General features: G+C 70.8%; 54 protein-coding genes (1 of these 54 only partly in view). 27 read left to right on the top strand and 27 right to left on the bottom strand.

What is annotated here, in order from left to right; genetic code table 11:
• Positions 1–1059: the beginning of an ATP-binding cassette domain-containing protein gene (locus ACGWYJ_RS13300; protein ID WP_395106222.1), read on the bottom strand. The gene continues 1728 nt to the left of window position 1, outside the view; the window shows 1059 of its 2787 coding nt (coding positions 1–1059); it begins with the start codon at positions 1057–1059; the stop codon falls past the left edge of the window.
• An 18-nt stretch (positions 1060–1077) separates the two neighbouring features.
• On the bottom strand, positions 1078–2277 hold the full coding sequence (locus ACGWYJ_RS13295) for an ABC transporter substrate-binding protein (RefSeq protein ID WP_395106221.1): 1200 nt from the start codon (positions 2275–2277) through the stop codon (positions 1078–1080).
• A gap of 299 nt (positions 2278–2576) precedes the next feature.
• Between ACGWYJ_RS13295 and ACGWYJ_RS13290 the strand changes: the two genes are divergently transcribed.
• Together ACGWYJ_RS13290 and ACGWYJ_RS13285 are read left to right on the top strand one after the other, a co-directional pair.
• Positions 2577–3356 (top strand): enoyl-CoA hydratase, encoded by a 780-nt coding sequence (locus ACGWYJ_RS13290; protein ID WP_395106220.1) that lies wholly within the window; start codon positions 2577–2579, stop codon positions 3354–3356.
• A 410-nt stretch (positions 3357–3766) separates the two neighbouring features.
• Complete coding sequence (locus ACGWYJ_RS13285; protein ID WP_395106219.1) at positions 3767–4546, top strand: enoyl-CoA hydratase/isomerase family protein; 780 nt, start codon at positions 3767–3769, stop codon at positions 4544–4546.
• A gap of 468 nt (positions 4547–5014) precedes the next feature.
• Here the strand turns inward: ACGWYJ_RS13285 and ACGWYJ_RS13280 are convergent, their stop codons facing one another.
• Positions 5015–5815 (bottom strand): FadR/GntR family transcriptional regulator, encoded by an 801-nt coding sequence (locus ACGWYJ_RS13280; RefSeq protein WP_395106218.1) that lies wholly within the window; start codon positions 5813–5815, stop codon positions 5015–5017.
• Between the two features lie 564 nt (positions 5816–6379).
• Between ACGWYJ_RS13280 and ACGWYJ_RS13275 the strand changes: the two genes are divergently transcribed.
• Genes ACGWYJ_RS13275 through ACGWYJ_RS13265 form a run of 3 tightly spaced genes read left to right on the top strand, consistent with a single transcriptional unit; the run spans position 6380 to position 8913 of the window.
• The gene (locus tag ACGWYJ_RS13275) at positions 6380–7570 is read left to right on the top strand and encodes an acetyl-CoA hydrolase/transferase C-terminal domain-containing protein (protein WP_395106217.1); all 1191 of its coding nucleotides are present in this window, start codon (positions 6380–6382) and stop codon (positions 7568–7570) included.
• 34 nt (positions 7571–7604) lie between these two features.
• Entirely contained in the window at positions 7605–7835 is a 231-nt protein-coding gene (locus ACGWYJ_RS13270; RefSeq protein ID WP_395106216.1) for a hypothetical protein, read from the top strand.
• The gene (locus ACGWYJ_RS13265; protein ID WP_395106215.1) at positions 7828–8913 is read left to right on the top strand and encodes a Gfo/Idh/MocA family protein; all 1086 of its coding nucleotides are present in this window, start codon (positions 7828–7830) and stop codon (positions 8911–8913) included. The genes ACGWYJ_RS13270 and ACGWYJ_RS13265 overlap by 8 nt, the downstream gene beginning before the upstream one ends.
• Positions 8914–8938: 25 nt before the next feature.
• Here the strand turns inward: ACGWYJ_RS13265 and ACGWYJ_RS13260 are convergent, their stop codons facing one another.
• From ACGWYJ_RS13260 to ACGWYJ_RS13245, 4 genes are all read right to left on the bottom strand, one after another.
• Positions 8939–9694: a FadR/GntR family transcriptional regulator gene (locus ACGWYJ_RS13260; protein ID WP_395106214.1), complete on the bottom strand. Its 756-nt coding sequence runs from the start codon at positions 9692–9694 to the stop codon at positions 8939–8941.
• A 65-nt stretch (positions 9695–9759) separates the two neighbouring features.
• A complete protein-coding gene (locus tag ACGWYJ_RS13255) occupies positions 9760–10986 on the bottom strand; it encodes a thiolase family protein (RefSeq protein ID WP_395106213.1) in 1227 nt (408 codons plus the stop codon).
• Positions 10953–11417, bottom strand: coding sequence for a Zn-ribbon domain-containing OB-fold protein (locus ACGWYJ_RS13250; RefSeq protein ID WP_395106212.1), 465 nt, complete (start codon positions 11415–11417; stop codon positions 10953–10955). The genes ACGWYJ_RS13255 and ACGWYJ_RS13250 overlap by 34 nt, the downstream gene beginning before the upstream one ends.
• The gene (locus ACGWYJ_RS13245) at positions 11414–12412 is read right to left on the bottom strand and encodes a VOC family protein (protein ID WP_395106211.1); all 999 of its coding nucleotides are present in this window, start codon (positions 12410–12412) and stop codon (positions 11414–11416) included. The genes ACGWYJ_RS13250 and ACGWYJ_RS13245 overlap by 4 nt, the downstream gene beginning before the upstream one ends.
• Positions 12413–12779: 367 nt before the next feature.
• Here ACGWYJ_RS13245 and ACGWYJ_RS13240 point away from each other — a divergent pair, with 367 nt between their 5' ends.
• The 11 genes from ACGWYJ_RS13240 to ACGWYJ_RS13190 all read left to right on the top strand — a co-directional run bounded on the left by ACGWYJ_RS13240 (position 12780) and on the right by ACGWYJ_RS13190 (position 21687).
• A complete protein-coding gene (locus ACGWYJ_RS13240) occupies positions 12780–14210 on the top strand; it encodes a family 1 glycosylhydrolase (protein ID WP_395106210.1) in 1431 nt (476 codons plus the stop codon).
• 297 nt (positions 14211–14507) lie between these two features.
• Complete coding sequence (locus tag ACGWYJ_RS13235) at positions 14508–15014, top strand: Chromate resistance protein ChrB (RefSeq protein WP_395106209.1); 507 nt, start codon at positions 14508–14510, stop codon at positions 15012–15014.
• Positions 15011–15442, top strand: coding sequence for a chromate resistance protein ChrB domain-containing protein (locus ACGWYJ_RS13230; protein WP_395106208.1), 432 nt, complete (start codon positions 15011–15013; stop codon positions 15440–15442). Before ACGWYJ_RS13235 ends, ACGWYJ_RS13230 begins: the two co-directional genes overlap by 4 nt.
• A gap of 71 nt (positions 15443–15513) precedes the next feature.
• On the top strand, positions 15514–16854 hold the full coding sequence (gene chrA, locus ACGWYJ_RS13225; protein ID WP_395106207.1) for a chromate efflux transporter: 1341 nt from the start codon (positions 15514–15516) through the stop codon (positions 16852–16854).
• 106 nt (positions 16855–16960) lie between these two features.
• Entirely contained in the window at positions 16961–17269 is a 309-nt protein-coding gene (locus tag ACGWYJ_RS13220; RefSeq protein WP_395106206.1) for an ATP-binding cassette domain-containing protein, read from the top strand.
• 34 nt (positions 17270–17303) lie between these two features.
• A complete protein-coding gene (locus ACGWYJ_RS13215; protein WP_395106205.1) occupies positions 17304–17498 on the top strand; it encodes a hypothetical protein in 195 nt (64 codons plus the stop codon).
• Between the two features lie 13 nt (positions 17499–17511).
• Entirely contained in the window at positions 17512–17760 is a 249-nt protein-coding gene (locus tag ACGWYJ_RS13210; RefSeq protein ID WP_395106292.1) for an ABC transporter permease, read from the top strand.
• A 246-nt stretch (positions 17761–18006) separates the two neighbouring features.
• Complete coding sequence (locus ACGWYJ_RS13205; protein ID WP_395106204.1) at positions 18007–19227, top strand: NtaA/DmoA family FMN-dependent monooxygenase; 1221 nt, start codon at positions 18007–18009, stop codon at positions 19225–19227.
• Positions 19182–19376, top strand: coding sequence for a hypothetical protein (locus tag ACGWYJ_RS13200; protein ID WP_395106203.1), 195 nt, complete (start codon positions 19182–19184; stop codon positions 19374–19376). The genes ACGWYJ_RS13205 and ACGWYJ_RS13200 overlap by 46 nt, the downstream gene beginning before the upstream one ends.
• Positions 19373–20578 (top strand): LLM class flavin-dependent oxidoreductase, encoded by a 1206-nt coding sequence (locus tag ACGWYJ_RS13195; protein WP_395106202.1) that lies wholly within the window; start codon positions 19373–19375, stop codon positions 20576–20578. Before ACGWYJ_RS13200 ends, ACGWYJ_RS13195 begins: the two co-directional genes overlap by 4 nt.
• Entirely contained in the window at positions 20575–21687 is a 1113-nt protein-coding gene (locus ACGWYJ_RS13190; RefSeq protein WP_395106201.1) for an LLM class flavin-dependent oxidoreductase, read from the top strand. Before ACGWYJ_RS13195 ends, ACGWYJ_RS13190 begins: the two co-directional genes overlap by 4 nt.
• 2 nt (positions 21688–21689) lie before the next feature.
• Here the strand turns inward: ACGWYJ_RS13190 and ACGWYJ_RS13185 are convergent, their stop codons facing one another.
• Positions 21690–22679, bottom strand: coding sequence for a sulfotransferase family protein (locus tag ACGWYJ_RS13185; RefSeq protein ID WP_395106200.1), 990 nt, complete (start codon positions 22677–22679; stop codon positions 21690–21692).
• A 133-nt stretch (positions 22680–22812) separates the two neighbouring features.
• On the opposite strand from ACGWYJ_RS13185, the gene ACGWYJ_RS13180 reads away from it, so the two are divergent.
• Positions 22813–23751 (top strand): hypothetical protein, encoded by a 939-nt coding sequence (locus tag ACGWYJ_RS13180; RefSeq protein WP_395106199.1) that lies wholly within the window; start codon positions 22813–22815, stop codon positions 23749–23751.
• A gap of 461 nt (positions 23752–24212) precedes the next feature.
• Complete coding sequence (locus tag ACGWYJ_RS13175; RefSeq protein WP_395106291.1) at positions 24213–24830, top strand: TIGR03564 family F420-dependent LLM class oxidoreductase; 618 nt, start codon at positions 24213–24215, stop codon at positions 24828–24830.
• 179 nt (positions 24831–25009) lie between these two features.
• On the opposite strand, the gene ACGWYJ_RS13170 is transcribed toward ACGWYJ_RS13175, so the two are convergent.
• The gene (locus ACGWYJ_RS13170; RefSeq protein ID WP_395106198.1) at positions 25010–25942 is read right to left on the bottom strand and encodes a TauD/TfdA dioxygenase family protein; all 933 of its coding nucleotides are present in this window, start codon (positions 25940–25942) and stop codon (positions 25010–25012) included.
• A gap of 151 nt (positions 25943–26093) precedes the next feature.
• Here ACGWYJ_RS13170 and ACGWYJ_RS13165 point away from each other — a divergent pair, with 151 nt between their 5' ends.
• Genes ACGWYJ_RS13165 through ACGWYJ_RS13150 form a run of 4 tightly spaced genes read left to right on the top strand, consistent with a single transcriptional unit; the run spans position 26094 to position 31114 of the window.
• Complete coding sequence (locus ACGWYJ_RS13165) at positions 26094–27656, top strand: ABC transporter substrate-binding protein (protein ID WP_395106197.1); 1563 nt, start codon at positions 26094–26096, stop codon at positions 27654–27656.
• 10 nt (positions 27657–27666) lie between these two features.
• Positions 27667–28626 carry an ABC transporter permease gene (locus ACGWYJ_RS13160; RefSeq protein ID WP_395106196.1) on the top strand — a complete coding sequence of 320 codons (960 nt, stop codon included), beginning with the start codon at positions 27667–27669 and terminating at the stop codon, positions 28624–28626.
• Positions 28623–29504: an ABC transporter permease gene (locus ACGWYJ_RS13155; RefSeq protein ID WP_395106195.1), complete on the top strand. Its 882-nt coding sequence runs from the start codon at positions 28623–28625 to the stop codon at positions 29502–29504. The genes ACGWYJ_RS13160 and ACGWYJ_RS13155 overlap by 4 nt, the downstream gene beginning before the upstream one ends.
• Positions 29501–31114, top strand: a complete 1614-nt coding sequence (locus ACGWYJ_RS13150) for a dipeptide ABC transporter ATP-binding protein (protein WP_395106194.1) — start codon at positions 29501–29503, stop codon at positions 31112–31114. The genes ACGWYJ_RS13155 and ACGWYJ_RS13150 overlap by 4 nt, the downstream gene beginning before the upstream one ends.
• A gap of 4 nt (positions 31115–31118) precedes the next feature.
• Here the strand turns inward: ACGWYJ_RS13150 and ACGWYJ_RS13145 are convergent, their stop codons facing one another.
• Positions 31119–33428: a sulfatase-like hydrolase/transferase gene (locus ACGWYJ_RS13145; RefSeq protein WP_395106193.1), complete on the bottom strand. Its 2310-nt coding sequence runs from the start codon at positions 33426–33428 to the stop codon at positions 31119–31121.
• A gap of 174 nt (positions 33429–33602) precedes the next feature.
• Here ACGWYJ_RS13145 and ACGWYJ_RS13140 point away from each other — a divergent pair, with 174 nt between their 5' ends.
• The 3 genes from ACGWYJ_RS13140 to ACGWYJ_RS13130 are packed head-to-tail and all read left to right on the top strand — an operon-like array spanning position 33603 to position 36738.
• Positions 33603–34907 carry a hypothetical protein gene (locus ACGWYJ_RS13140; RefSeq protein WP_395106192.1) on the top strand — a complete coding sequence of 435 codons (1305 nt, stop codon included), beginning with the start codon at positions 33603–33605 and terminating at the stop codon, positions 34905–34907.
• Between the two features lie 45 nt (positions 34908–34952).
• Positions 34953–35942, top strand: a complete 990-nt coding sequence (locus tag ACGWYJ_RS13135; protein ID WP_395106191.1) for an NAD(P)-dependent oxidoreductase — start codon at positions 34953–34955, stop codon at positions 35940–35942.
• A gap of 7 nt (positions 35943–35949) precedes the next feature.
• Positions 35950–36738: an acyltransferase family protein gene (locus ACGWYJ_RS13130; protein WP_395106190.1), complete on the top strand. Its 789-nt coding sequence runs from the start codon at positions 35950–35952 to the stop codon at positions 36736–36738.
• A 41-nt stretch (positions 36739–36779) separates the two neighbouring features.
• On the opposite strand, the gene ACGWYJ_RS13125 is transcribed toward ACGWYJ_RS13130, so the two are convergent.
• From ACGWYJ_RS13125 to ACGWYJ_RS13045, 17 genes are all read right to left on the bottom strand, one after another.
• Positions 36780–37385, bottom strand: a complete 606-nt coding sequence (locus ACGWYJ_RS13125) for a TetR/AcrR family transcriptional regulator (protein ID WP_395106189.1) — start codon at positions 37383–37385, stop codon at positions 36780–36782.
• Between the two features lie 9 nt (positions 37386–37394).
• Positions 37395–38672, bottom strand: a complete 1278-nt coding sequence (locus ACGWYJ_RS13120; RefSeq protein WP_395106188.1) for a cytochrome P450 — start codon at positions 38670–38672, stop codon at positions 37395–37397.
• A complete protein-coding gene (locus ACGWYJ_RS13115) occupies positions 38669–39421 on the bottom strand; it encodes an SDR family oxidoreductase (protein WP_395106187.1) in 753 nt (250 codons plus the stop codon). Before ACGWYJ_RS13115 ends, ACGWYJ_RS13120 begins: the two co-directional genes overlap by 4 nt.
• 9 nt (positions 39422–39430) lie before the next feature.
• Positions 39431–40363, bottom strand: a complete 933-nt coding sequence (locus ACGWYJ_RS13110) for an SDR family oxidoreductase (RefSeq protein ID WP_395106186.1) — start codon at positions 40361–40363, stop codon at positions 39431–39433.
• Positions 40364–40377: 14 nt separating this feature from the next.
• A complete protein-coding gene (locus tag ACGWYJ_RS13105) occupies positions 40378–41151 on the bottom strand; it encodes an SDR family NAD(P)-dependent oxidoreductase (RefSeq protein WP_395106185.1) in 774 nt (257 codons plus the stop codon).
• 17 nt (positions 41152–41168) lie between these two features.
• Positions 41169–42575 (bottom strand): aldehyde dehydrogenase family protein, encoded by a 1407-nt coding sequence (locus tag ACGWYJ_RS13100; RefSeq protein ID WP_395106184.1) that lies wholly within the window; start codon positions 42573–42575, stop codon positions 41169–41171.
• Positions 42572–44515: a hydantoinase B/oxoprolinase family protein gene (locus tag ACGWYJ_RS13095; protein WP_395106183.1), complete on the bottom strand. Its 1944-nt coding sequence runs from the start codon at positions 44513–44515 to the stop codon at positions 42572–42574. The genes ACGWYJ_RS13100 and ACGWYJ_RS13095 overlap by 4 nt, the downstream gene beginning before the upstream one ends.
• Positions 44512–46548 carry a hydantoinase/oxoprolinase family protein gene (locus ACGWYJ_RS13090; RefSeq protein WP_395106182.1) on the bottom strand — a complete coding sequence of 679 codons (2037 nt, stop codon included), beginning with the start codon at positions 46546–46548 and terminating at the stop codon, positions 44512–44514. The genes ACGWYJ_RS13095 and ACGWYJ_RS13090 overlap by 4 nt, the downstream gene beginning before the upstream one ends.
• Before the next feature lie 54 nt (positions 46549–46602).
• On the bottom strand, positions 46603–46836 hold the full coding sequence (locus tag ACGWYJ_RS13085) for a hypothetical protein (protein WP_395106181.1): 234 nt from the start codon (positions 46834–46836) through the stop codon (positions 46603–46605).
• A gap of 8 nt (positions 46837–46844) precedes the next feature.
• The gene (locus ACGWYJ_RS13080; RefSeq protein ID WP_395106180.1) at positions 46845–48032 is read right to left on the bottom strand and encodes a serine hydrolase domain-containing protein; all 1188 of its coding nucleotides are present in this window, start codon (positions 48030–48032) and stop codon (positions 46845–46847) included.
• Positions 48033–48047: 15 nt separating this feature from the next.
• Positions 48048–48860 carry an SDR family NAD(P)-dependent oxidoreductase gene (locus ACGWYJ_RS13075; protein WP_395106179.1) on the bottom strand — a complete coding sequence of 271 codons (813 nt, stop codon included), beginning with the start codon at positions 48858–48860 and terminating at the stop codon, positions 48048–48050.
• A 109-nt stretch (positions 48861–48969) separates the two neighbouring features.
• A complete protein-coding gene (locus ACGWYJ_RS13070; protein WP_395106178.1) occupies positions 48970–50226 on the bottom strand; it encodes an acyl-CoA dehydrogenase family protein in 1257 nt (418 codons plus the stop codon).
• A gap of 28 nt (positions 50227–50254) precedes the next feature.
• Positions 50255–51151, bottom strand: coding sequence for an HpcH/HpaI aldolase/citrate lyase family protein (locus tag ACGWYJ_RS13065; protein WP_395106177.1), 897 nt, complete (start codon positions 51149–51151; stop codon positions 50255–50257).
• 27 nt (positions 51152–51178) lie between these two features.
• Positions 51179–52378 (bottom strand): CaiB/BaiF CoA transferase family protein, encoded by a 1200-nt coding sequence (locus tag ACGWYJ_RS13060; protein ID WP_395106176.1) that lies wholly within the window; start codon positions 52376–52378, stop codon positions 51179–51181.
• Positions 52379–52386: 8 nt separating this feature from the next.
• The gene (locus ACGWYJ_RS13055) at positions 52387–52863 is read right to left on the bottom strand and encodes a MaoC family dehydratase (RefSeq protein ID WP_395106175.1); all 477 of its coding nucleotides are present in this window, start codon (positions 52861–52863) and stop codon (positions 52387–52389) included.
• Positions 52860–53348: a MaoC family dehydratase gene (locus ACGWYJ_RS13050; RefSeq protein ID WP_395106174.1), complete on the bottom strand. Its 489-nt coding sequence runs from the start codon at positions 53346–53348 to the stop codon at positions 52860–52862. The genes ACGWYJ_RS13055 and ACGWYJ_RS13050 overlap by 4 nt, the downstream gene beginning before the upstream one ends.
• Complete coding sequence (locus ACGWYJ_RS13045) at positions 53345–54691, bottom strand: MmgE/PrpD family protein (RefSeq protein WP_395106173.1); 1347 nt, start codon at positions 54689–54691, stop codon at positions 53345–53347. The genes ACGWYJ_RS13050 and ACGWYJ_RS13045 overlap by 4 nt, the downstream gene beginning before the upstream one ends.
• A gap of 125 nt (positions 54692–54816) precedes the next feature.
• Here ACGWYJ_RS13045 and ACGWYJ_RS13040 point away from each other — a divergent pair, with 125 nt between their 5' ends.
• Positions 54817–55563 (top strand): IclR family transcriptional regulator, encoded by a 747-nt coding sequence (locus ACGWYJ_RS13040; RefSeq protein ID WP_395106172.1) that lies wholly within the window; start codon positions 54817–54819, stop codon positions 55561–55563.
• Positions 55564–56079: 516 nt separating this feature from the next.
• A partial coding sequence (locus ACGWYJ_RS13035) for a TetR family transcriptional regulator (protein ID WP_395106171.1) occupies positions 56080–56328 on the top strand: 249 nt, incomplete at its 3' end.

The following is a 56328-nucleotide window of genomic DNA, read 5'->3' as shown; positions in this document are numbered from 1 at the left end:
CAGCGACAGGAACAGCACGAGCTTGGTCAAGGCGTCGATGTAGAAGGGCAGCCGGGCGCCGCCGACCAGCACCGGGACCAGCAAGAGCGCGGCCGCCAGCAGTACCGCCCCGCCCACCTGCACCCGCGCGGGCGCCCGCCACCGATCCCCGGCGGACGCACGCGGCGCAGTCCGCCGGTCGGCTGGCAGCCGCCGGGGGATGACCACCAGCACCACGAACAGCGCCAGGAACGGGACACTGGGCGGCAGCCCGGACAGCAGCGCGTTGGGATCGGTCACCGCGCCGTACTTGGTGGCGATCGACGCCGCGACCCCGATCACCAGGCCGCCCAGGTAGGTCAGCGGAAGGCTGGCGAAATAGCCCAGTGCCGCCGCGCCGAAGGCCTGCACGACCAGCAGCGTCAGCAGCAGCGCGTCCAGGCTGAGGCTCGGCGCCAGCAGGACGCCCGCCAGGCAGGCGAAGGTGGACCCGATCACCCATGACCAGCGCCGTACGGTGCGCGGGTCGGTCCCGGAGGTGTCCAGCAGCTCGCCGTTGTCGACGACGCCGCGCATGGCCAACCCGATGCGGGTGAAGCGGAAGAACAGGTAGAGGACGACCGTCGCGGCCGCCGCGGTGATCGCCACGATGACCTGGTCCCAGCTCACGACCGCGCCGGCGACCCTGAACGCCTCGCCGGCGGGCAGGTAGGCGGGGAACGGCCTGCTCTGCGCGCCGTAGATCGCCGTGAAGGCGCCCTGCACCGCCAGCACCAGCCCGACCGTGGCCACGATCTTGTAGGCCACGGGCCCGCCGGCCAGCCGGCGGGCCACCTGCTCCAGCCCGAAGCCCATGACCGGGCCCAGCACCAGCACGCTGATGACAGCCGCCAATGGCCAAGGCAGCTCGAGGCTGATGTGCAGCGTGTAGAAGACGTAGGCGGCGGTCGTCGCCGCGGCGCCATGGGCGAAGTTGAAGATGCCCGCGGTCTTGTAGGTCAGGACCAGGCCGGTGGCGGCCAGCCCGTAGACCGATCCGGCGACAACACCGATGACGACGAACGGCAGCAGTTCGGTCATGTTCGCTCCCCGCCGCAGTCAGCCGCCGACGCAGATCTGCCCGGCACCCTTCGGGGTGGTCAGATCGCCGCCCTTGACCTGCGCGTACCAACCGCACGGCTTCTGCACGGCAGGCTTGTCCTTGGCGAAGGTCACCGGCGGGATCATGCCATCGGCGGAGTAGTTCGGGCCGAGGGCGTACAGGCCCTTGTAGACGTCCTCGGACGTGGGCTGGGCGGAGATGTTCGCCAGTGCCTTGCCGAACACGACGGCGCCCGTCCAGCCTGCCGTCCCGCTGCCGTTGAGCAGCGAGTCGGGCGCGTACTTCTCCATCGCCTCGCGGTACTGCTTGACCGGCGCCGAGTCCCCGACCCACAGTGCCGAGTCACTGGCGATCCACAGCCCGTCGGTGGCGGTGTTCTTCAACTGGTCCTCGCTCCAGCTCTGGCCGCTCTGCAGCAGCGTCGGCCGGTAGCCCTGCTTGGCGCAGTCGGCGGAGAACCGCAGGCCCGTCTCCTGCGCCGTGGCGACGAAGATCGTGTCCGCACCGCTCTTGCGCAGCGCGATGCACTGCGCCGCGTAACTGGGCGCCGACGCCGACAGCGCCTGCCCGCCCACGAACCTGATCCCCAGCTTCTGGGCGACACCGCGGGTGGCCGGGACGGCTTCCGCGCACCCTGGTACCTCCGCGCAGAACACGATGCCGTAGGCGCTCTTGCCCGCCACCCGCGTGGTGTTGGCGGTGATCGTCAGGTAGTTCAGCGTGGTGAGCGTGGTCGGGAAGAAGTTCGGATTGGTCAGCCAGACGGCGCCCGAGGCGTTGCCGCCGATCACCGGGATCTTCATGGCGGAGACGTAGGACGCCCAGGACCCTTCCAGGCCCGCCTCATGCTGGCCCACGATCGCGATGACCTTCTCGTTCTCCACCAGGTCCTTCACCGCGGCGATCGCCTTGGGGGCCTGCGACTGGTCGTCGCGCACCACGACCTCGACCGGATGCCCGTTGATGCCTCCGGCCGCGTTGGTCTGTTTGGCCCAGGCCCGCACCGCATCGACGGACGCCTTCGACGTCGTGCCCGCGAACCCGCTGTAGGAACCCACGTTGCCGATCTTGATGGGCGGTTTGGTCAGGGTGGGGGTGGGGCCGGCCTCCACTTCCGATCCGCCGCCGCACGCCGTGGCGACGAGCGCCAGGGCAGCGAGGGCACCCGCCCATGATGCGGTTCGATGCGCCTTCATCGAGTTGTCCCTTCGTGGGGTCTCTCAGGCTCGGGCGGGACGACCTGCGAGAACGAGATCCGGGGTGGCGGGAGCGGGCACTGTGTCCCCCGTCACAGTGGTGGTGCGGACAGTCTCCTGCGCGCCCAGGTATAAGTCAATAAATATAAAGAGATAACTATTCAACGATACGATCGCCCGCTGCGCGCAGCACCGCCACGTGCAACGCCGTCGTCCTCGGGCACCCTCGTGGAGGGGGCCATAGTGCGGTCGACCATCCGCCGGCCCTTGTTTCCCCTCCCGCCCAGAATGGAGCGAACATGACCGACCAGCCGGTTCTCCTCACCGCGGACACCGGCCATGTCCGGCTGCTCACCCTCAACCGTCCCGGCGCGCGTAACGCGCTCAACACGGAACTGAACGCCGCCCTTCGCAAGGCGCTGGACGATGCCGATGCGGACGAAGCCGTCCATGCCGTCGTCGTCACCGGCGCGGACCCGGCGTTCTGTGCGGGGCTCGACCTCAAGCAGGCCGCCGCCGAAGGAGATGCCTTCTTCCGCGAAATGGAGGAGTTCAGCTGCATCGTCAGGATCGGCGAGATGACCAAGCCGGTCATCGGCGCCGTGAACGGGGCGGCGTTCACCGGCGGTCTGGAGATCGCGCTCGGCTGCGACTTCCTCGTCGCGTCCGAGCGCGCGGCCTTCGCCGACACCCACGCTCACGTCGGGGTCCTCCCGGGCGGCGGCCTCACCCCGCGGCTGCCCCGCCTGGTCGGCGCCGCGCACGCGCGCCGCATGTCGATGACGAGCGAGGTGGTGGACGCGGGCCGGGCTGAACGCATCGGGCTGGTGACCGAGGTCGTCCCGCACGATGATCTGCTGGGCCGCGCCATGGCCCTGGCCGCGGCGGTCGCGGAGGTCCCCCCGGAGGTCATGCGGGGCCTCAAGCGGATGTACGTCGAAAGCGGCGGCCTCGCCGACGACATCGCCACGGAGATCGGCATCGCGCGCCGCTTCCGCCCGGACTACGGCGGCCTGGAGACACGCCGGGCCCGCCTTGTCGGCCGCAACCGCGCCCAGCTGCCCGGAAGGGGGCAGTGACGGCGACCATCGCCGACCGAGGTCTTCGAGCCGGAGGGCATGGCGACCGGTGTCGATGTGGTGATGCGGACGGCTTCACATCGGAGTGGCGGGGTGGTTCCGAATTCGCCACAGCGTTACGACACCGGTGCAGTACCTGGGTCGGCTCGGCGAGGAACCGTCGCGGCGGGCGGTCTTCCGCGTTCGCCCGGTCTCGGCGATCGAGCACGATGACGCGCCCCCGACAGCTCCGGCGCAGGTGACCCCGGGGTCGCCCGCGCGCAGAATGCCGGGGATGCCGAACTCCAGATCGTGGCGCATCCGGGAGTCTCCTCGGCAGGTACAGGAGCCCGACTTTGAGTTAAATAGGATAAATAGTTTAATGTTTGCACGATGCCTGAGTCCAGCCGTCCCGGACGGAAGAGGAGCGCATGTACGACGACCTGCCATCCGAACTGCTCGTCGAGGCCGACGGGCCGGTCCGCGTCCTGACGCTCAACAACCCCGAACAGCTGAACGCCTTCATCGATCCGCTGCACGAGGCGATGATCGGTGTCTGGTCGCGGCTGGCGGCCGATCCCGGTTGCCGTGCCGTCGTGCTCACCGGGGCCGGGCGGGCCTTCAGCGCGGGCGGGAACATCCCCGGGTTCATCCGCGACTACGAGGATCCCGAGCACCGGCGGGCCTCGCTGCGCGCCGCCCGCCGCCTGGTCGACGAGATGCTCTCCTTCCACATCCCCGTGATCGCTGCGGTCAACGGCCCTGCGGTCGGGCTCGGCTGCAGCGTCGCCGTGCTGTGCGATCTGGTACTGATCTCGCAGGACGCCTACATCGCCGACACCCATGTCAGCATCGGCCTGGTCGCCGGTGACGGCGGCGCGATGTCATGGCCGCTCATGACGAGCCTGCTCAAGGCCAAGGAGTATCTGTTCACCGGAGACCGCATACCGGCGGCCGAGGCGGTCGCCCTGGGCCTGGCCAACCGGACGGTGGAGCCCGCACGGCTCCAGGAGGAGGCCCGCGCGCTGGCCCATCGCATCGCCGGTCAGCCGCCACAGGCCGTCCAGGAGACCAAACGGGCCGTCAACCTGCACCTGCAGCAAGCGGCGAACCTGGTTCTGCCGTTCGCGCTGGCCGCAGAGGGGGAGTCGTTCGCCACCGACGACATCCGCAAGACCATCGAGAAGTTCAAGGCGCGCGAGTCCCGGTGAGGGCGCGGCGAACGTTCGAGATGGGCGAGCCGGGCTGGACCGCCGTGGTCGGCGTGGAACGCCGGGAGGGTGTGCCGGCACGGCGTCCGTCCTGACGCATGAGGGCTCCCTTGGCGCGCTACCCGCACTATGGCGATGCTCGGCGTGATCACCACGGTGGACCAATGGGTGGCCAAATGGCCGAAAGGCCATCGAGGGCGGAAGAGGCGGAAACGGGCGGAGCAATGGAGATCTGCCGCAGCGAAGGACCTGGAGAACGCCATCGGCCGCGAACTGGGCGATGACCCTTTCGAACGGCTCGGCCCCCCGGCGCCGCACAGCTCGTCGCCCGGACGATCGAAATGGAGGGCGGTGACAGGCCGGCCTGCGTGGCCGACCTGGTGAGCCGGTTCTCCTTCGGCGCCTGACCTCGTCGGTGATGCGACTGCGTTTCGCCCGGGCATTCGCAGTGGGTGCCCGGGCGGGCGTTCAGTCGAGCAGGTCGAGGACGGTCTTGGCGCCGACCGCGTTCACCGCGTCATCGGCGGCGGTGACGTGCCTTTCCCAAAGGTCCTCGGCCTCCTCCGCATTACCGGCCTCGATCAGGTCGACCAGCTTCACATGGGTGCGGTGGGCCTTGCGGGCATTGCTCCTGCGCGCCGACGATTCGGGGTCTGCCGCCAGGTAGGAGGAGTTCGCCCGGTCCACGATGTAGCGCAGAATGCCGCCGAGCAGGATGAGCGTGTGGTTTCCGGCCAGCTCGACCAGGAGGGCGTGGAAATCGTCCTGCGCCTGGACCAGCGCCATGGGCCGGTCCTTGGCCGCCTTCTCCGCGTCGATCGCCGCGCGAAGGCGGGCGATGTCCGCCGCGGTGTGCTTGAGGGCGAGCTTGCGTGCGCAGGCGGGTTCGATGACGGCGGCGGCGCGGTAGACGTCGGCCAGCGTCGCGCCGCGGTGCTCCAGGATGAGGCCCGCATAGCGAGCCGCGACGTCGATGTCGGGGGCGGCCACCCGCGCACCGCCGTGGGCGCCGCGCCGGATGGTGATCAGCCCTTCGGACTCCAGTACGCGGAACGCCTCTCGCAGCGTCGGCCGGGACACGCCGAACTGCTCCATGAGGGAGGTCTCGGGGGGGAGCGGGTCGCCGGGCTGGAGTTGACCGCGGATGATCTGGCGGCGCAGCGAGCGGGAGATCAGCTCGGCGGTCTTGGGAATCCGGACCTGGCGGCCCACGCGCGGACGGTCCGCCGTCCGCGCCGCCGGGTCCCCCGCCGGTGCCGTCTCCGTCATCAAAACCTCTCCCTCGTCTCGCCTCGCGCACGTCGGTCCGCCGGCATCGCCGCCGGCCGCGAAGGTCCCCTGGGACACCGATCTATTTGAATGAGTTTACCAGTTGAGCGATGTCAGCCCCGCAGCTTCAGCGTGAGACGTGTCGCACTTGCGGTGAGGTGAGGTTTCGAAATGCCAAGGCTAATACTTCCGCGCCATTGTCGCCCCATCCTTCCCCAGCCATTGGCGCCCCAGAGAAAGACTCTCGGCTATCGCCGGTTCCTGCTGAGCGCTCGCTTCTCTCGATGGGCCGCGCGTGCCTCACGGGAGTCGTCGAGTTGGTGCGCAGCGCCCGGCCGGCGTCCGAGGCCGGGATCGCGACCACGGCGTCGTCCCGGGGCCGGCCGCTCTCGGTGCCGAGGAGCGGCGCGGGGTGCCGTAGCCGCGCGAGCCCCGCTGACGACCTTCCCCACCGTCAGTCCCCGAGGATGACCGTTACGATTAATTATTGTATTATTTAAGCCTCATCGTCGGGGCGTCGGCCTGGCCGGTGCCCGCGGCGGGCGAACGGACCGAGGGGGCGCGTTGCTGGAGGGAAGTGCGGCGCCGGTCGGGCACCGGATGGCCGATCTCCTCCGTCCTGGGATGACGGTCGCGCTCGGCGACGGGTCCGGTGCACCGCGTCCGGTCTCGGCCGAGCTGAGCCGGGCCGCCCGAGCCGTCGGCGGAGTCCGGCTGATCCTGGGCTGGGTGCCGCGCGCCGATCCCGGCCTGGACCTGTCCGCCTTCGCCGACGTGCGCACCGTGATGCCCGGCTGGGGGCTGCGCGACGAGGTGGCCGCGGGGACGGTGCGCTTCCCGCCGGTCCGGCTGTCGGCGACACCGGCGTTGCTGCACGGTCCCTGGCGGCCCGATCTGCTGGTCGCGAGCGTCGTTCCGAGCGGCGCGGGGTTCGCCTTCGGCAGCGAGGTGTCCTGGCAGCGGGCGGCCGTAGCGGCGGGTGCCACGGTCGCCGGGGTCCTCGCGCACCGGGCGCCCCGCAGCGACGCCGGCCCTCCACTCGCGCCGGAACACGTCGTGATCGTGGGGGAAAGCGCCGAACCACCGGCGGCGCTCCCGGAGGCCCGTCCGGGAGCCGATCACGTGGCCATCGCGCGGCGGCTGGTGCGACTGATCCCCGAGTCCTCGCGCGTGCAGGTGGGCCCGGGGCCGGTCGCTTCGGCGCTGATGAAGGAACTGGCGGTCCCGGTGCGGATCGATTCGGGAATGCTGCCCGAACCCGTGGTGGACCTCGCCGAACGTGGCCTGCTCGTGGACGATCCGGTGGGCACCTACCTGGCCGGCGGGCCGCGGCTCTACGCGTGGGCCGACGGGCGCCCGCTGTTGCATCCCATCGAGTACACCCATGACCTCGGGCGGCTGTCGTCCGCCCCGCTGTTCGCGGTGAACACGGCCGTCGAGATCGACCTCGACGGCCAGGTGAACGTCGAGGGCACCGCGTCGGCCGTCCTCGGCGGGATCGGCGGCCACGCCGACTACGCGGCCGCCGCCGCCCGGTCGGTCGGCGGGCTCAGCATCATCGCGGTCCCGACCCGGCACAAAGGGCGATCCAACCTCGTCATCGCGCTGTCCCGCCCGGTGAGCACGCCCGCCCACGACGTGGACATGGTGGTGACCGAGACAGGCGCGGCCGACCTGCGCGGGCTGTCCCGGCCCGACCGCCGGGAGGCGCTGGCTGAGCTGTGGGGCCCGGCGGCACCGCGCGACGACATGTGAGCACGACGGAACGACCGTCCCGACCGGAGGCCAGATGACAGTGAAAGTTCCGATCGGCACCCACTCGCCGTGCTGGGGCACGTCCGGTAGGCGCGTCTTCGCCGATGACGAGGACGCGTTCACCCTCGGCGGTGCCCCCGCCACCCTGAAGGCGCTCGGCTCGTCCCGGTCCAGGGGCCTGGTGGTCGGTGCAGCCGAGCCGCACGACATCGGGGGCCCGACCGCCGTGTCGCCCGTGACCGTCCTGGAGGTACCCGGTGGGTGATGTACGGGTCGGGATCATCGGTGTGGGCTGGGGTGCGCACGTGCAGGTCCCGGCCTTCCGCGCGGCCGGAGGCTACGAACCGGTCGCGCTGTGCGCGCGGCGGCCGGAGCGGCTGGCCCGGGCCGCCGGTCGGGTGGGGATCGAGGACACCTCGACGGACTGGCGGTCGTTCGTCCGCCGTGACGATCTGGACGTGATCTCGGTGGCGACGCCGACGGCCCTGCACGCCGAGATCACCATCGCCGCACTCGCGGCGGGCAAGGCGGTGCTGTGCGAGAAACCCCTGGCCACCGACCCCGGTCAGGCCCGCGCGATGGTGCGGGCGGCGCAGGCGTCGGGGCGGCCGACGGGCTGCTGCTTCGAGAACCGCTGGAGCCCGGCATGGCTGGCCGTGTCCGAACGCGTCCGGTCCGGGATTCTCGGCATCCCGTACCTGGCGCGGGTGAGCCGCAGCGCGTCGTACTGGCATCCGAGCCGGCCGTTGCAGGCACGTTGGATGTACGACCGCTCCCAGGGCGGTGGGTACCTCGCGGGAATGCTGGTGCACGATCTCGACTATCTGTGCACCCTGCTGGGACCGCCGGAGGCGGTGTGCGCCGAGGTGCGCAGCAGCATCCCGGTGCGGCGGCTCCCCGGCGGGGAAGAACTCCGCGTCACCGCGGACGACACCGCGGCGTTGCTGATGCGGATGGCCTCCGGCGCGCTCGCGGTGCTGAGCGTCTCGGTGGTCGGCGCCCACGCCGACCATTTCCGCCTGGAGTTGTTCGGCGCGGACGGCACGATCGTCGGCGACGGCGAACTCCGCGACACCCGCTACCGGGCCGGCGAGGCCCGTGCCGAGGGCCTGGTCGAACTTCCACCGGCCGACCGCCGTCCGTCAGCGCCCGAACAACTCGCCGGTGGCCTCGCAGGGGAGGCGAGCCGGGCCATGGCGCTCATGCTGGAGGATTGGGTCCCGGCCTTCGACGGCCGGCCGTCCCCGATTCCCACCTTCGCCGACGGGCTGCTGAGCCTCGCCGTCATCGAGGCCGCGCACCGATCCTCCGAAGGAGGGGGCTGGGTACCCGTACGGCCATGACCGCGGGGACGCGTGGGATCGGGGCTCAGCTGAGCAGGTCGAGCACGGTCCGGGCACCGAGTTCCTCGGTGAGGAGCTTGGCGATGCCCTCCAGATGGCGCCGCCAGAGGAACTCGGCGCCTTCGGCGTCCCCGTCGCGGATCAGGGCGACCAGCCGTTCGTGCATCCGGTGGGCGCGCCGCACGCTGGCGAACGCCTGCTCGTCGCTGGTGTCGTGCTCGGTCACCGAGATGTTGGCCGCCGCGACGATGTAGTAGAGCATCTCCACCAGCAGCGCCAGCGTCTCGTTGCCACCAAGTTCGACCACCAGGAGGTGGAAGCGTTCGTCCACGCCGACGAACCGGTAGGGATCCTCCGCGGCGGCCCTCCGGGACTCTTGCAGAGCGGCATCGAGGGCGTCGACCTCGGACCTGGTCCGGCGCGCGGCCAGCAGACCGGCGGCTCGCGATTCCAGGATCGTACGCGCCTCGTAGACATCGGCCAGCGTGGCGCCGCGGTATTGCAGCAGCACTCCCGCGTACCGCGCGGAAACGGACGGATCGGGGAGATGGACCCGGGCCCCGCCGCGCGCTCCGCGCTGGATGCTGATAAGCCCTTCGGCCTCCAGCACGCGGAAGGCCTCCCGCAAGGTCGGACGGGAGACGCCGTAATGGTCCATCAACGCCGTCTCCGGCGGCAGGGCCTGGCCCGCCTCCAGCTCGCCAAGGATGATCTGCCGGCGCAGCTGGCCGGCGACCAGCTCTCCCGCCTTGGGGACGCGTATGCGGCTGTGCGTGGACATGGACCTCATTCCACCACCGATTCCAGGGCGTCCAAGCGTGATCACCGCGCCGTTTCCCGCTGCTCTCAGCCGTCGCGGCTGAGAAGCAGGCATCCGGCGACGGGTCCGCCTCCGGCGGCGACGGCCGCGATGGCGGGGGAGCCGGGGACCTGGCGGTCGCCGGCCTGCCCCCAGAGCTGGAGGCAGGCCTCGTGCAAGAACCCGACTCCGTGCAGGCGGCCCCCTGAGAGCTGGCCGCCGCTGGTGTTGAGGGGCAGTTCGCCGGTACGGGAGATGCGCTCCCCGTCTTGGACGAAGCGCCCGGCCTCGCCCCGTTCACAGAAGCCGAGCGCTTCCAGCCATTGCAGGGTCAGATAGCTGAACCCGTCGTAGAGCTGGGCGATGTCGACGTCGGCAGGGCGCAGATGCGTGCGCTCCCAGAGGGTGTGGGCGGCGTCGTGCGCGGCCATGGTGGTCAGATCGGGCCGCTGGTCCCAGGTGTTGCGTTCGTACATGCCGGTGCCCAGTGACCGTACGGTCAGCGGATCCTGCCGCAGCCCGGTCGTCGCCTCCCGCCGCGAGATCACGATCGCGGTCGCCCCATCGCACGGGACGTCGCAGTCGTACAGGCAGAACGGCGTGGAGATGATCCGCGCGGCGAGGTAGTCGTCGAGGGTCAGCGGGGCACGGTAGATCGCGCTGGGGTTGAGGGCGGCGTTGCGCCGCGCGTTCAACGGCACCTGCGCGAGTTGCTCCCTGGTCAGCCCGTATTCGTGGACGTAGCGCTGTGCCGCCAGCGCGATCCAGTTGGCTGCGGAGATCGCGCCGTAGGGTGCGAGCCACTGGTGGAACCCCTCGGCGCGGTGGCGTCCCTGTTCGCCGCCGGCCAGGACGCTGCCGCGGCCGCGGCCGGCCTGGGCGGTGGACTCCCACACGGACCGGAAGAACAGCACATGATCGGCCATCCCGGTGGCCACCGCCATGCACGCGTCGGCCAGCGGCCCCAGCTGCCCGGCGGTCTCCATCGCTCCCAGAAACCAGCGGGCCCGGATCCCCAGCGCCCCGATCACGTCGTAGGCGCCGGCTCCGGTGAAGCCCGGGTCGGGGGCGAAGGCGCCGGGATAGGTGGCCACGCCGTCGATGCCGGCGGCGGTCAGCCCCGCGTGGTCGAGCGCACGCAGGCAGGCCTCCAGCGTCAGCTCCAGCCCGTCGCGTTCCAGGCGGCGGCCGATCTGGGACTGCCCGGCGCCGCTGATGACGGCTCGCCCGTCCAGCACGCTCATGGCGTCACCGGTGCGAACAGCGGCAACCATACGTCCTCCCAGTGCTCGAAGATGACCTGGACGGGCATGCCGATCTCGACCCGATGCGGGTCACAGCCGGCGATGTTGGTCGCCAGCCGCACCCCCGGTTCCTCGGCGATCTCCACCAGCGCCACCACGTACGGCGGCGGGAAGCCCGGCAGCCACGGCTGGTGGTTGACGGTGAAGGTCACGACGGTGCCGCGCCCGGAGACCGGTTCGGCGGCGACGTCGAAGCTCTGGCAGCGGAAACAGACCGGAGCGGGCGGGTGGAAGAAGTGCCCGCACTGGTGGCAGCGATGGATCCGGAGCTCGCCCTTCTCGCCACCCGTCCAGAAGTCCCTTGTCAGGGGACCGAGCGCCGGCAGCATACGGAACTCCGGGCGTGCCGGGGCCGGGCCGGCAGGGACCGCCGTTCCGTCCGGGCCCGCCTCTTCCGTCATCGCGCCCCCTCCTGTCCACCGCGCCGGGCGAGCGCGGCCGCCGACCGTTCCACCAGCTCGACCACCACATCGTCGGGATCCTTGAGGAACAGCACCGTCAGCCCGCCCAGAGGGGTGCCGGGAAGCGGGATCCACGTCGGCCCGCCGCGTTGCCGCTCAGGGAGGCTCGCCAGGGCAGAGGAGGCGGCGCCGGCGTCCTCCGTCGCCAGCGCGATGCGGTACAGGCCCTGTGAGTTGGCGGTAAGTGTCGCCGCGGCGATGCCGGGGGGACGATGCCATTGCACCAGCTCGAGCGTGAACGTCCCGTCCTGCGGTAGCTCCAGCGAGACGAACGACACCTCTACGTCGTCCGCTGTCCCCAGGGCCCAGCCTGGGAGGGTCAGTCGGGAGGCGGGTGCGAGCTGCTGGAAGCCGAGTGCGGCGTACCAGCCGGCCGAGGCGTCCAGGTCGGAGCAGTTGATCCGCAGGTGCGACAGCGTCGCTCCGGATTCCACGCTCCCGGCGTGCCCGCTCTCCACCAGTTCCACGGCCACCCCATCGGGACCCGTGATCCTCTTGGCATGGGCCTTTCCACCACGATGGGGCACCGGGCCCAGGGCGTCCGGTCCCTCGGTCGTGTGCCCCACGGCGGAGATGTCCGGCATCGTGTAGCCGATCGCGCTGATGCCGGTCTGCCATGGGGAGGGTGCGGGCCGTTCCGCCAGGGCGGGGGTGTTCCACTGGACCAGTTCGAGCGCCGGTGCCACCCGTGGCCCGCGCCAGTCGTAGAGGAACCAGGTATCGGTGTCGGTGAGGCCGTCGATGCCCATGGCATGCCCGTCGCCCTCGGTGGACCGCGTGCGCATTCGCCGCGTCAGACCGAGCAGTGCCGAGTAGAACTCGTGAGCGGCGGACACGTCGCCGGTGTTGAGGTTGCAGTGCAGTACCCCGTGGGCGAGGCGGGGCGGACCGGAATCCCGGGTGGGGGAGTCGTCCTGGCCGTTCTGCGTGCTCATCGTGGTCGGTCGCTCCGTCCTGCGCCGGTGGCGATCAGGCGGCGATGCCGGGTAGTTCGCGCAGGTCGTCGCCCATGATCCGGCGCTGGACTGCGGCGTCGAGGCCCTGCAGCTCGGTCAGGAGGTCCGGGCCCAGATCGGCAGCGGTCATGGGTATGCCTCCAAGGCGGTGAACACGACTCTAGACGAATTAGTTATATCATTAATCTCCATGCTTTCGCCATGGGCGGGGCCGCGCCCGCTCCCCACCTCGAAGGCGCGCCGAGTCACGCTCCGGAAACATTGTCGTTACCTCGCACGAGTGTTACGGTCCGGACCAGATGGGCGCATGGGCTGATCAGGGTGATCGCGTCGGCTGGTGGTGATCATGGTGAGCTCCGAGGGCCCGGCCGATCTGCGGCACGTGGACTGGGGCATCGCCGTTCCGGGCGGTCTCGCCGGGCGGGAGCGGGCGGGCCGTGGGGCCACCCCGTCCCGGGGCCAGGCCGGTCGCGCGGTGTCACCGCGCGCCCGCCGCTGGGCCCGGGACATCGAGGAGATCGTCGGCGTGACCCCCCACTCGCGGCGGGTGACCATCGGCTGGCGGCACCTGCAGCCCGACGGCCCCGCATCCTGGAACCGCGCCGCCGTGGACAGGTGCGACCGGACCCTCGACGCCTGGCTGTCCGCGGGGCTGCGCCCGAACCTGTCGCTGGTCTACCTGGACCTGCCGGGCTGGCTCGACGATGCGGGGGGCTGGCTGCGCAGGGAAACCGCCCTGCGCTTCGCCGATTTCGCGGCCGAGATGGGACGGCGCTTCGGCGATCGCGTTGACCGTTGGTTCACGTTCCGTAACCTGATGACGCCGTCGCTGGCCGACCGCGTGGCGGGCATGGCACCGCCCGGACGTGGCGCCGGCCTGGCCGGGCTGCCCGCCGTCCACCACGTCCTGCTCGGCCACGGCCTGGCGATGCGGGCGCTGCGTTCGGCGGGTGTGGACGGCGAGGTGGGGTGCGGTACCGCCTTGATCGCGGCCTACGCGGCCACCGGCGACCCCTATGACGGGCTCGCCGCCGAGCGGCTGGAGAGCTGGTCCACTCGCCTGTTTCTCGATCCGCTCCTGTACGGCGAGTACCTGGTGCCCGAGAGCGGAGTCCCGTTCATGGAGACTCTGGGATGCGTCCGCCCGGGGGATCTGGAGACGATCGCGCAGCCACAGGACTTCCTCGGGCTGATCTGGAGCGGGCCGATGCGCGCCACCGCCCCCGAGAACCTGCCCCGGGTGCTGCCCGCGCTCGGCTGTTTCGAGGCAATGAACCAGGTCAACCGGTTGCTGGTGCGGCTCGGATTCGCGGTCGTCCCGTTCGAGGACGTGCCGACCACGTCCTACGGCTGGCCCGTCATCCCCGAGGCCCTGGCGGACGCCCTTGCCGCCGTCAAGCGCATCTACGGCGACCGGCTCCCGCCGGTGCATCTCACCGACAGCGGCATCGGCGACCTCGACGCCGGAGAGTCCGGGCGGGCCGGCGCCCGGCGCCGCCAGGTGCGCTCCGCCTGCCTGGGTTGGCTCCACGCAATCATGGCCGAGGGCGCGGACGTCCGCGGCTACGAGTACGCCCCCGTCATCGAGGACCTGGACTGGAAGCTGCGCTACACGCGGCTCTACGGGCTCGCCGTCCCCGATACGCATCCCGTCCGACTACCCCGGCCTCCGCATGACTGGGTGGCGACGGGAGTCTTCGACCCCCCACCCCCGGCAGGGCCGGGCGCGGCGACCCCGCAGCGCGACGGCACGATCCGCCTGCTCCGCACCCGTTGAGAGCCGCCGATCCCTGCCGGCCCATGGAGATCGGACGCGCGGCGCCGGTGGTTCCCCGAGGCGGGCGGGCACGCGGCCAACCTCTGGTCGTGACTCGCCGCGCCAGACGGGCGGGCGCTTCTCGGCGAAGGCGGTGGCGCCCTCGCGGGCGTCGGCGGAGGTGAACACGGGCGGATCTGAACCAGCCTTCCTACGGCCAGGCGTCATCAACCGGAAACCTATCTATCAGGTCGGATTTGCCTCTTGAGGTGTAACCGTGGTTACACTCGAATGTGCTCGCAGTGGATGGGGCGGTGAATGGTGGCCGAAGCGGGGACGGGCGCGTGGGTGCTGCTGTCCTATCGGGTGCCGCGTGAGCCTTCGGCGCCGCGGATCGCGGTGTGGCGCAAGCTCAAGCGGCTGGGGGTCGCGCAGTTGGGGGACGGGCTGGTGGCCTTGCCCACGGACGCGCGGACACGGGAGCAACTGGATTGGATCGCCGAAGAAGTGATCGAGGCCGGCGGGACGGCCGGGGTGTGGATCGCGCACCCGGCCACCCGGGCGCAGGAGCGGCAACTGGCCGCGGACATGGCCGCCGCCCGCGCGGCCGAGTACCAGGCCGTCCGGGAGCAGGCGGTGGAGGCGAGCGGGCTGTCGGCGCCGGGGCGGGCGGCGGCGTTGCGGAGGCTGCGGGGCGAGCTGCGGCGCATCGCCCGCCGGGACTACTTTCCGCCGCCGGAGCGGGCGGGCGCCCGTGTCGCCGTCGAAGCCCTTGCCACCGCAGGCAGCCCGGATGGCGAGCTGAAGGAGGAGGAGCCGACATGAAGTGGGTGACCCGCGAGGGAGTCCATATCGATCGGGCTGCGTGCGCGTGGCTGATCCGGCGGTGCCTCGACGCGGAGGCGCGGTTCGTGTTCGTCGCCGATCCAAGCGATGTGGCCGCGGATGCCACGCCGTTCGACATGCGCGGTGCCGAGCTCGGGCATCACGGGGGCGATTGCAGCTTCGAGACGATTCTGTGCCGCCATGACCTGACCGATCCGGTGTTGTGGCGGATCGCCGCGGTGGTGCACGAGGCCGATCTGGACGACGAGCGCTATGACTCGCCGGAAGGCCCTGGGCTGGACGTCGTGCTACGCGGCCTGTCGATGGTCTGCGAAGACGACGAGGTCTTGGCGATTACCGGCCCGATTTTCGATGGCCTGTACGAGTACTACCGGCGTGAGCTGCTGCTCGGCCGCGAACCTTCGTAAGGAACTCCCCTATGACTCGCGCGCTACCGGATGGTGACTCGGTCACACCCCCTGTTCCTGACGGTGATGTGGTGCCGTTCGGGCGGGCGGTGCGAACCTGGTTCCAGATCTCGCTGCAGACCTTCGGCGGGCCGGCGGGGCAGATCGCGGTGATGCAGCGAGCCTTGGTGGAGGAGAAACGCTGGATCGGGCAACAGCGCTTCAACCACGCCCTCAGCTACTGCATGCTGCTTCCCGGCCCGGAGGCGCAACAACTGGCGATCTACATCGGGTGGCTGCTGAACGGCACGCGGGGCGGGCTGGTCGCGGGCACCCTGTTCGTGCTGCCCGGGGTGCTGGCGCTACTGGCGCTGTCGGTGATCTACGTGGCGTACGGGTCGACCACGGCGGTCACGGCGCTGCTGGCGGGGCTGGCACCGGCGGTGCTGGCCATTGTGGCGCAGGCGGTGATCCGGGTCGCGCGGCGATCGCTGGTGCATCCCGCTCTGATTGCGCTGGCGGTGGCGGCGTTCGTGGCGCTGGCGTTCCTGGCGGTGCCGTTCCCCGTGGTCATCGCAGTCGCCGCGTTAGTGGGCTGGCTGCTGCACCGGTGCGCCCCGGACGTTCTGCGCAAGGGCAACGGCAGGGGCAAGGAGGACGGGCGGACGCCCCTGATCCCCGACGACGCTTTGCACCACGCCCAGCCGACCTGGCGGCACGCGGTCAAGGTGTTGGCCGTCGGGCTGGTGGTGTGGGGACTGCCGCTGGCCGCCGTTGTCGCGCTGACCGGGACCGGCAGCGTCTTCACTGCCCAAGGGCTGTTCTTTTCCGGCACGGCGCTGGTCACCTTCGGCGGCGCGTACGCGGTGCTGGCGTTCGTGGCCCAGCGCGCGGTGGAGACCTACGGCTGGCTGGGCCCCTCGGAGATGGTGCGCGGCCTCGCGCTGGCCGAGACGACCCCCGGGCCGCTGATCATGGTGGTGCAGTTCGTGGCCTTCCTCGGCGCCTACCGCGACCCGGGCGGCCTGGATCCGTGGGCGGCGGCGTTCCTGGGGGCGCTGCTGACCACATGGGTGACTTTCGTGCCGTGCTTCATCTTTATCTTCCTCGGGGCGCCCCATGTGGAGCGGCTGCGCGGCAACGCCGCCATCTCCGCCGCCCTGACCGGCATCACGGCAGCGGTGGTCGGCGTCATCGCCAACCTGGCCCTCTACTTCGCCGTCCACACTCTCTTCGCCCGCACCCACGCCGAGAGCTGGGGACCGATCCACCTGCAGGTTCCGGAATGGGGCAGCGTCCGGTTCCTGGCCCTGGGCATCGCCGTGGCCGCGCTGCTGGCGATCTTCCAGCTGGGCTGGCCGGTGCTGCGGACGCTGGGCGCCTGCGCTGCGCTGGGGCTCTTGGCGGCCTTGGTGGGTATCCCGGTGAGCTGAGGGGACGGCCGGCTGGTGTTCTCGTTACGCGAGGTGAGCGTCACCGTCGGCGGCGCCGTCCTGCTGGACGGGCTGAGCGCCGACTTCGGCACCGGCCGGCATCAATGTGATCAGCGGACCGTCCGGGGCGGGCAAGACCACCCTGTTACGGCTGCTCGTCCGGTTGCTGGATCCGGCGTCCGGCCAGATCGCCTACGAGGGCGCGCCGTTGACAGCGCTTCCCGTCCCTGACCTTCGCAGGCAGGTCCAGTTGGTCGGGCAACGCGCCACCCTGCAGACGGCGCGGGTCCGGGACGAGGTCCGCGCCGCCGCCCCAGAGCTCGCCGACCGGGAGGTGGCACGGTTGCTCGCCGATGTCGGCCTTGACCCTGTCTCCTTCGCCGACCGGCACACCAGCGGGCTGTGGGCCGGGTAGGCGCAGCGGCTGTGCCTGGCGCGCTCCCCTCGCGTTGCGGCCCCGGGCGCTGCTGCTGGACGAGCCCACCGCCCACCTCGACGTGGCTTCGACGGCCGTGGTCGAAAGCAGTGTCGCCGACTTCGCCGCCGCGGGCGGGACCGTGCTGGTGGTCAGCCACGACGCGGCCCTGATCGCCCGGTTCGGCGGCCCGGTCCTCACCCTGAGGAACGGGAGGCCCGCGCTATGACCAACATCCCTTCCTGGCCGGCACCGCAGCGTCCGCGCTGCTGGTCGCGGTGACCACCGCCGCGGCCGCCCGGGAGCGCCTCGAGGTGAGCCGGGAGGTCCTGGTCGCCGCCGTCCGCGCCGGTGCCCAGCTGGCCGCGGTCGGCGCGGTGCCGGCGGCGCTGTTCCGCACCGGCGGCGTGGCCGGGGTGGACCCGCTGACCGCGATCGGCTACCAGATCGTGGTGACGAGATCCTCCCTGATAAGGGAGCACGGGACTTGATGTCCACTCGTCGGGCCGGGCCTCAGGCGGCCATGTTGGACGCCACGGCATAGACCAGCGGCAACCTGCCCTGATCTCAACAGCGCAGAGCCGTACGTCGCGGTCGCGTCCCAGCGCGGCCAGCTCTGAGGTTGCCGTTGACTTCGATGCCTTGCGCGTCAGCGGCAGGGCTGGGTAGAGAGTGCTTTACAGATTTTTCCTACTATATTAGTAGGTAAATGTCGACCCGGCCTTGGGAGCGATGCCATGCCCGTGTCAGCGGCCGCTGTGAAGCAGGTTCATCTGGCGGCGCACTTTCCCGGTGTCAACAACACCACGGTGTGGTCGGATCCGGCCTCGGGGAGCCAGATCGACTTCGCGTCGTTCGTCCATCTGGCGCGGACGGCCGAGCGCGGGCTGTTCGACTTCTTCTTCCTGGCCGAGGGGTTGCGGCTGCGGGAGATGAAGGGGCGCATCCACGATCTGGACGTGGCGGGGCGTCCCGAGTCGCTGACGGTGCTGTCCGCCCTGGCGGCGGTGACCGCGCACCTGGGTTTGGCGGCGACGGTGAACTCCACCTTCAACGAGCCGTACGAGGTGGCGCGGCGGCTGGCGACGCTGGATCACCTCAGTGGTGGGCGGGCCGCCTGGAACGTGGTGACCAGTTGGGATGAGTTCACCGGGGCGAACTTCCGGCGCGGCGGGTATCTGGCCGAGGCCGACCGCTACAACCGTGCCCGCGAGTTCCTCACCACCGCGCGTGAGTTGTGGGATTCGTGGCGGGACGGGGACGTGGTCGCCGACCGGGGTACGGGGGAGTTCCTGGCGCGCGGCGACGCGGGTGCGTTCGCGCATCGGGGGCCGCAGTTCGACATCTGCGGGCGGTTCAACGTGCCGCGCGGTCCGCAGGGACACCCGGTGATCATTCAGGCCGGGGACTCGCCGGAGGGACGCGAGTTCGCCGCCCGGGACGCGGACGTGATCTTCTCCCGGCACGGCACGCTGGAGGACGGGCGTGCCTTCTACTCCGACGTCAAGGGCCGGATGGCCAAGTATGGGCGGGCCCCGTCCGAGTTGAAGATCATGCCGGCGGTCACCTATGTGCTGGGCGATACCGCGGAGGAGGCCGCCGAGCGGGCGGCGCAGATCCGGCGTGCGCAGGTGAGCCCGCAGACGGCGATGGTGTTCCTGGAGGCGATGTGGGGGCGTGACCTGTCGGGCTACGACCCGGACGGCCCGCTCCCGGACGTGGAGCCCGACTTCGGGGAGGGCGTCTCGAAGGGACGTGCCCAGTTCCGGGGTGATCGGCGCGAGACCGTCCGGAAATGGCGGGCGCTGGCGGCCGAGCGCGGCCTGTCGATCCGCGATCTGGTGATCGAGACGACGTCCCGGCAGACCTTCGTCGGCACCCGCGCTCGGTCGCCGATCAGATCGAGGAGTTCGTGCGGACCGACGCCGCCGACGGCTCCGTCTTCGTCCCGCACCTGACCCCCGGCGGCCTGGACGAGCTGGTCGACCAGGTGGTGCCGCTGCTGCAGGAGAAGGGTGTGTTCCGCACCGAGTACACCGGGCCGACCTTGCGCGATCATCTCGGCCTCCGTGCTCCCCGTTCCCAGAAGGAGGAGGTGGTGGCGTGACCCGGCTGCATCTGGCGGTCGCGTTGGAGGGTGCGGGCTGGCATCCGGCGGCGTGGCGTGATCCTGCGGCGCGTCCGGCGGGGCTGTTCGACGCCTCGTACTGGGCCGAGCTGGTCGCCGAGGCCGAGCGCGGGCTGCTGGACTTCGCCACGATCGAGGACGCGCTGGGCTTGCAGTCGTCCCGGTTCGAGGGCCATGACGATCGCACCGACCTGGTGCGGGGGAGGCTGGACGCGGTGTTGCTGGCCGCCCGGGTGGCACCGTTGACCTCGCGCATCGGCCTGGTGCCGGCCACGAGCGTCACCCACACCGAGCCCTTCCATGTCTCCATCGGGATCGCCTCGCTCGACTTCGCCAGCCGGGGTCGGGCGGGCTGGCGTCCGCAGGTCTCGGCACGGGCCGCCGACGCGGCCCACTTCGGCCGCCGCGAGTTTCCGGCGCTCACCCTGGAGGAGATTCGCGGGCCGCGCGGGAAGGCGCTCGCCGCCGAGCTGTTCGGTGAGGCGTCCGACGCGGTGGAGGTGGTGCGGCGGCTGTGGGACAGCTGGGAGGACGACGCCGAGATCCGCGACGCCGCGACCGGACGGTTCCTGGACCGCGACAAGCTGCACTACATCGACTTCGAAGGCGCGCACTTCAGCGTGCGCGGGCCGTCCATCACGCCGCGTCCCCCGCAGGGCCAGCCCGTGGTCGCCGCGCTGGCCCACGACGACCTGCCCTTCGACTTCGCGGCCCGCGGCGCGGACGTCGTCTTCCTCACCCCCGAGTCCCACGCGGAGGCCGCGGAGCTGGTCGGGCGGGTGCGGGCGGCCGAGGCTGCGGTCGGCCGCACCGGCGAGCCGCTGAGGATCTTTGCGGACCTGGTCGTCCTGCTGGATGAGGCGCCCGGTACGGCGGCCGCCCGCAGGGCGCGGCTGGACGGGTTGGCCGAGATCGCCTCCGACGCGGCGATCTTCACCGGAACGCCCGCCGAGCTGGCCGAGCTGCTCCTGCTCTGGCGCGGGGCGGGGCTGGACGGCTTCAGGCTGCGCCCTGGCGTCCTTCCGCACGATCTGGCCCAGATCACCCGGCAGCTGGTGCCCGAGCTGCAGCGCCGCGGCGCCTTCCGTACCGGGTACACGGCCACGACCTTGCGCGGGCACCTCGGACTGCCCCGTCCGGCCGGCCGTTATGCGGCCCCGGCGGCCGGAGCAAGGTCATGATCCCGCTCTCCGTTCTCGACCTGGCGCCGATTCCCGCGGGCGGCACGCCGTCGCTGGCACTGCGCAGCACCCTGGACCTGGCCCGGCGCACCGAGGAGTTCGGCTACCACCGCTACTGGCTGGCCGAACACCATCTCGCCCCGGGAGTGGCCAGTTCGGCCCCGCAGGTGCTGATCGGCGCCGTGGCGGCCGCGACCGAGCGGATCCGGGTCGGCTCCGGCGCGGTGCAGACCGGGCATTGGACGCCGCTGGCCATCGTCGAGCAGTTCGGAACCCTGGACGCCCTGCATCCGGGACGGATCGATCTCGGATTGGGCCGCTCGGGCAAGCGCCGCAGGGAGCAGTCCCTCCACCGGCCGGCGCCGCCGCGCGAGGCCGCGGTTGTGGACGGTCTGCTCATCCCCCCGCCCTTCGACCAGAGCGCGCTCGCCGGTTCCCCGGTGGTCTCGCTCATGGGGACGCTGCTTCAGCAGCCCGGTGCCGACACCCCCGGCTTCGCGGAACTGGTGGACGACATCGCCGCGCTCATCGATGGCTCGTACCGGTCGCGGGAAGGCCATGTCGCCCACGCGATGCCGGGCGAGAACGCCGATCTGGAGGTGTGGGTCCTGGGCAGCAGCGGGGGCGAGAGCGCCCAGGTCGCCGGCGAACGCGGCCTGCCGTTCGCGGCGAACTACCACGTCGCCCCGTCCCACGTGCTGGAGGCGGTGACGGCCTACCGCACGGCGTTCCAACCGTCCAAGGTCCTGGACGAGCCGTTCGTGATGGTCTCCGCGGACGCGGTGGTCGCCCCCACCGACGAGGAGGCCCGCGAACTGGCCTCCCCATATCCGCTGTGGGTGCACAGCATCAGGACGCGCCTGGCCGCCATCCCGTATCCGACCCCCAGTGCCGCCGCCGCCCATGTATGGGATCCCGCGGACTGGACCCTGGTCGCCGACCGGGTGGACACCCGGTTCGTCGGCTCACCGCGCACCGTCGTCGAGGGCCTGGAGGTGCTCCGCCGCGTCACCGGCGCCGACGAGTTGCTGATCACCACGATCACCCACGACCACGCCGACCGCGTCCGCTCCTACGAGCTGCTGGCCGCCGAGTGGGCGCGCGGTTGAGCTCAGCGCGGTCGGCGGCGGCCGTTGCGCGCCTGCCGCTGTCCGTTCGGCCGGGTGCCGACCAGGCCGCCGGAGTCGCCCCGCAACTCCAGCCAGTCACCGAAGCACTCCCCGGTGATCTTCTCCAGCAGCCCGACATCGGTTTCGAAGGACGGTAGGAGCGCCTGACGCTGCTCGGCGGTCAGTGGCCGTCGCGGGCGGGTGTCGCGCTGGAGGGCTCGCTCGATGGGTTCGGTGATGCGCAGGGCCAGGTTGCCCGGCAGCGCCGTGCCCGCGGCCTGGCTGGTGCGCAGGGCACGCGACAGAACGCGGTGGCGGACCGTCCGGTCGGGATGGACGGTGACGTTCTCGCGTGGCACCTCGGTCACCACGCCGGGTTCGACACCGAGGAAGGCGCAGATGCGGTCCAGGGCGTGCGCCGGTCGCACCAGCAGGTCGCGGTAGCGGAAGACCAGCACCTGCTCGCGGGCGAACAGCGTGTACAGGTGCTCCAGTTGTTCCCCGTACTTGCCCATCTGGAGGTAGTGCCAGAACGCGGCCCAGCCGGCGTCGATCCGGCGTTGTTCGGCCCGGCAGGCCAGGACGAAGTCGTCGATGGGCTCCAGTCCCGCCGACCACAGGTGCGTCCAGTTGGAGTGCGCCCGCTCCACCGGGTCGCGCACGACGGCGATCAGGCGGGCGTGGGGGATGAGGTCGTGGATGCGGCGCTGGGCGGCACGGTCGTAGAGGTAGAACGGCGTCGACTCGCCGCGCAGCGCGCCCGGCGGAGCGTCGTCGAACAGCGCCTCATAGTCGGCCCGGCGCCAGATGTGCTCGCGGTAGGTTTGGGCGTCGCCGGGACCGCCCCGGGTCGGTGGCGGGCCGTCGGTGAGGAAGAACTTGGGCTCCTTCACCGGCGACATGTACAGGGACGGGTGCCGTGCCAGCGCCGCGTGCAACGCGGTCGTCCCGGCCTTGGGGGCACCGATCACCAGGAAGTCCGGCAGTCCCATCGCGTCTCCCCCTCGCCGAGGTGGCGCCCATTCTCGATCAAACAGATTATATCCACCTGTTTAGTAGGTATCTACGCTGCCCGTTCTCGGGGTCGCGTCCCTGAGCGGGGACGATCTTCCCTATCATTCTTGTATGCGTGCTAGGGAATCCGAGCGACCGTTCCCGGATCCGAATCCGGAGCGCTCGCGACCGGTGGTGCCGCCGCCGGAGCCGACCGCGGGCCACTGGGCCGGTGCGCCGAGCGCGTGCCTGGCGGACGGAAAGATCCATCTCGCCTACCGGCTGCGCCGTCCGGTAGGGGAGGGCCGCGGTTACGCGGTGGTGATCGCACGGGCCACCGACGATGGGGAACGGTTCGAGACGCTCGGCACCGTCCACAAGGACCGGCTGGACACCGAGTCCCTGGAACGGCCCGCGCTGGTACGCACCGAGGAGGGCCGGTGGCGCCTGTACGTCAGCTGCGCCACGCCCGGTACCAAGCACTGGCGGGTGGAGGTGCTGGAGGCCGACAGCCCGGAGCGGCTCGCCGGCGCATCCGCCGACGTGGTCCTACCGGGCAGCGCCGGGGTCGGCGTCAAGGACCCGGTGATCCTGCGGCATGGCGGCAAGTGGCACCTGTGGGCATCCTGCCACCCCCTGGAGGAATGGGACGAGGCCGACCGGATGGTGACCGACTACGCCACCAGCGCCGACGGGCTGGACTGGACCTGGCACGGCACCGTGCTGCGCGGCCGTCCAGGCCTGTGGGACGCGCGGGGCGCGCGGGTCACAACCGTGGTCCCCCACCAGGGGCACATCTTCGCCTACTACGACGGGCGCGCCAGCGCCGCGGAGAACTACGAGGAACGCACCGGCCTGGCCCTGGGGACGGGCATTGGCGGTGTGCTCCTCGCCCAGGGCGACGCACCCATAGCAGAGTCGGCGCACCACGGTAGCGGGCTCCGCTACCTGTGCGCGGTGCCCCTCCCCGGCGGGTACGGGTGGCGCCTGTACTACGAGGCGACCCGGGCGGACGGGGCGCACGAGCTGCGCACCGAGGTCCATCGGGGTAGCCGCCCGCGTGTACGGTGAGGAGCCGTTCTCGTTTCCTTCACCGTGTCGAACACCACCTCGCGCCAGTCCCCCCAGCGCGGGACGCCGCGCGGCAAGGCGATCGCCGTGAGCCGGCCTAGGGACATGCCCACGACCGCTCCGACCCGGGGCGCGAGCGCTTCGATGATGGCGGTGACGGCTTCGGCATTGCGCGCGGCCGGTAGTCCCGGTCATCGCGCCGGTCGAATGTCGGTGCCCGGGCGGGTCCACCGCTGTCAGCGGACGCCCGAGGACAAGTGCGACGGTATCCCCGGTGTGTGCGTTCTGCGCGTCACGGTGCGCCAGCACGAACTCCGCCGACCCTTTGCCCCAGACCAGGGCGCTCACCCGCCGCCCGGAGCCGACCTCGACGAACTCCCGCCGCACCATCGGCGGCCTAGTCCACGGCAGCCCGGCCTCGCGCGTCCTCCCCGATAGTCAACTGATGCGCGCGGGACCTCATCGAACCCGTCTTCGGAGTCGCGTACGAGCGTCCGATCACGCGCCTGCGCGAGTTCCTCACGGCGCTGCGCTCGCTGCTGGTGACCGGGGAGGCCGACGTGCGGGGTGAGACGCTCACCGCGAGCCCCCCGATGCCCACGGCCGTGCCGGGCGCCGACCCGCCACCGCCCGTCTTCGTCGCCGCGATGGGACCGCGGGCACTGCGGGTGACCGGTGAGCTGGCCCACGGGACGCTGCCCTTCCTGGCAGGTCCGCGCACGCTCGGCGAGCACATCGTCCCGGAGATCACCACCGTCGCCGAGCGGGCCGGGCGCCCGGCCCCGCGTGTCGTCGCCTTCGTGTCCGGGGTGGTCACCGATGATGTGGACGCCGCCCGCGCGGCCGCGGCCCGGCAGTCCGCCTTCTACGACACCGTCCCGTCCTACCGCCGGGTCATCGAGCTCGAGGGCGCCGCCAAAGCCGCCGACCTGGTAGAGATCGGCGACGAGAAGGTCATCGCGGCGGCGGTCCGGCGCTATTTCGACGCGGGCGCCACCGAGGTCGTGTTCGGCGCGACCGAGCTGGCGGGCGAGGCCGCCCGCCTCCGCACCTGGAATCTCCTCGGCGAGCTCGCCTGACGATGACGGGCCGGTTGCGTTCGCGCCGGCGCTGTGGGTCCTGCCGTACGAGGCTCATGGCGGCCCGGCCTTCGCCGCCACCATCACCGTCCCTCGGCTCTGGCCCTTGGTGATCCTCGGAGCCTCGGCCGCGCGGCCCGGTGGTGGACGGACCGCGCTGGGTGAGGTGCTCCGAGGGGTCAGGCGGCGCGGGACGGAAGGGAGGAGAAGGCGGTGGCGTCGCCCTGGATGACGGTGCTGGTGTCGCCGTTGACGCCCACGGGGATGTCGCCGGCGATGGTGATGCGGTGGAGCAGGCGCGGGTGGTCGTCGTAGTCGGCGACGGCGTAGTGCTGGGTCGCGCGGTTGTCCCAGATGGCGATGTCGCCGGGGCGCCAGGTCCACCGGACGGTGTTCTCCGGCTTGGTGATGTGCCGCTGCAGCAGGTTGTACAGGTCCTGGTAGTCCGGTGTGGACAGGCCGGGGATCGACTGGACGAAGTGGCCGAGCAGGAGCGAGGGCTCGCCGGTCTCGGGGTGGACCCGGACCAGGGGGTGCTCTGTGAGGTAGGTCGTGTTCCGGAACTCCTTGCGGTATCCCTCTTCCTTCACATCCAGCCCGCCGACCTTCGCCGGGCGTTCGAGGGCGTAGTCGAAGGCGTCGCTGTGCCGGGCGCGCAGCTGACTCACCAGCGTCTGGAAGGCCGGGTGCAGGTTCTGGTAGGCGGCGACGGTGTTCGCCCAGATCGTGGTGCCGCCGTAGGGCGGGAGCGTGATGGCGCGCAGGATGCTGATGGCGGGGACGCGGTCAACGAAGGTGACGTCGGTGTGCCAGCTGTTGGCCTTGCTGCGCTCGGAGTCGATGGGCAGGATCGCTTTCCCGTCGCCCCGGACAGTGGGGTGGGGTGAGGTGACCTCGCCGAGCTGGGCGGCGAACTCGTACTGGTCCTCATCGGTGGCGTGACCCTGGTCACGCAGGAACACGACCCTGTGCGCGAGGAGCGCCGCGCGGAACTCGGCGACGGCGGCGGGGTCGAGCCCGGCACCGATGCGCAGCCCCGAGACGACGGCGCCGATGTTCCCGCCGACCTTCGTCACCTCAAGCGTGGTCGACTCACTGTGAAGCCGGGTCATCGCCCGCGCTCCTTTCTCTCTGGCGGACAGCTCTGCGGGGCCACGGCCCCGAGGAATTCCTAATATATCCGACTAGATTAGTATGGAATCCTGTCACCCGGGGCGGACTCAGGACTCCGCCTCGTGGCCGGAGGACCCAAGGAGCGTGTCCATGAGCAGACCCCTGTCCCGTCGTGCGCTGTTGTCCGGCCTGGCCGGTGGAGCCGTCCTGCTGGGCCTGCCCGGATGCACCTCGGCGGTCGGCCGGCAGGGCTCGGGAGAGGCACGGAAGGGCGGCACCCTCATCGGTGCCATCGGCAGTGACCTGGTGCCGGCGAACTTCTTCACCAACTCCAACTGGGGCGTGACCACGATCATCGGCCTGGTCTACGAGAGCCTGATTCACTACCCCAACGACAGCCTGAAGCCGGAACCCAGGCTCGCCGAGAGCTGGACCATCGCCGACGACGGCAAGACCGTCACCCTGAAGCTGCGGGGCGACGTGAAGTTCCACACCGGACGCCCGTTCACCTCCGAGGACGTGGCGTTCTCACTGAAGACCTACGCCGACCCCAAGTGGAACGGACAGCTCAAGAGCACCGCGCAGGCGATCAGGTCGATCGATACGGGCGATCCGCGCACCGCGGTCCTGCACCTGGCACATCCGCTCGGCAACATCCTCGACCTGCTGGAGATCGTCCCGATCGTCGACAAGGAGACCTTCGCCGGGATCGGGGACGGCAGCAGGTACGTCGGCACCGGACCGTTCAAGTTCGACAGGTGGACGCCCAACGCCCGGCTCCGCTTCAGCAAGAACCCCGGCTACCGGGTCCCCGGGCGGCCCTATCTGGACGCCGTCGACATCGCGATCGTCGCCGACGCCACCGCGCAGGCCAACCAGCTGCGCAGCGGCCAGATCGACTACGCCTACGGCGTCAGCAACCTGGACATCGAGCGCCTGGAGAAGACCGGCAAGGTCAACAAGATCCAGCTCACGGGCGCCGAGGAGCAGATCTACGTCGGCACCAACGTCACCGCCGAGGGCCTGTCCGACGTGCGAGTCCGGCAGGCCATCGCGTACGCCCTGGATCGTGACCGCATCCTGGCCGAGGTCTTCCGGGGCAGCGGCTACACCGTCAACCTGCCGTGGCCGAAGACCTCACCCGCCTACGACGAGAAGCTCAACGGCACCTACCGGCGGGACGTCGCCAAGGCCAAGAGCCTCATGGCCGCCTACGGCAAGAAGGTGCCGACGCTGACGTTCAACTACCAGACCCCGAACCCGCTGTTCGCGGCCACCGCGCAGATCGTGCAGGCCAACCTGAAGGAGATCGGGATCGAGGTGAAGCTGGAACCGCTGGACCCGCCGACCTTCGTCGCCCATCTCATCGGAGGCAAACTCCCTGGACTGTGGACCACCTACCACTCGTGGGCCCAGTACACGCCCTCGACGCTCAGCGTCAGCGCCTACCCCTTCAACGCGCGCAAGAACGCCTCGCACTACACCTCCGACACCTACATCAAGGACGCCGACGCCGCGTGGAAGCAGGTCAAGGGCGACAGCCCCGAGGCGAAGGAGGCGTACGGCAGGCTGTCGCGCGACCTGCTCGACGGGCTGTTCCTCATCGAGATCGCGATCGTCGAGCCCCGCTGGGCCGTCAGCGACCGGGTCACGGGCGTTTCGTACACCAAGCGGCACGAGCTCGTGCTCACCGACGCGCGGCTGACCGGGTGAGGACACGACCATGACGCTGTACGTACTGCGCAGGCTGCCCTCGCTGGCCCTGGTGCTCGTGGTGTCGTCGATACTGATCTTCGCCGTGCTGCGGCTGGTCCCCGGCGACCCGGCGGAGGCGCTCGCCGGAGCCGACGCCACCCCCGAGGCGGTCGAGGCGATCCGCCGGGAGCTCGGCCTGGACCGGCCCTGGGCGGGACAGTACCTCGCCTGGCTGGGCGCGATGCTGACCTTCGATCTGGGCCGGTCGTACCTCATCGGAGGGACGATCGGCTCGCTCGTCACCGACGCCCTGGGCAGCACGCTGCTGCTGGCCACGAGCGCGTTGCTGCTGGCGGTCCTGTTCGCGCTCGTGCTGGGCACGCTGTGGGCCTGGACGCGGAGCGCCTGGCTCGACCACCTGCTGACCGGCGTCAACACCCTGGCGATCGGTGTGCCGACCTTCGTCATGGGGGTGGCGTTGATCCTGCTGTTCGGCGTCATCGTGCCGGTGCTGCCGAGCGGCGGCGTCCCCCGCGAGGGACTGCTCGCCAACCCGTCGATCACGTTCCAGTATCTGCTGATGCCCGCGCTGTGCCTGGCGCTGCCGGTCGGCGCCGCGCTGACCCGGTACGTCGCCGAGTCGCTGCGCACCGAGCTGGCCCAGCCCTACATCGTCACCGCGCTCGCCGCCGGGGTGTCCCGGCGGCGGGTGCTGCTGCGGCACGCGCTGCGCAACGTGCTGCCGACCAGCCTGACGGTGCTCGGCCTGCAGACCGGCGCGCTGCTCGGCGGCGCGGTGCTGGTCGAGTTCACCTTCTCCTGGCCGGGCCTGGGGCTGCTGATCGAGCGGGCGATCACCGGCCGCGACTATCCGGTCGTGCAGGTGCTGCTGATGCTGTCGGTGGCCGTCTTCGCCGTCCTGCAACTGCTCACCGACGTCGCGCACGCCGCCCTCGATCCGCGCGTCCGGCTGGGAGCCGCCCGATGAGCGCCCTCGAACTCGGGACGTCCGGACCGCTCGGGAACGTCGAGACGGACCGAGGGCCGCGGGCGCGCCGCGCTGCCCTCCTGCATGGCCGGGGTCTGGCCGGCCTCGTGCTCGTCGGCGTCGTCGTCCTCGCCGGCCTGCTGGCGCCGCTGATCGCGCCGTACCCGCCGCAGGCACAGATCCCGGACGCCAACCTGCTGGGCGCGAGCGCCGGGCATCTGTTCGGCACCGACGAGGTGAACCGCGATGTGTTCTCACGGGTGCTCTACGGCATCCGGCCCGATCTGCTGGTCTGCCTGGTCACCGTGCCCTGCGGCGCCGTCCTGGGCGGGCTGGTCGGGCTGGTGGCCAGCCAGGCCGGCCCGGCGGACGTGGCCGCCCAGCGCGCCTTCGACATCATCCTGGCCTTCCCTCCGATCATCCTGGGCATCGGCATCGCCGCGGTCACCGGCGTCGGCATGCTCCCGGTGATCTGCGTGGTCATCGGGGCCGAACTGCCGCTGTTCGGACGGCTGGTACGCACCGCCACGCTCAAGGTGCGCGAACTGCCGTACGTGGACGCCGCCGAGTCGATGGGCGCGTCCCGCACCTGGGTGCTGCGCAAGCACGTGGTGCCCAACATCCTGGACGCGGTGATCGTCCAGCTCGCGCTCTCGGCCTCCATGGCGGTCTTCATCTCCAGCGCGATGAACTTCATCGGCATCGGGGTGCGGCCCCCGTCCCCCTCGCTGGGCGGGGTGCTCGCCGACGCCATGGCCCAGCTCGGCACCAACAACATGTACGCGATCGGCCCGCTGCTGGTGATCGTCGTGCTCGTGCTCGGCTTCCAGCTGATCGCGCAGGCCTTGCTGGCCGAGCGCCGAGGAGGTGCGTCATGACGGCGCTGCTGCAGATCAAGGGCCTGAACGTCCGCTTCCCGGGGGTGCGCGCCGTCCGGGACCTCGCCCTGGAACTGCGCCGGGACGAGGTCCTGGCGGTAGTGGGGGAGTCGGGGTCGGGCAAGTCGGTCACCGCGCTGGCCGTCCTCGGGCTGCTGCCCGCGACGGCCGCCGTCTCCGGGAGCATCGTCCTGGACGGGCGGGAACTGCTCGGCTTGGACGAGGAGGAACTGCGCCGGGTACGCGGAGCGCGGATCGCCCTGGTCTTCCAGGAACCCTCGACCGCCCTCAACCCGGTCGAACGGGTCGGCTGGCAGATCGGCGAGGTGCTGCGGGCGCACGGCACGGCGTCCCGCCGCGAGCGGCGCCGGCGCGTGGCCGACCTGCTGGCGCAGGTCGGGATCCCGCCCGAGCGGGCGCGGGACTACCCGCACCAGTTCTCCGGCGGGCAGAAGCAGCGGATCGTGCTGGCCCTGGCGCTGGCCGCCGGCCCCGACGTGCTGATCGCCGACGAGCCCACCACGGCCCTCGACGTGACGGTGCAGGCCGAGATCCTCGACCTGCTGCGCGAGCTGCGGCGCGAACGGGAACTCGCGGTGCTGCTCATCACCCACAACATGGGCGTGGTCGCCGACCTCGCCGACCGGGTGGCCGTCATGCGCTCCGGAAGCGTCCTTGAGACCCAGGACGTCCACCGGCTCTTCGCCGCCCCCTCGACCCCGTACGCCCGCGAACTCCTGGCGTCGGTGCCGCGGCTGGGGAATCGAGAACGTCCGGCCCGTCCGGTCCAGGAGTCCGCGCCCGCGTTCGCCGTCACCGATGTCGTCGTCGGCTACCCGGGACATCCGGCCGCGCTCGACCAGATCACGCTGTCGGTGGCCCCGGGCGAGGTGCTCGGCATCGTCGGCGAGTCGGGCTCCGGCAAGACCACCCTGGGACGCGTCGCGACAGGCCGGTTGCGGCCGTCCGCCGGGACGGCCCGGCTCTTCGGGGCCGACCTGGCTGGCCTGCGACGCTCCGACCTGCGCGGGCTCCGCAAGCGCATCGGCATCGTCCACCAGGACCCGGCCGCCTCGCTTGACCCGCGCCGCACCGTACTGGAATCGATCAGGGAGCCGCTCGACATCCACCGGGTGGGCACCCCCGCCGAGCGGGTCGCACGCGCCGAGGAACTCCTGGAACAGGTCGCCCTCACTCGCGAGCACGGCGCCCGGCTGCCCCGCGAGCTGTCGGGCGGCCAGCGCCAGCGCGTGGCCCTGGCCCGCGCCCTGGCCCTGGAGCCCGACCTCCTCCTGGCCGACGAGCCCACCAGCGCCCTGGACGTCTCGGTCCAGGCGGCGGTGCTCGAACTCTTCGCCGACCTCCAGCGGCGACACGGGTTCGCCTGCCTGTTCATCAGCCACGACCTGGCCGTGGTGAGCCAGGTCGCCGACCGCGTGGCCGTCTTCCGCTCCGGCCGGCTGGTCGAACTCGGCCCCGCCGCCCGGGTGCTGACCAGGCCCTCCTCGCCCTACACGCGGACGCTGCTGGCTTCGGTCCCGCTACCCGACCCCGAGGCCCAGCGCGTCCGCCGGAGTTTGGGACCACCCACCCTGAAAACCTCCGCGTAAGAGGTCATTCGAAGGCGGCGCCGGCCTCCTCCAGCAGTGCCAGGACCTCGGCGGGATGGTAGGGGGCCGGCGCGCCCGGAACATAGGTGACCGAGGTCAGTTCGCCCGTGAACGGGAACGCGCCGTGCCGCTGATAGAGCGGCCAGGACACCGGGTTGCGCCGGTCGATCCCGACATCGATGCCCTGGGCGGGCGCGAAGCCGAACAGGATGAGCACCTCGTCCAGCCTTGCCCGCCCCTCGCCGTCCACCAGGATGTCGAAGCTCCAGCGGTAGCCCGGCTGGATCGTGGCTCGGAGGGTCACGAGCCGGTCGCCGGGAGCCAGCTCTCCCGCGTCGGCCTCGATGAGGGAGCCGTACTCGTTGTAGACGAAGTGCAGCAGTCCGTCCTGGATGTGCAGGTTGTAGCCGCCTCCCAGGTCGCCATGGGCGACCAGGACGCCCTGGTCACCGGGCGCGTAGTTCAGTCGAGCCTGCACGTCGAAGGACCGCAGGGCGACGAGCTTGGCCGACCGGTACCGCTCCAGGCTCGGCGTCCCGGGCAGCAGCCGCACCGGACGGCTGAACTCCTCGTCCGACGGAGGCCGGTTCATGTGCAGAAAGCCCCGGTCGTCCAGCGGGAACACGCGGTTGTCCCAGGCCGCCTTCTCCCAGGCCGCGGCCAGCTCCTTGACCAATTCCGGATGCTCGGACGCGACGTCATGGGCCTCGGTGGGATCGGCGCGCACGTCGTACAGTTCCCACGGGTCGTCGTCGGGGCCGTTGCCGGGCCGGTGCAGGGACACCAGCTTCCACCCGTCCCGGTAGTAGGACCGGTTGCCGGTCATCTCGGCGTACTGCTCGGGATGGGTGCTCGCCACGTTCGCGTCCCGCAGGGGAGCGGTGAAGCTGAAGCCGTCCAAGCGACGTGCGGGCCGCCCTTCCCGCTCTTCCAGCCGAGCCACCCCGGCCAGCTCCAGCAGCGTCGGGTACAGGTCGGTCACGTACTGGTACTGGGTGCGCACCTGTCCGGCCACGTCCCCCAACCCGGCGGGCCAGGAAATGAGGAACGGCACCCTCACACCGCCCGCATGAGTGTTGCCCTTGTACAGCCGGAACGGTGAGTTGGACGCCATGCCCCAGCCGCGCGGATAGTGGATCGAGCTGTTCGGGCCACCGAGCGAGTCCAGGTCCCGGGGAACATCGGTGTGCCACTCCTGCGGCAACTGGGGGCCTCGGGAGAAGTTCTTGAAGTAACTGCGCGTACCGCGCGGCCCGCCTTCCCCGGTGCCTCCATTGTCGGAGGTGAAGACCACGAGGGTGTTGTCGAGTTCGCCCAGCGCCTCGATCACCTCCAGCAGCCGGCCGAGGTTCTGGTCGATGTTGTCCACCATCGCGGCGTACACCTCCTTCATCCGCGCGTAGATCTCCCGCTCCTTCTCCGGCAGGGAGTCCCACGGCTCGACGGAGTGGTGCGCCTCTCCGTTGCGGGGCGGCAGGACGGTGCCCTCGGGGAACAGCCGGTCGGCGAGCTGCCGGGCGAACCGCTCCTCGCGGACGGCGTCCCAGCCGCGGGCGTACCTGCCGCGATACTTGGCGATGTCCTCGGCCTTGGCCTGCAACGGCCCGTGGACGGCGCCGTGGGCGAAGTACAGGAAGAACGGCTTGTCCGAATTCGCCCGCAGCCCCTTCAGCATGCCGATCGCCTCGTCGGTGAGGTCGTCGGTCAGGTAGTAGCCCTCCGGGTACGCGTCGATGGCGACCGGCGAGTTGTCCCGGACCAGGTGGTAGGGGAAATGCAGGCTGGTCATCCCCTCCAGGAACCCGTAGAAGCGGTCAAACCCTCGTTGCAGCGGCCAGGAGTTCTTGGACGCTCCCTCGTTCATGGTGGAGTCCTTGGCCAGGTGCCACTTCCCGATGGCGTAGGTCGCGTAGCCCCCGGCGCGCAGCGACTCGGCCAGCGTCGGGACGTCGTCGGCGAGTTCCAGCGCCCAGCCGGGGAAGCCCGGGTCGGCGTTGGCGACGAACCCGAAACCCGCGTTGTGCGGGTTCAGCCCGGTCAGCAGGGACGCGCGGGACGGGGAGCACAGCGGATTGGTGTGGTAGTTGGTGAACCGCACACCACGCTCGGCCAGCCCGTCCAGGGCCGGGGTATCGATCTCCGACCCGAACGGCCCGATATCGCTGAACCCCATGTCGTCGACGAGAACCACGACGATGTTCGGCGCGCCCCGCGGAGCCTGGGGCGGGGCGTTCCACCACGGGGTGGACTCGGCGACCGTACGCCCGACGATCGCGCCATGACCTGGGTAGGTCCGCGTCTGCTGTTCGCTCATCTGGCCTCCAATTCGGACGTGACGCATCGCTGCGGCCGGGACGGTCCGGCCGTTGGTGAACGCATCGTGCGCCCCCGGCACCGCACTCGTGCTAACTTACCTTTTCCAATCGGAATAGTAGAGATAGTGGGGATTGCGAGTGACCGAAGCACGACCCGTCCCGGGTCCGGTGTCGTGAACGCCGTCACCGTCGTGGTCGTCGAGGGCGCCGTGCTGATCGCGGGCGCGGTCCTCGGCGTCATCGCTCACGTCCGTGGCTGGCGTCCCTCGGTGCGGATCGCGCTGCTGGTGGGGGTGGGGCTGCGTGTCGCGGTCATGGGTCTGGCCGCGGCGGACCCGCACCAGCCGGTGGATCTGTGGGACAGCTTCCTGCAGGCCGGGCAGGACGTCCTGCACCGCCGCGATCCGGTGCTGACGCCCGACAGCGGATGGCATTTCCTGCCCATGTCCGCCTACGGGTTCGCGCTCACGCTGCTGACCGGGCTGCCGTGGGAGGTCGCGCTGCGGCTGTACCCGATGGCGGCCGACATCGTCCTGATCGTCCTGGTCGGCCGGCTCGCCCGTGACGGCGAGCGGGAGCTGCGCCGGTTCCAGTACGCGTGCAGCCCGCTGGCCATGCTGGTGTGCGCGGTGCACGGGCAGCTTCAGTCGGTCGCGCTGGTGTTCGGCGTGGCCGCCTTCCTCGCCGCCCGGTCGCGCCGGCCGGGCGGAGCGGGAGCGCTGATGGGGTTCGCCCTGTCGGCCAACAGCTGGCCCGTGATGTTCCTGCCCGGGATCGCGGCGACCCTGCGCCGTCCCGGACGGTGGCTGCGGGCCTCGGCCGGCGTCATCGGGGTTCCCGCGCTGTTCTTCGTGACCCTGCCGATCGGCGTGGGCACGCCGATCGATCGGCTCCCCGATGTCGTGGGGGTCGTCGGCGGGATCCGCCCGGTGGTCGGCGACTGGGGCTGGACGGCGGTCGCGACCGGCGGTCACCAGACGCTGGACTCCACGCTCGGGCGGCCAGGCTCGATCGTCCTGTTCGCCACGTTGTTCCTGGCCGGCTGGTGGTGGCGGCGGGCCGACCCGATCGACCTCACGATCGCGCTGGTGCTGGCCTTCCTCATCGTGACGCCGCGACTCGGCGCGCAGTACCTGCTGATGCCGGTGCCCTTCCTGCTCGTCCGCTCCACCCGCGCGGCGCACCTCGCGATGGGAGCGGGCGCGTTGTGGGCGGCCTTCGGCTACCTCTACATGACCCGGCTCTCCTGGTCGGGCTGGCAGGACGTCCACGTGGGGTGGTCTCTGGGTTCACTCATCGTCATCGCCTTCCTGATCGCCGCGATGCCCTGGAGGAGAAGAGTCGCCGCACCGCCCGTCCCCGAGTCCATGCGGGAAACGTCACCGGAACGGGCGCCCGAACCAGAACCGGCGGCGGTACTGCCAAGGGCCGCGCCGGACCCGGATGCGGTCACCTCACCGGCGCGGCCCGGTCCCTAGTCGCTTGCGAGCTGAACGCCGACGCACCCATGGCAAGGAGTCCCCGTGTCGCTCAATTCTCACCCGGTCCGGCGGACCGTCGTCGTCGCCGGACCCTCGGAAGCCGCGGCGGCGATCGCCGCCGCGGGCGCGGTGGTCGTCGGGATCGAGGACGCCGCCTCGCACGAGCCGGAGGTGCTGCTGGCCCGCCCCGGCCCCTGGCCAACGCCGCTGCCGTCCTGGACCGGCGGACTGCGCTGGGTCCACCTGGCGGCGGGAGGGCCCGAGGCGTACCCTCCCGGTCTGCTCAGGGCCCGGCTGGTCACCTCATCGAGATCGCTGCACGCTCCGCAGGTCGCCGAGCGGGTGCTGTACGCGCTGCTCAGCGATCTCAATCAGGGGCTGTGGGTGGACGGCCCCTGGGCGCCGGGTGATCATCGGCCCGCGCCGCGGCGGCTCGCCGGTTCCACGGTGGGGCTGGTGGGCCTCGGCCTGGTCGGGACGGCGGTGGCGCGGCGGCTCCTGCCGCTGGGCGTCCGGGTCCGCGGGATCCGCCGTCGCCCCGCCGCGCCGATCCCTGGCGCCCAGCTGGTCAACGGGGTCGAGCTCGCCCGCGATGTCACCGAGCTCCTGGCCACCAGCGACGCGGTCGTGCTCGCCGCTCCCGCCACCGCGGCCACCGGGAAGATGATCGGCGCGAGCGTGCTGGGCTTCGCCAAACCGGGCCTGCACCTGATCAATGTCGGTGCCGGGGGAGTGCTCGACCATGACGCTGTCCGGGAGGCGTTGGACGAGGGCGGCGTCCGTCTGGTCACCCTCGATGTCACCGATCCGGCGCCGCCGCCCGCCGGGCACTGGCTGTACGAGCATCCCCGGGTCAGGCTCAGCCCCGCGGCCGCCGGTACCTCCACGCACGTCGAAGCCGGAGTCATCACGCACTTCCTGGACAACCTGGACCGCTGGCGAAACGGCCGCCCGCTCCTCGACCAGGTCGAGCCGGTCGAGCCGGTCGCGGTGGAGAGCGTCCGCCGGGTGGACGCGCCGGTTCGGCGATGACCCACAGGTGGCCGGGCTGATCGCCGGTACGTCCATGACCACCACGGCGGCACCCCCGGCGCCACCCCGCGAGGCGCGGCATCGGCTCGCCTGGCTGGACGCGCTGCGCGGCTGGGCGGCTCTGGTGGTGGCGTTGCACCACGGCAGCTACTACTGCACGCCCGGGCTGCGCGCCGAACACCTCACCTGGATCGACCCCGGAGTCTACGGCGTCATGGTGTTCTTCCTGGTCAGCGGCTACATCATTCCCGCGTCTCTGGAACGGCACGGCAGCGTCCGCAGGTTCTGGATCGCCCGGTTCCTCCGTATCCACCCGATGCTCGCGGTGGCCTGCGCCGTGGCCGTGGCGCCCTTCGTGCTCGGGCTCCGAGGGCTGCGGGCCGGGCTCGAACGGCACGATCCGCTGACCGCCGTGCTGGCCCACCTGACGATGCTGCAGGACGTCCTGGGCGTACCGAACGCGATCAACGTGCTCTGGACGCTGTCGTACGAGATGGCGTTCTACCTGATCGTCGTCGCCCTGTTCGTCGCGGGTTCCTACCGCCGCGGGGTCGTCCCCCTGACGGTCGTGCTGGCGACGGGCACGTTACTGGCCGCCGCCCTTCCCACGACACTGCTCTCACGCAGCCTGGGGACCGGGCCGGTGGTATGGGCCACGACCGCGCTGCTGGCCGCAGCCGTCGCCATGTCCGCCTCCACCAGGCGTGCGGCAACAGTCGGGCCCCATACAAGATCAGCATCAACCGAGTGTGTGGGTGTTGTTGCTGGTCAGGCGGGGTGCGCCAGCAGGGACTGAACCCCGAACCCGCGGATTAAGGCCGACCCTCGTATGCGCCGTCAATCGGTCAGTTCCATCGCGTGGCACCAACTGTCGGTCAAGGCGTCCACGAGTTCATCGCGTGACTGAGCGAAAAGGCCGAGCACCCAGAAATAGAGCACGCGTTCCATCTGGATCGTCTGCGTGAGCAGCCGCAGCCGGGCCGACCTGGGATCGTCGCCGAACCTGGCCAGATGTCGGGGTAGCGCGTCCGCGCCCTGGTCCATGCCGTGGAACCACTCGCCTGCCAGTTCTGGCTCCAGAGCCAGGGCCTGGTTGGATGCGATGGCTATTTGCCGGGTCTGTTCCCAGAAATAGACCATCGTCTCCAGCCAGGCCCGCACGTCGGCCCGGCCAGGATCCTCGATCGCGTCCAGCTGCCGGTAGCGGGCGAGCATCTGCGGCTGCAGCAGTTCTCGCCAGGCTGCCAGGAACGCCTGCGCCTTGGACTTGAAGTGCAGGTAGAACGTGGCCCGCGAGGCGCCCGCAGCCGCAGTGATGTGCTCGATCGTGGTAGCGGCGTAGTCTTGCAGGCCGATCATCTCGATGGTCGCTTCCATCAGACGCCGTCGGGTGTCGGCCTGCTGGAGGGCGCGCAGGGACTGTCGGTTAGCTTCGGCGGGCACGGCCCCAGTCTAGGTGTGATCTTGGTCGTGGTGATCCCAGATGACCGGCAGGCTGTTGCGCTTGGGCAGGATAAGCAGCGGCGCGAAGTCAAGCGGGTAGCCCGGTTCGACCCTCAGGCCGGGCAGCCGCTCGTACAGCGTCCGGATGCCGATGGTGGCCTGGGCCCGTCCGAGCGGGGCGCCCGGGCAGGTGTGCGGGCCGCGGCCGAACGCCACGTGGTCCATCGGCCGGGGACGCCCGATGTCGAACCGCTGCGGGTCCTCGTAGTGGCTGGGGTCGTTGGATGCGCTGGCCAGCGCGAACCAGGCCATCTCGCCCTTGCGGACGGTGACCCCGCCGACCTTCACATCGCGTACCGCCGTTCGTGCCGCGAACGGGGCGGAGGGGCGGCGGCGAAGCGCCTCATCGGTGACGTTGCGCCAGAGCGCCGGGTTGCGGCGCGCCTCCTCCAGTTGGTCGGGGTTCTCGGACAGGAACATGACCATGTTGGTCATCAGCTGGGCGGTGGTGTCGTGTCCGGCGAAGGCGATCTCCGAGACGTGCAGGGCGACCCGTTCGGGCGAGAGGACAGGGTTGCCGTCCTCGTCCTCGGCGGTCGCCATGATGGAGATGATGTCGTCGCCCGGGTGAGCGGCGCGCTCGCGGGCGATCTCGCGGATGTACTCCTGGCCGTCGATGTAGTCTTGCCACACCCTGGACAGCTCGGGCTCCTGCAGCGGCACGTTCGCACTGGCCAGAACCCGGATGGACGCTTCGCCCATGGTCCAGATCAGGTCGGCGTCGGAGTCGGGCAGCCCGAGCAGCCCGAGCAGCGTGTGCATGGTGAGCGGGTTGCTGTAGGCGGCCATCAGATCGGTCCGCCCACTGGCGGGGAACGCGTCGATGAGTTCGTGCGCCTTGTGGGTGATGCGGTCCTCGAGCTTGAGGATCCGCGGCCGCAGGAACCCTTTCTGCACCGCCTTCTTGGGCCCGGTGTGCTCGGGCGGGTCCATGGCGGGCATCATCTGGTCAGGCAGCTCCGCCGAGAACCGGTCGGCGAACTTCTCGGGCACCTTGATGAAGCCCCGCGTCGCGGTGGCGAAGGCGTCCGGCTCGTTCAGATACCGGAGGACGTCCTCGCGGCGGGTGATGATCCAGGCGTGCACCGCCTCGGACCAGAAGACCGGAGTCTCCTCGCGTGCCCGCAGGAACATGCTGGACGGGTCGCGCAGCGCCGCCTCGCTGAGCGGGTCGAACTCCGGCGGCGCAGTGGGCAGTCTGGGCTGCTCGGTGGGGGTGGTGGTCATTGGATGCTCCTTCCACCGTCGACGTCCAGGCAGACGCCGGTGAGAAAGCGCGCCTCGGGGGAGGCGAGGAAACAGATCGTGTCGGCGACGTCGCGCGGCTCGGCGAGACGTCCCATCGGGATGCCCGCGACCATGGCCGCCCGCATCTCTTCGGGCAGCCGGTCCACGCCTTGCGCGCCCCGCACGAACCCGGTCTCGGCGACGACCGGATTCATCGCGTTGACCCGCACTTCGGGCGCCAGCTCGGCGGCCAGCCCGCGGGTCAGGGTGAGCACGGCGCCCTTGCTGGCGTTGTAGACGGTCATCCCGGGCCGGGGCCGCACCGCGCCGATGGAGGCGACGTTCACCACCGAGGCGCCCTGCCGTCCCCGCATCATCGGGACGGCATACTTGCAGCACAGGAACACTGAGCGGACGTTGACCGCCCACATGCGGTCGGCCTCCTCGACCGGCAGGTCCAGCATCGGCATCGAGCGATGCGGCACTCCGGCGTTGTTGACCAGCACGTCGATGCCGCCGAAGGCGTCGGCGGCGGCGGCCACCATCGTGCGTACGGAGCCGGCGTCCGACACGTCGGTGCGTACGGCCACCGCCCCGTCCAGCTGCTCGGCGACCCGCCGGGCGCCGCCGGCGTCGATGTCGGCGACGACGACCCGCCCCCCGGCGGAGGCGAAAGCGTGCGCGGTGGCCTCGCCGAACCCGCTGGCCGCACCGGTCACGACGACGACCTTGTCCGTGAAATAGGGCATCGAGGGTTCCTAGGCGGTGGCGGTCTCAGCGACGATCGCGCGGTACTGCTCGCGTCGCTCCTCGGCGAGTTCGCGCAAGGGACGGGGCGAGCGTCCGAGGACGCGCCGGACGTGGTCGGAGGTGATGGCGAAGCGTCCGCCGCGCGTCTCGCGCTCGAACGAGACCATGTCGTCGCTGCAGAAGATGTAGCCGTCGACGTTGAAGTCGTCCAGCGGCTCCCGCGGGATCCCCATGGCGTCGAAGTGGGCGTACAGCTCCTCGTCGGTCACCGGGACGAACTCGATCTGCTTGCCGGCGATCTCGGCGGCCAGTTCGGCGACCTCCCGCCATGCCCACAGCTCTTCGCCGGTCACCTCGTAGACCTGATTCTCGTGGCCCGGCCCGGTCAGCACCTCGACCGCGACCTCGACGCAGTCGTCCCGGCCGATGAAGCTGACGCGCCCGTCGCCGGTGGCGCTGACCCACGTCCCGGTGCGGAGCGCCTGCGACACGGCGATGTCCAGAAGGGACTCGGCGTAGAAGCCGTCGCGCAGGATCGTGTACGGCACCCCGCACGATCTCAGGATCTCCTCGGTGCCGTGGTGGTCCTTGTTGACCAAGGCGGTGTTGTCGGCGCTGGTGCCGAAGTAGGAGGTGTAGACGATCCGCTGCACTCCCGCGGCGACGGCCGCCTCGATGGCGGCTCGGTGCTGCGGGATGCGGTGGCCGACCTTCACACCGCTGATCAGCAGCATCACCTCGGCGCCGGCGACGGCCCGCTGCAGCGAGGTGGGGTCGTCGAAGTCGCCGTGCCGGACGGTCGCGCCCCGGTCCTGCATCTCCTTCAGCTTCTCGGGGGATCGCGACATCAGGATCAGGTCGGAGGCGGGCAGCCGGTCCAGGAGCAGCCGTGTCGTCGCCGCGCCGAAGTGGCCGGAGGCTCCCGTGATGATCGTGCGCATGGTTGTCTCCTCTTCTAGAGATCAAGGGGTTTGGTGGAGGGGGAACCCATGACAACGCCGCCGTCGACCTGGAGGGCCTGGCCGATCACGAATGAGGCGCGGTCGGAGGCCAGCCACAGCACCGCATCGGCGATCTCTTCTGCGCGTCCGAGACGGCCGATCGGATGTCCCTCGGTGAGGCGCTGCAGGAACGGCTGCGGCAGCTCCGCCAGGAATGGGGTATCGATGGCGCCGGGGCACACCGCGTTGATGCGGATGCCGCGTTCGCCGTAATCGCAGGCGGCGGCTCGGGTGAGTCCGACGACGCCGTGCTTGGCGGCGGTGTAGCCGGCCAGGTTCCAACCGCCGACCAGCCCGGACGCCGAAGCCGTGTTGACGATCGCGCCGCCCCGCTCCAGCATCACCGGGATCTCGGCCTTCATGCACAAGAACACCCCGGTCAGATTGACCGCGAGAGTGCGCTGCCAGTCCTCGAGCGGCATCTCGGCCATCGGGAGGTGCGCACCCTCGATCCCGGCGTTGTTGTGGGCGACGTCCAGACCGCCGAACCGCTCCACGACGGCACCGATCAGCGCGTTCACGGCATCCTCGTCGGCGACGTCGGCGGTGAACGGCTCGGCCGTCCCTCCGGCCTTGACGATCGCCTCGGCGGTCTCCTCGGCGACGGACCGGTCGATGTCGGCGACCGCGACCGAGGCGCCCTCGCGGCCGAACGCCTCGGCGCTGGCGCGCCCGATTCCCGAGCCCGCTCCCGTAACGAGTACGACCTTCCCGTCGAACTCTCCCATGGCGGTGGTCCTCCTTCTCAGTAGGTGACGATCACGCTCTTGAGGCGTGTGTACTCGTGGAGGGCCTGCAGCCCCTTCTCTCGTCCGAAGCCGCTGAGCCTGGTGCCGCCGAACGGCGTCTCGACGAGCGCGCTGCGCCACGCGTTGACGTAGACCTGGCCTGCTTCGAGTTGTTCGGCGACGCGTAGCGCGCGCGAGATGTCACGCGTCCACACGCCTGCCGCCAGGCCGTAGTCGGAGTCGTTGGCGAGGGCGATGGCCTCGTCCTCGGTGCGGAACGGCATCACGACCAGGACGGGACCGAAGATCTCCTCCCGGGCGATCCGCATGTCCGGGCGGACGCCGGTGTAGACGGTGGGCTCGACCCGGTGACCAGGAGGGTTGCAGTCCAGCGAGCGCCCCCCGGTGACGAGGGTGGCGCCCTCGGTCTCGGCGATGTCGAAGTAGGCGCGGACCTTCTCGGCCTGCGCCGGAGTCGTCAGCGGGCCGAGCGAGCCCGCCACCTTCCTGACCTTGACCGCGAGTGAGTCCACCACGTGGTCGTGCACGGACTCCTCAACCAGCAGGCGGGTGCCTGCGGAGCAGACCTGCCCGGTGTTGAGGGTGAACGCCGTCACCGAGCCGTCGACGGCCCGATCCATGTCGGCGTCGGCGAAGACCAGGTTGGCCGACTTGCCGCCGAGTTCCAGGGTGAGCGGGATGATCCGGTCGGCGGCGATGTGGCCGATCTCCCGTCCCGCCCGCACGGACCCGGTGAACGAGACCCGCCGCACCCCGGAATGCGAGACGAGCGCGCGTCCGGCCTCGGTGCCCGTCCCGGTCACCACGTTGAGTACGCCGTCCTCGAAGCCGACCTCGCCGGCCAGCGCCGCCAGCGCCAGGGTTGTGCACGAGGTGAACTCCGACGGCTTGGCCACGACCGTGTTGCCTGCCGCGAGCGCGGGGGCGACGGATCGCGAGCACTGGTTGAGAGGTGCGTTCCACGGTGTGATGACGCCGATGACGCCGTACGGTTCGCGGCGGGTGAACGCATGCGCGCCCGGGCCCACGTCCAGAGTGTGGCCGAGTTCGATGTTGACCAGGCCGCCGTAGAATTCGAAGTAGGCGGCGCTGCCCTCGATCTCCAACCGGGCCTGCCAGTCCGGCTTGCCGGTCTCGGCCGACTCCATCGCGGCGAACTCGGCTACCCGTTCGCGCAGCGCGGCGGCCAGCGCCGACAGCAGCCGCCCGCGTTCGACGGGCCGCCGCGCCCGCCAGCCGGGGGCGGTGGCTTCGGCCGCCGCGACGGCGGCCGCCACGTCGCGCTCGTCCCCGGCGGCGATCTGCGCGACCTCGCTGCCGTCGGCGGGGGCGATCGAGGTCAGGTGGCGCCCGCTCGCCGGCGGTGTGACGCGGCCACCGATCCAGTGGCCGTGCCGTCTCATGTCCGGTCCTCGCGGAGCCTGGCGCGCAGCGCGGCGGTGGCCTCGGCGTCCACGACCAGACCTTCCGGATCGTTCTCGGGATCGCCGCCGACGACCACGCCGTAGTCGCGGGCGGCACCCTCCACCGACACGTAGCCGTCCCGCACGTCGATCTTGACCATCTCCGGGTCGCGGTTCAGGGGATCGCCCCATCCGCCGCCGCCGTTGTTGCGGACACGCAGGATGGTGCCGGGGCCGGTGTGCCAGTACGCGGTGCGGAACGGGAAGACGTACTTCCCTCCGGAGGCGGGCGCGTTGGTCTGCGGGTCCAGCATCCCTGCAATGGGCCGGGCGTCGGCGTAGGCCTCCGGGCCGGTCGGCTTGAGCCCGGCGAAGGCCTCCATCGAGCCTTCCCACGTCCAGACGCCGCCGGTGCTGCCGTCGCGGCCGCCGCGCACCCCGAAGCCGGGTGCCTTCTTGTACCGCAGCGACATGAAGTTGTGCCGGGCAGGCAACCGCCACAGGGTGTCGCGGACCAGGGCCGCGCCGCCCCGGTACAGGCCGGGGCCGCCGCCGTCGGTCAGGATCTCATGCCGCAGCATCACCACCGGCGCCGCGCCCTCCACGGTCTCGGCGGCCACGGCGATGCCATTGGCCTGGTAGGCGAACATCTGGCTGTCGGCGTCGCCGTACCGGTTGGCGCCGTACGGGCCGACCTCGCCCCCGCACTCGGCGACCGACAGCCACGGCGTGCCGTCCGGCAGCATCCCCGAGGCGTTGTGGATGTCGGAGCAGCCGCTGTCGCCGCCCATCGCCGCCTCGCCGACCGCCGGTTCCAGGGCCCGCAGCATCGCCGACATGATCAGCTGGTTGATCTCGTAGTAGGCGAACACCGCGCCGTCGGGCGGCAGCGCGCTCACCACCGTGCCCTCGGGGATCACCAGGTCGATGGGACGGTTCATGCCGGAGGTGAACGGGCCGTCAGGGTCTAGCAGGTACTTCAGCGCCACGCCGACCGAGGTCTTGGCGTCCAGCGGTGTGGCGTTGACGCAGGTCCGCGCCTGCCGGGAGCTGCCGCCGAAGTCGACCTCCACACGGCCGCCCCGCTTGGTCACCCGAACGCTGACCAGGTACTCCTCCGAGTCGTCCACGCCGTCGCAGTCGAGCAGATCAGACCCCTCGTAGACGCCGTCCGGGAGGCCTGCCAAGGCCAGTCGCATTCGCTCGGCCGAGGTGTCGCACACGTACGTCATCGCCCCGTGCGAGGCCTCGACGCCGTAGCGGTCCATTGTCTCCAGCAGCAAGCGCTCACCGAGGCGCAGCCCGGCGCAGATGGTCTGCATGTCGGGCAGCAGCACCTCGCCGAACCGCACGTTGTCGAAAATCAGGCTCCAGGTCTCCGGCACCGGCTCGCCGGCCTCGTAGAGGGCGCGCGGCGACAGGACGAGGCCGTTCTCGTAGACGTTGTTCTTGACGACGCTGAATCCACCGGGCACGGTGCCGCCCATGTCGAGCTGGTGGGCCTTCATGCTGACGAACGCCGCGAGCCGTCCTCCGTGGAACACCGGCCGCACGAACAGCACGTCATTGACGTGCGTGCCCGTCCGGTACGGGTCGTTGGCGACGAGCACGTCGCCTGGTTTGAGCCGTGCCAGGCCGTACTCCTCGACCGTGACCCGCACCGAGTCGGTCATGGTCCCGGTGAACAGCACCAGGCTGTCGCTCATCGCCGGGGTCGGGTAGGCCAGTTCCGGCGGCCCGGTCACCACGGCGGCGAAGTCGTAGAAGTCCCGCAGGATGGGAGAGAACGCGGCGGTGAGCAGGCGGCGGCACATGTGCTCCACGATGTAGTGCAGCCGGTTGCTCAGCACGGTGGCGGTGAAGCGGTCGCAGTGGAAGCGCTCCTCGAACGCGGCCCCGTCCAGGTCCCGGATCAGCTGCTCGACGGTTGTGGCGGTCATTTCTTCGCCGCCAACTCGATGGAGATCTCGCCATAGGCGCCGACCCGGGCGACCTGCCCCGGGCACACCAGAGTGGTGGACAGGCTCTCCCGGATGATCGCCGGGCCGTGGACGAGCGCCCCCACGGGCAGCCGGTCGCGGGTGTACTCCGCGACGGTGAGCGCTTGGTCGGTGTAGTGGCGCAATTCGGTGGTGCGGTCCGGCGTCACACTCGTGTCGGTGGGGGTAGGCAGCGGGGTGTGCTCGAAGCGGTGACCGGGGACGGTGATCTGCACCCTGTAGGTGACGCCCTCGACCGGCATGCCAGGGAACCGGTTGCCGTAGCGCCGCTCGTAGGCGTCGTGGAAGTTGGCGATCATCGTCTCGACTGCGGCGGGGTCGATCGGGCCGTCGGGGACCTCGACGAACGGGGTCTCCCAGTGCTGGCCGATCAGCCGTGCGTCGAACGTGCGTCGCACCTTCATCCCGTCCTGCGGGCCGGTGATGCGTTCCCGCAGTGAACGCTCGATCTCCTCGAACACCGCCCCGATCGAGTCGGCCGCCGACGGCTCCAGCACCCGGTAGGCGCTGCGGCTGTCGTAGTAGGCCAGGTCGGTCGACAGCAGTCCCACGGCGGAGAACAGTCCAGGGTTGGGCGGGATGACGATCCGTTTGGCGCGCAGCAGGTCGAGGGTGGCCGGGAGCAGCATGCCGCCCGCCGCACCGAACGCCACGACGGTGAAGTCGCGCGGGTCGGTGCCGTGGCGGATCGCCACGTTCGCCATTTCCTCGGCGATGTTGGCCACAGCGATCCGGTACGCGTAGCGGATCCGCTCGTCCAGGCTCAGTGGCGTGTCCAGCGACTCGAACGCGCTCCGCGCCGGCTCCTCGTCCAGCCGCAGCTCTCCTCCGGCGATCCCAGACGGGTCGAGGATGCCCATCAGCAGGCACGCGTCGGTGACCGTCGGCAACTCGCCGCCACGCCCGTAGCACGCGGGACCGGGCACGGCACCCGCGCTGCCCGGGCCGACCCGCACGTCCCCGGACGGGGAGATCGACACGATACTGCCGCCGCCCGCGCCGACGCTGGAGATCTCCGTGGACAGCGCGTTGATGACCAGGTCATGCTCCACCTCGAAGGTGGTGTCGACGAACGGCTCTCCGCCGACCGCCATCGACACGTCCGTGGACGTGCCGCCCACGTCCACGCACAGCAGGTCCCGCTCGCCGATCGCCCGGCCCAGCTCGACCCCGGCGAACGTCCCGGCGGCGGGCCCGGCGAACACGATCCGGTGCGGCCGGTCCAGCGCCTGCCGCCAGGGCAGCAGGGTGGCGGCGCAGTCGGCGAAGTGCAGGTCGCCGTCGAACCCGAGGCCGCCCAGCTCCCCCGCCAACTCGTGCGCGTATCCGGTGAAGATCAGCTTCATGAACACGTCGACGACGGTGGTCGAAGCGCGGGCGTACTCGCGGGCCAGCGGCGAGGTCTCCGCGGAGATCGACACCGGGACGTCGCGTCCCAGCCCCTCGTGCACCAGCTCGCGCACCCGCCGCTCATGGGTGTCGTCAACGTAGGCGTTGAGCAGGCAGATCGCCACACCCTCGACGTCGCAGCGGGCCAGCACCCTCAGCTGGGCGCGCACCTGCTCCTCGTCCAGCGGGATCAGCACGGTGCCGTCGGCCAGCATCCGCTCGGTGATCCCGCGGCGCAGGTAGCGCGGTACCAGGGGGCGGGCCGCGTCGCCGAATGGGCGGCGCCAGCGCGGGTCGGTCAGCGCCCGCGGGGGTCGCCACACCCGACCGCGGTCCAGCACGTCGCGGTGACCATCGGTGGTCAGCAGCGCCACCTTGGGCAGCCGCCGGGTGATCACCGCGTTCAGCCCCATCGTGCTGGCGTGGCGGAACTCCCGGCTCCCGGCGACGCCGAGCCGTCGCGCGCCCTCGATCACCGAGCCCGCCGGACGGGCCGGGTCGCTCGGCACCTTGGTCACCTCGATCCGTCCATCGTGGACGGCGACAACGTCGGTGAACGTGCCACCGACATCCACACCCAACATGGCAGCCTCCTCAGGCCCGGGGCGAAGTGAAGGGAGAGAGAAAGAGCGAAGGATTCAGGAACGCGCGGCCACGGTGGGGCCGAGCGGGGCGTAGGCGCCGAACGGCGGGCCGGGACGGCGCTCGACCGAGGCCAGGCAGGCCCGGCATTTGCGCACCTCCCACCAGCCGCCCTCGCTCAGGACGCGGTACTCGGCCAGCTCGGCGGCCCCGCACTCCGGGCAGTCGCCGTCCACCGGCCGGGGCGTCACGTGCAGATGCGTGTTCTGGGGACGCGGAAACGAGTGCACCGGCCCCCCTATAGCGCGGCGGAGACGACGAAATCCGACAGCCGCTGGAAGCGCAGGATGTTCTCCGACTCCTCCATCGCCTTCGCGGTCAGGCATACGAAGGTGATGTCGCGGGCCGGGTCGACCCAGAACAGGGTGGAGCCGGCGCCGAAGTTGCCGAAGGTGCGGGGCGAGGTGAGCGTGCCGAGCTGGGAGACCTCCAGTCCGTCGCCCGACAGCGCGAAACCGAGTCCGAAGTTGCCGGGCGGCACATCCCAGCCGCGTGCCTGGGCAAGTAGCCGGTACAGGTCGTTGGGCGCCTCACCGGTCTGCAGCGCGGTGGCCTTGTCGATGACGGCGGGCGACAGGTAGCGGAGGCCGTCCAACTCGCCGCCGCGCCGCAGCATCTCGGCGAAGCGGAAGACATCCCCGGCGGTGGTCAGCCCTCCGACCCAGGGCATCTCCGATCCCTCGGCCGAGATCGCCTCCGAGACGCGCTGGAAGTCCTCGTTGGTGAGCCAGCCGTCTTCGGGCAGGTCGCACAGCAGCGGCACCACGCGGTCCGACAGGCCGGGGATCTCGCCGAGCGAGGAGCTGGTCATGCCCAGCGGCTCGAACAGCTCCGTGCGCAGCAGTTCGCGCAGCGACCGGTCGCCGCCGAACGCGCGGCGGGCCATCTCGGCCAGCAGGGCGTGGTTGACGGTCGGCGAGTAGTTGAGCGTGGTGCCCGGCTCGTTGACCACGTCCAGCTCGCAGATCGCGGCCAGCGTCCTGGAGAAGTCGTGAAGTTGGTCGTAGGACACGGGCTGCGGGGTCGGGGGCAGCCCGGCGCGGTGGGTCAACAGGTGAGCGACGTTGACGCGTCCCTTGCGGGAGCTGCGGAAACGGTCGCTGCCCCAAAATTCGGGGACCACGTCGACGACGCGAGTGGTCAGCGCGAGTCTGCCGTGGTCGATGGCCCGTAGTGCCAGCACGTTGACGAACGCCTTGGTCAGCGACAGGACCTTGAACACGTCGTCGGGGTGGGCGGCGCGTCCGGCCGCACGGTCGGTGTAGCCGAAGGCCGCGTCCACGGCGAGCTCGCCGTCCCGGGCGACCTTGATGACCGCGCCGTCGTAGACGCCGTTCTTGATGTCGGTCTCGATGGCCGCGGTGAGACGCTCAAGACCTGCCGGGTCGAATCCAGCCTGGCGTGGGGTGTGTGTCGGGGTGGACATGGCAAGGGCCTTCTTTCACATGTACGTGCCGCCGCTGGGAGAGATGGTCTGGCCGGTGTAGTAACCGCCGGTGTCGTCGGCGCAGAGGAACACGATCGTGCGGGCGATCTCCTCGGGCGCGGCCAGCCGGGGAATCTTCTGCAGGCCCAGCAGGAACTGGACGACCTCGTCCGGCTGCTGGTGCATGAGTGGGGTGTCCACCGCGCCGGGCGCGATGGCGTTGACCCGGATGCCGTAGGGGGCGAGTTCGACGGCGGCCGCGCGGGTGAGGCCTAGCACGCCCGCCTTGGAGGCCGGGTAGTACAGCGGCATGGCGGCGCCGATCAGCGCGGCCACGCTGGAGACATTGACCACGCTGCCGCCGCCGGTGCGCTTCATGATCGGGGCGGCCGCGCGCAGCGTGTAGAACTGGCTGAAGAGGTTGACCTCCAGGGTGCGGCGGAAGTCCTCGTCGCTGGTGTCTTCCAGGAAGTCGAAGCGAGGCGTCTCGCCCCGTTTCATCGCCTCCAGTCCCCGGACGTTGGCGTCCACCAGGGCCTGGTTGGCCTCGGGGGTGGGGGCGTTGATCCCGGCGGCGTTGACCAGTGCGTCCAGCCGCCCGTGGAACCGGTCGACCTGCGCGAACGCCTCGTTGACCGCCGCGCTGTCACTGACGTCCAGCGGAAACACCGTCACGCCCTCGACGCCACCGAGCGCCTCCTTCAGACGGGACTTGTCGAGATCGGCGGCGGCGACCAGCATGCCCTCCTCGCGCAGCAGGAGCGCCGTGGCCTGCCCGATCCCGGAGGCCGCGCCCGTCACGAACGCGACCCTGCCTTCTAACTTCATCTCGGCCCCCTTCCAGGCTTTGTGGCACGGATCACATGAAACACCGTCACTAGACTCTCGTCTAGTGACTAGACGAAGATCTATTGAATTGATCGATGGAACAGGCGGATCAGCCGAGAGGGCTGCGGGGCAGCAGCCGATTAGCGATGATCGTCCGCTGGATCTCGCTGGTGCCCTCGAAGATCGTGGTGAGCCGGGCGTCCCGCCAGTAGCGCTCGACCCGGCGCTCGGTGGTGTAGCCGTTGCCACCGTGCAGCTGGATGCCCTGCCCGGTGACCTCTGCGGCCATCTCGGTGGCGGTCAGCTTGGTCATGGCCGCCTCCCGCTCGCACGGCAGCCCAGCGTCGATCATGTGGGCCACCTGCTGGTAGTGGGCGCGGGCCTGCTCGACGCGTGCCGCCATCTCGGCGACGGTGAACCGCAGGTACTGGAAGTCGCCGATGGGGCGCCCGAACTGCTCGCGTTCCTGCAGGTAGGCAAGGCAGTCCTCGACCGCGCCCCGGGCCAGCCCGACCGCTCGCGCGGCCGTCTGCACCCGCGCCGTGTTCAGCTCGGCCTCGACCGCCTTGAAGCCCGCCGTGGAACCGTCGTCGGCCGGCACCAGCGGTCCCTTGTCGCCCGCGGCCTTGTTATAGACGCGGTTGCCCACGGGGACGCGCACCCCGTCCAAGGTCAGGTCCCAGGTGACGAAGCCGTGGTAGCCGATCTTGTCTATGGGGGTGCCGGTCAGGCCGGGCGGGAACGAGCCGCGTTCCTTCTCCACCAGGATCGACCCCAGCCCGGCGGCGCGCGGCTGCCCGGGTTCGGGGTCGGCCAGGCGGCAGAACACCTGGATGAAGTCGGCGGCCAGAGCGTTGCCGCACCAGCGTTTGCGGCCGGTGATGACGTACTCGTCCCCGTCCCGGACGGCCCGGGTACGGACCGCGGCCAGGTCGGACCCCACGTCCGGCTCCGACAGGGCCGCCGCGCCGATCCACTCGCCGCGCGCGCTGCGCTCGATCAACTCGCACCGCCGCTCGGGATCGGCCACGTTGACGCCCATCGCGCCCTGGGCCCGGGCGATGATGCTGGCCACGCTCATCCACGCGCGAGACAGCTCCTCGGAGATCATGCAGTACTCGAAGACGCCCAGGCCCATGCCGCCCAGTTCTGCGGGCACGGTGATGCCGAAGTAGCCCCGCTCGGCCATGGCGTCGAGCAGTGACCGCGGGATCTCCTTCTTCTGCGGGTCGAGCTCGTCGGCCACCGGCATGACCTCGTCGGCGGCGAAGCGGCGCGCCTCCCGCTGGACGGCCTCCCGCTCCGCCGTGTGGTACGGCGGCGGGACGACGGGCACCGGTGGTTGGCGGAAGCCGCGTTCGGCCATGTGTCTGCATCCTTTCTGGCCACGGAGATCAGCCGCCGATGAGCTCGGCCTTGTCGAGGACGTTGCGCAATAGCCTCATCGAGGCGGCGTCGACCATCTCGCCGTCCACCGTGATGGCGCCCTGCCCCTCCTGCTCCGCCCGCTCGTACGCCATGGCGACACGGCGAGCCCACGCGACGCTCTCGGGGTTGGGGGAGAACACCTCGTTGGCGGGCTCGATCTGGCTCGGATGGATCGCCCACTTGCCGTGGTAGCCGAGGGCGGCCGCCCACCGCGCCTCGGTCCGGTAGCCGTCGAGGTCGGTGACGCCGGGGAACGGGCCGTCGATCGCGTCGATCCGCGCGGCGCGCGCCGCCACGATGATCTTGCTGCGGGCGTAGTGCCAGATGTCACCCGGATAGTGGCCACCGCCCAGCGACGCGTCGGGCACCCCCTGCGAGCCGGCCAAGTCCCCGGGGCCGAAGATCAGCGCCTCCAGGCGAGGACTGGCGGCGGCGATCTCCTCTGCGTTGACCAGGCCCTCGACCTCCTCGATCAGGACTTCAAGCCCGATCCGCCCGGTCAGCCCCAGCCGCTCCTCCAACTGGGTGAGCAGGACGTCCACCCACCACACGTCGCGGGCACTGCGGGCCTTGGGCAGGATGATGAGGTGCAGCGCGTCGCGGGCCCCCTCGACGACCTGAATGACGTCCTGGTGGGCGTGCGGGCTCTGCAAGTCGTTGATCCGCACAGCGCGGGTGCGGGGCTTCCAGTCCAGGTTGGTCAGCGCGTGCACGACCTTCGACCGCGCCGCGGCCTTCTCTCGCGGGGCGACCGAGTCCTCCAGGTCGAGGAAGACCAGATCGGCGTCACTGCGGGCGGCCTTCGCCAGCATCTTCTCGCTGCTGCCGGGAGTGGACAGTTCGCTGCGTCGCAGGCGGCGCAATGCGGTCTCCGTTTCTTCTCGGTGGGGTCAGCGAACGACGCGCGCGGAACGCAGCCGTTCGATGTGGGCGGGGTCGAAGCCGCGCTCGCGGAGAATCTCCTCGGTCTGCTCGCCGAGCAGCGGGGCCCGGCGGAAGGTCTGCTCGGGCGCGCCGGTCACCTTGATCGGCTGCCCCGCCACCGTCACCGGCGTCGCCGAGCCAGGCTGTTCCACCTCGAGGAGCATCCGCCGGACCGCCAGGTGCGGGTCGGTGAACAGCGCGTCGACGGTGTTGACCGGGCCGCAGGGGACGGTGTCCGCAAGGGTCTCGGTGATCTGCGCCCGGGTGCGCGCGGCGGTCCATTCCTCGATGACCGCACGGACCCGCTCGCGGCCCGCCACCCGGGCGGCGTTGGTGGCGAGTGCCGGGTCGGCGGCCAGCTCGGGCCTGCCCATCACCTCGGCGAGCCGGGCCCACTGCCGGTCCAGCGGGGCGGCGATCGCCACCCAGCCGTCCCCGGCCCTGTAGACACCGAACGGGGCCAGCAACGGATGGTCGTTGCCCTCGCGGGCGGGCACCGCTCCGACGAAGGAGTGCTGATGGACGACCCGTTCGCACAGCGAGACCATCGCGTCATACATCGCCACGTCAACGAACCGGCCGACCCCCGTGGCCTGTGCGTCGGCGACGGCGGCCATCACCCCGAACGCGGTGAGCACGGCCGGAAAGATGTCGCCGATTCCGGGCCCGATCTTGGTGGGCTCACCGTCCGGGCGGCCGGTGATCGCCATGATCCCGCTCATCGCCTGGGCGACGATGTCGAAGGCGGACCGGTCGGCGTACGGGCTACGCCCGGTGCGGGGGTCGCCGAAGCCGCGGATCGCCCCGTACACCAGGCGCGGGTTCTCCGCACACAGCTTCTCGTACGGCAGGCCGATCTCCTCCATCACGTGCGGACGGAAGTTCTCGATCAGCACGTCGGCCTCGCGCGCCAGCCGCCGCACCACGTCCACACCCTCGGCGTTGGACAGGTCCACCGCGATGCTGCGCTTGTTGCGGTTGACGCTGGCGAAGTAGCCGCCGAACGCGAGCAGCTCGTCGTCGGCGCGGTACGGCCCCTGGGTGCGGGACACGTCACCGTGCAGCGGCTCGACCTTGATGACGTCCGCGCCCAGGTCGGCGAACAACATCGTGCAGTACGGCCCGGCCAGCGCCCGCGTCAGGTCGATGACGTGCAGCCCTTCCAACGGGGCTCTCACTGTGGCCGCCGGCGGACGAGCACGGTTCGGTCGGCCTCGAAGACGATCTCGTCCTTCTGGTTGACGCCCCAGTGCCGCAGGCCGACCACTCCGGCGCGGTCTGCCGGGACGTCAGTGGAGAACACCTCGGTGGAGAGCACCTCGGTGAACGCGTACAGGGTGTCGCCGTGGAAGACCGGCGCGCGGAACCGCATCCGGTCCAGCCTCAGTTCACGAATGGCGTGCTCGGCGGTGTCCTGCATGGTCAGGCCGATCACCAGTGCGGCTGTGACGCCGCCGAACACGATCCGCCGCCCGAACTCGCTGCGCGCCATGGTCGCCTCGTCGAAGTGCCCGGAGGCAGTGTTCATCACCAGGTTGCACAGCAGCACGCCCTCCATCTCGGTGAGCGTCTTGCCGCGGGCGTGCTCGATCAGCTCGCCGACGGCGAAGTTCTCGAAGTACCGTCCGGCGCGCACGTCGGCCCCGGTCATCGCGCCTCCCGTGACTTGACCAGGTTGGTGCGCCGGAAGTCGACCACTGTCTCGTCCCCGACCCGGCCCTTGGTGTGCCAGGTCACCACGCCTGTGTGCGGCCTGCTGCCTGACCGGCGCACCGACAGGACCTCGCTCGCCGCCGTCAGCGTCTCCCCGACGAGCACGGGACGGTGGAAGGTGAGCGCGTCGACACCCAGGAACGCGCCGCCCGCCTCGCTCAGGTCCTCCACCGATAACCCGATGGTCGTCAGCAGCACGAGCATGGGGTTGACCACGGTGTCGCGGTGACCGTCGGCCAGTGCCCGCTCGCGGTTGAAGTAGACCGGGTTGTACGACAGCGTCAGCGTGGACAGAAGGGTGTTATCGGCCTCCGTCAGCGTGCGCCCCCAGTGGTGCTCGAAGCGGCGGCCGACGGTGAAGTCCTCGAAGTGGTAGACCCGCTCCGTCCGGCGCGCCCGTTCGCGCAGCGTGGCGACGTTCACAGGATCTCCTTTGTGAGGGTGCGGATGTCGTCGACGGCCTCCAGGCGGCCGATCAGGTCGGCCAGGGTCTCGGCGGCGTCCGCGCCGAGAATCGGGGCGACCAGACCGCGGAACTTGCGCGCCAGCCGTTCGTCCTGCTCGGCGGGATCGGTGCTCCATCCAGGCGCCCCGGCGTCCACCTCGGCGGCGACCGTCGGGCCGTCGCGCAGACGCGCGGTGACGGCCGCACCCAGGGGAGGCAGGGCGTCGTCGGCGACCACGGTCACCCGTTCGGCCACGGCGGCAATTTGCGGGTCGCGCACTGCGGCGTCGGTGAACCGGCTCTCGTCGGCGGAGCCCTCCACCAGCGCAAGCGCGGCGGTGAACGTCAGGCTGAACTTGCCCTCCAGCCCGGTGGACGGACGCGGGACAGCGCATACTCCAAACTGCGGCGACGGCACCCGCACCTCGATCTCCTCCACGTTCTCCGCCGTGACGGTTTCCTGCTCGCGGAACCGGAGGACCGCCTCTATCGAGGCGTGCGTGCCGTAACAGGAGGCGTGCGCCTTGAAGAGAACCCGCAGAATGTGCCAGGGGGCGCCGAAGGGGCGGCGTATCGCGTCGGGATCGGTGTCTTCCGCAAGAGTCGTCGCGAAACCCTGCGGGCAGAACAGCGCGTCATCGGGTCCGGTGAAACCCCGGGCGGCCCACCGAGCGGCCAGAAACCCCGAGGACGCGGAGCGGCCGACCTGCAACGGCTTGCCCATTGTGCCGAACATCGCCCTCAGGCCGGCCGCGGACAGCGCTGCGGCACCGAGGGCATGCGCGGTCTTCGCCGCGTCCAGCCCCAGCAGCCGCGCGACGCCCGCCGCCGCGCCGAGCGTGCCGATCGTCGCGGTCGTGTGGAACCCCCGGCGGTAGTGATCGGACCCGACTGCCTTGCCGATCCTGCACTGTGCCTCGAATCCCGCGACGAACGCGGTGAGCACGTCGCGCCCGGACGCGCCCGACTCCTCCGCGGCGGCGAGTACCGCGGGCAGCAGTGGCGCGGACGGATGCCCGCCCATGGCGTCCATCTGTAGGTCGTCGTAGTCGAGTGCGTGCGCCGCGGTGGCGTTGACCAGGGCGGCCGCCGCGCCACTCGCCGTCCCGTCCGTGCCGAGGATCATGCACCTGCCCACGCCGTATTCATCGAGCGCCACGTCCCTGACCACCGCCGTGACCGGCTCGGCGGCACCGGCGATCGCCACGCCCAGCGTGTCGAGCACGCACTGCCTGGCCAGCGTCACCACCGGCCCCGGCAGGTCGCCATACGCCAGCCGAGCGACCGAGGCGGCCAGGGCGTCGGTGGGCGAGGTGTTCACACGGGCTCCTCTGCTGTACCGTAATTCGGAACACTGTTCTGTAATGCAGTCCAATGCGCTGAGACTATGAGCCGCGAGGCGCGGCCGGGCAACAGCCTTTTCAACCAGCGGAAAAGGAGGGCCGGATGCAGAGTGTGGTGCGGAGCCTGCGGGTGCTCGAGGAGATCGCCATCCGCCAGCCGGTCGGGGTCGGCGAGCTGGCCCGCGCCCTCGCCTTACCCAAGACCAGCGTTCAGCGCTGCCTGGCCGCACTGGCGGAGGCGGGCTGGATCAGGCCCGCCGGCACCGAGTTCACTCGGTGGACGCTGACCTCGCGGGCGCTGGCCGTGGGCCGCAAGGCCTCCGCCGAGACGAGCCTGCGGGAGGCGGCGCTCGGCCCCATGCACGCGCTGCGCGAGGCCACCGGCGAGACCATCCACCTCGCGGTGCCCAACGGGCCCGACACCAACGTGCTCATCGAGCGCGTGGACTCCGTCCAGGCCGTCCGCACCTTCACGGCCCTGGGAACGGTCTCGAAACTGCACCTCACCTCGTCGGGACGGGCGATCCTGGCGCACCTTGACGAGGAGGAGATCGACAAATTCATCGCCCTGGGGCTACCCGCCGTCACCGAGGAGACCATCACCGATCCGGACGCGCTCAGACAGGAACTGCGGCTTACGCAGGCCCGCGGGTACGCCCTCAACATTCGCCAGAGCAACCCGCAGGTGTGCGCGATCGGAGCCGCTGTACTCGACGCGGACGGCCGTCCCGTCGCCGGGTTGGCACTGTCCGTCCCGAGCGTGCGGTTCGACGAAGCGAGGGTCCCCGAATGGGGCGACCTGATCCGCACAGCCGCGGAGCAGATCCGAGAGAACTTGGGACACCTCTGAATTCGGCAGAATATTGGCGTGCCGGGATCTCGGTCGTCCGCCACCCGACCATGGCGGCTTCGACTCGGTGGGCGCCCGGCTGGTGGATGTGGTGGAGGGCCCGCTCCTCCTCTGGCCGGTCGGGTAACTTCCGGACACGAACGGAGCGTTAGGCAGAATTCCACTCGGCGGCTTCGTGCTGCGCAATTGCACGGCCTGCTCCATCGGCCGGGGGCAACCCGTGTATGAGCGGCACCCTGGCGAAGCCGCCTGTTGCTGGCGCGGGTCTGTGCGGCGCTCGACGATCAATTGGGTCCTGCATGCGGTGTTGTTGTCGTACACCCATATGCATGAGTTGGTTCTGCGGTATAGGGGCGTCGTGGCGGGCTGCTGGTGGGGCGAGCCTGGTGGCACGCCGCCTGGCCGAGGCTCTCCCCGCCCCGGGGTGACCCACACACCTTCACCGGTCCACGCGCCGCGCGCAGGGCCGACTTCCCAGTTCTGAGGCTGTGACCAGCGCGTTTGCTAGCTTGAAGTATGAGGATCGACGACCAGGACGATGCGCGGGTCCTCGACGTGGCCACCGAACTGTTCGCCGGGCTTGGTTACGAGGGCACCTCGATGGCGATGATCGCCGACTCGGCCGGGATCACCTTGGCCGACCTGACCGCCAAGGTAGACACCAAGGCCGAGTTGTATGCAGCGGTCGTAGTGCGTGCCCGGCAGGTGGTACTGGATCGACTGGCGAGGATTTCGACCGTCTTCAGACCGACCAGGCAGGGACTC

It is taken from the genome of Actinomadura sp. SCN-SB (genome assembly GCF_043906805.1).
Classification (GTDB): Bacteria; Actinomycetota; Actinomycetes; order Streptosporangiales; family Streptosporangiaceae; genus Spirillospora.
Note: the sequence above shows the minus strand (reverse complement) of the source record. Positions and strands in the feature narration are given on the sequence as shown.

What these genes read in the sequence shown, in the direction of transcription:
- ACGWYJ_RS13295 (WP_395106221.1), bottom strand. Translation starts at nt 2,277, where the DNA reads ATGAAGGCGCATCGAACCGCATCATGGGCGGGTGCCCTCGCTGCCCTG.
- ACGWYJ_RS13290 (WP_395106220.1), top strand. Translation starts at nt 2,577, where the DNA reads ATGACCGACCAGCCGGTTCTCCTCACCGCGGACACCGGCCATGTCCGG.
- ACGWYJ_RS13285 (WP_395106219.1), top strand. Translation starts at nt 3,767, where the DNA reads ATGTACGACGACCTGCCATCCGAACTGCTCGTCGAGGCCGACGGGCCG.
- ACGWYJ_RS13280 (WP_395106218.1), bottom strand. Translation starts at nt 5,815, where the DNA reads ATGACGGAGACGGCACCGGCGGGGGACCCGGCGGCGCGGACGGCGGAC.
- ACGWYJ_RS13270 (WP_395106216.1), top strand. Translation starts at nt 7,605, where the DNA reads ATGACAGTGAAAGTTCCGATCGGCACCCACTCGCCGTGCTGGGGCACG.
- ACGWYJ_RS13260 (WP_395106214.1), bottom strand. Translation starts at nt 9,694, where the DNA reads ATGTCCACGCACAGCCGCATACGCGTCCCCAAGGCGGGAGAGCTGGTC.
- ACGWYJ_RS13255 (WP_395106213.1), bottom strand. Translation starts at nt 10,986, where the DNA reads ATGGTTGCCGCTGTTCGCACCGGTGACGCCATGAGCGTGCTGGACGGG.
- ACGWYJ_RS13250 (WP_395106212.1), bottom strand. Translation starts at nt 11,417, where the DNA reads ATGACGGAAGAGGCGGGCCCGGACGGAACGGCGGTCCCTGCCGGCCCG.
- ACGWYJ_RS13245 (WP_395106211.1), bottom strand. Translation starts at nt 12,412, where the DNA reads ATGAGCACGCAGAACGGCCAGGACGACTCCCCCACCCGGGATTCCGGT.
- ACGWYJ_RS13240 (WP_395106210.1), top strand. Translation starts at nt 12,780, where the DNA reads ATGGTGAGCTCCGAGGGCCCGGCCGATCTGCGGCACGTGGACTGGGGC.
- ACGWYJ_RS13235 (WP_395106209.1), top strand. Translation starts at nt 14,508, where the DNA reads ATGGTGGCCGAAGCGGGGACGGGCGCGTGGGTGCTGCTGTCCTATCGG.
- ACGWYJ_RS13230 (WP_395106208.1), top strand. Translation starts at nt 15,011, where the DNA reads ATGAAGTGGGTGACCCGCGAGGGAGTCCATATCGATCGGGCTGCGTGC.
- ACGWYJ_RS13205 (WP_395106204.1), top strand. Translation starts at nt 18,007, where the DNA reads ATGCCCGTGTCAGCGGCCGCTGTGAAGCAGGTTCATCTGGCGGCGCAC.
- ACGWYJ_RS13190 (WP_395106201.1), top strand. Translation starts at nt 20,575, where the DNA reads ATGATCCCGCTCTCCGTTCTCGACCTGGCGCCGATTCCCGCGGGCGGC.
- ACGWYJ_RS13185 (WP_395106200.1), bottom strand. Translation starts at nt 22,679, where the DNA reads ATGGGACTGCCGGACTTCCTGGTGATCGGTGCCCCCAAGGCCGGGACG.
- ACGWYJ_RS13180 (WP_395106199.1), top strand. Translation starts at nt 22,813, where the DNA reads ATGCGTGCTAGGGAATCCGAGCGACCGTTCCCGGATCCGAATCCGGAG.
- ACGWYJ_RS13170 (WP_395106198.1), bottom strand. Translation starts at nt 25,942, where the DNA reads ATGACCCGGCTTCACAGTGAGTCGACCACGCTTGAGGTGACGAAGGTC.
- ACGWYJ_RS13165 (WP_395106197.1), top strand. Translation starts at nt 26,094, where the DNA reads ATGAGCAGACCCCTGTCCCGTCGTGCGCTGTTGTCCGGCCTGGCCGGT.
- ACGWYJ_RS13160 (WP_395106196.1), top strand. Translation starts at nt 27,667, where the DNA reads ATGACGCTGTACGTACTGCGCAGGCTGCCCTCGCTGGCCCTGGTGCTC.
- ACGWYJ_RS13155 (WP_395106195.1), top strand. Translation starts at nt 28,623, where the DNA reads ATGAGCGCCCTCGAACTCGGGACGTCCGGACCGCTCGGGAACGTCGAG.
- ACGWYJ_RS13150 (WP_395106194.1), top strand. Translation starts at nt 29,501, where the DNA reads ATGACGGCGCTGCTGCAGATCAAGGGCCTGAACGTCCGCTTCCCGGGG.
- ACGWYJ_RS13145 (WP_395106193.1), bottom strand. Translation starts at nt 33,428, where the DNA reads ATGAGCGAACAGCAGACGCGGACCTACCCAGGTCATGGCGCGATCGTC.
- ACGWYJ_RS13120 (WP_395106188.1), bottom strand. Translation starts at nt 38,672, where the DNA reads ATGACCACCACCCCCACCGAGCAGCCCAGACTGCCCACTGCGCCGCCG.
- ACGWYJ_RS13115 (WP_395106187.1), bottom strand. Translation starts at nt 39,421, where the DNA reads ATGCCCTATTTCACGGACAAGGTCGTCGTCGTGACCGGTGCGGCCAGC.
- ACGWYJ_RS13110 (WP_395106186.1), bottom strand. Translation starts at nt 40,363, where the DNA reads ATGCGCACGATCATCACGGGAGCCTCCGGCCACTTCGGCGCGGCGACG.
- ACGWYJ_RS13105 (WP_395106185.1), bottom strand. Translation starts at nt 41,151, where the DNA reads ATGGGAGAGTTCGACGGGAAGGTCGTACTCGTTACGGGAGCGGGCTCG.
- ACGWYJ_RS13100 (WP_395106184.1), bottom strand. Translation starts at nt 42,575, where the DNA reads ATGAGACGGCACGGCCACTGGATCGGTGGCCGCGTCACACCGCCGGCG.
- ACGWYJ_RS13095 (WP_395106183.1), bottom strand. Translation starts at nt 44,515, where the DNA reads ATGACCGCCACAACCGTCGAGCAGCTGATCCGGGACCTGGACGGGGCC.
- ACGWYJ_RS13090 (WP_395106182.1), bottom strand. Translation starts at nt 46,548, where the DNA reads ATGTTGGGTGTGGATGTCGGTGGCACGTTCACCGACGTTGTCGCCGTC.
- ACGWYJ_RS13080 (WP_395106180.1), bottom strand. Translation starts at nt 48,032, where the DNA reads ATGTCCACCCCGACACACACCCCACGCCAGGCTGGATTCGACCCGGCA.
- ACGWYJ_RS13075 (WP_395106179.1), bottom strand. Translation starts at nt 48,860, where the DNA reads ATGAAGTTAGAAGGCAGGGTCGCGTTCGTGACGGGCGCGGCCTCCGGG.
- ACGWYJ_RS13070 (WP_395106178.1), bottom strand. Translation starts at nt 50,226, where the DNA reads ATGGCCGAACGCGGCTTCCGCCAACCACCGGTGCCCGTCGTCCCGCCG.
- ACGWYJ_RS13055 (WP_395106175.1), bottom strand. Translation starts at nt 52,863, where the DNA reads ATGACCGGGGCCGACGTGCGCGCCGGACGGTACTTCGAGAACTTCGCC.
- ACGWYJ_RS13040 (WP_395106172.1), top strand. Translation starts at nt 54,817, where the DNA reads ATGCAGAGTGTGGTGCGGAGCCTGCGGGTGCTCGAGGAGATCGCCATC.